The sequence below is a fragment of the Streptomyces antioxidans genome (genome assembly GCF_000968685.2).
In the GTDB taxonomy this organism is placed as follows: Bacteria; Actinomycetota; Actinomycetes; order Streptomycetales; family Streptomycetaceae; genus Streptomyces; species Streptomyces antioxidans.
Genome location: NZ_LAKD02000069.1, coordinates 1 through 57671, shown reverse-complemented (window position 1 = coordinate 57671; position 57671 = coordinate 1). Strand labels below are relative to the sequence as shown.

The 57671-nt window shown below is 71.9% G+C and carries 44 protein-coding genes and 1 pseudogene (1 of these 45 running past the window's edge); 25 read left to right on the top strand and 20 right to left on the bottom strand.

Going from position 1 to position 57671, the window contains the following annotated elements:
• Positions 1-1167 carry the 3' end of a glycoside hydrolase family 38 N-terminal domain-containing protein gene (locus tag VT50_RS41035; RefSeq protein WP_046089648.1) on the top strand. Its footprint begins 2070 nt before the window's first position, so the window shows 1167 of its 3237 coding nt (coding positions 2071-3237); the start codon falls outside the window, past its left edge; it ends in the stop codon at positions 1165-1167.
• Positions 1168-1193: 26 nt separating this feature from the next.
• On the opposite strand, the gene VT50_RS24620 is transcribed toward VT50_RS41035, so the two are convergent.
• From VT50_RS24620 to VT50_RS24610, 4 genes are all read right to left on the bottom strand, one after another.
• Complete coding sequence (locus VT50_RS24620; RefSeq protein WP_046089670.1) at positions 1194-1853, bottom strand: class I SAM-dependent methyltransferase; 660 nt, start codon at positions 1851-1853, stop codon at positions 1194-1196.
• 115 nt (positions 1854-1968) lie between these two features.
• Positions 1969-2133 (bottom strand): hypothetical protein, encoded by a 165-nt coding sequence (locus VT50_RS39715; RefSeq protein ID WP_167396628.1) that lies wholly within the window; start codon positions 2131-2133, stop codon positions 1969-1971.
• Complete coding sequence (locus VT50_RS24615) at positions 2130-2549, bottom strand: hypothetical protein (protein ID WP_338058341.1); 420 nt, start codon at positions 2547-2549, stop codon at positions 2130-2132. The genes VT50_RS39715 and VT50_RS24615 overlap by 4 nt, the downstream gene beginning before the upstream one ends.
• A 95-nt stretch (positions 2550-2644) precedes the next feature.
• The gene (locus tag VT50_RS24610; protein ID WP_046089650.1) at positions 2645-3895 is read right to left on the bottom strand and encodes a helix-turn-helix domain-containing protein; all 1251 of its coding nucleotides are present in this window, start codon (positions 3893-3895) and stop codon (positions 2645-2647) included.
• Between the two features lie 135 nt (positions 3896-4030).
• On the opposite strand from VT50_RS24610, the gene VT50_RS24605 reads away from it, so the two are divergent.
• The 3 genes from VT50_RS24605 (at position 4031) to VT50_RS24595 (ending at position 6100) form a co-directional block, all read left to right on the top strand.
• A complete protein-coding gene (locus VT50_RS24605) occupies positions 4031-4747 on the top strand; it encodes a RibD family protein (RefSeq protein ID WP_046089651.1) in 717 nt (238 codons plus the stop codon).
• 104 nt (positions 4748-4851) lie between these two features.
• Positions 4852-5496, top strand: a complete 645-nt coding sequence (locus tag VT50_RS24600) for a LysE family translocator (RefSeq protein WP_046089652.1) — start codon at positions 4852-4854, stop codon at positions 5494-5496.
• 145 nt (positions 5497-5641) lie between these two features.
• The gene (locus VT50_RS24595; RefSeq protein ID WP_046089653.1) at positions 5642-6100 is read left to right on the top strand and encodes a nuclear transport factor 2 family protein; all 459 of its coding nucleotides are present in this window, start codon (positions 5642-5644) and stop codon (positions 6098-6100) included.
• Between the two features lie 60 nt (positions 6101-6160).
• On the opposite strand, the pseudogene VT50_RS24590 reads toward VT50_RS24595, so the two are convergent.
• Positions 6161-6376 (bottom strand): annotated as a pseudogene (locus VT50_RS24590) (GNAT family N-acetyltransferase); the annotation flags it as partial.
• Positions 6373-6795, bottom strand: coding sequence for a cupin domain-containing protein (locus VT50_RS24585; RefSeq protein WP_046089672.1), 423 nt, complete (start codon positions 6793-6795; stop codon positions 6373-6375). The pseudogene VT50_RS24590 and the gene VT50_RS24585, both read right to left, overlap by 4 nt.
• A 329-nt stretch (positions 6796-7124) precedes the next feature.
• On the opposite strand from VT50_RS24585, the gene VT50_RS24580 reads away from it, so the two are divergent.
• Both VT50_RS24580 and VT50_RS24575 read left to right on the top strand, forming a co-directional pair.
• Positions 7125-8591: an FG-GAP and VCBS repeat-containing protein gene (locus tag VT50_RS24580; RefSeq protein ID WP_046089654.1), complete on the top strand. Its 1467-nt coding sequence runs from the start codon at positions 7125-7127 to the stop codon at positions 8589-8591.
• A gap of 192 nt (positions 8592-8783) precedes the next feature.
• A complete protein-coding gene (locus VT50_RS24575) occupies positions 8784-9773 on the top strand; it encodes an alpha/beta fold hydrolase (protein WP_046089655.1) in 990 nt (329 codons plus the stop codon).
• A 6-nt stretch (positions 9774-9779) separates the two neighbouring features.
• On the opposite strand, the gene VT50_RS24570 is transcribed toward VT50_RS24575, so the two are convergent.
• Positions 9780-11456 carry a serine/threonine-protein kinase gene (locus VT50_RS24570; RefSeq protein WP_053048785.1) on the bottom strand — a complete coding sequence of 559 codons (1677 nt, stop codon included), beginning with the start codon at positions 11454-11456 and terminating at the stop codon, positions 9780-9782.
• A gap of 188 nt (positions 11457-11644) precedes the next feature.
• On the opposite strand from VT50_RS24570, the gene VT50_RS24565 reads away from it, so the two are divergent.
• The 6 genes from VT50_RS24565 (at position 11645) to VT50_RS24540 (ending at position 17130) form a co-directional block, all read left to right on the top strand.
• On the top strand, positions 11645-12574 hold the full coding sequence (locus VT50_RS24565) for a TetR/AcrR family transcriptional regulator (protein ID WP_046089656.1): 930 nt from the start codon (positions 11645-11647) through the stop codon (positions 12572-12574).
• Positions 12575-12629: 55 nt separating this feature from the next.
• Positions 12630-13517: a beta-keto acid cleavage family enzyme gene (locus VT50_RS24560; RefSeq protein ID WP_046089674.1), complete on the top strand. Its 888-nt coding sequence runs from the start codon at positions 12630-12632 to the stop codon at positions 13515-13517.
• Positions 13518-13585: 68 nt separating this feature from the next.
• Complete coding sequence (locus VT50_RS24555; protein ID WP_046089657.1) at positions 13586-14599, top strand: 3-hydroxyacyl-CoA dehydrogenase NAD-binding domain-containing protein; 1014 nt, start codon at positions 13586-13588, stop codon at positions 14597-14599.
• Positions 14596-15069, top strand: a complete 474-nt coding sequence (locus tag VT50_RS24550; protein WP_046089658.1) for a thioesterase family protein — start codon at positions 14596-14598, stop codon at positions 15067-15069. The genes VT50_RS24555 and VT50_RS24550 overlap by 4 nt, the downstream gene beginning before the upstream one ends.
• A gap of 153 nt (positions 15070-15222) precedes the next feature.
• Positions 15223-16125 carry a class I SAM-dependent methyltransferase gene (locus VT50_RS24545; protein WP_078840947.1) on the top strand — a complete coding sequence of 301 codons (903 nt, stop codon included), beginning with the start codon at positions 15223-15225 and terminating at the stop codon, positions 16123-16125.
• A gap of 24 nt (positions 16126-16149) precedes the next feature.
• Positions 16150-17130, top strand: coding sequence for a 1-aminocyclopropane-1-carboxylate deaminase/D-cysteine desulfhydrase (locus VT50_RS24540; RefSeq protein ID WP_240529295.1), 981 nt, complete (start codon positions 16150-16152; stop codon positions 17128-17130).
• Here VT50_RS24540 and VT50_RS24535 read toward each other — a convergent pair.
• Both VT50_RS24535 and ligD read right to left on the bottom strand, forming a co-directional pair.
• Complete coding sequence (locus VT50_RS24535) at positions 17105-18046, bottom strand: ATP-dependent DNA ligase (RefSeq protein ID WP_046089659.1); 942 nt, start codon at positions 18044-18046, stop codon at positions 17105-17107. The two genes, VT50_RS24540 and VT50_RS24535, sit on opposite strands and share 26 nt — an antisense overlap.
• On the bottom strand, positions 18043-19074 hold the full coding sequence (ligD, locus tag VT50_RS24530; RefSeq protein ID WP_046089660.1) for a non-homologous end-joining DNA ligase: 1032 nt from the start codon (positions 19072-19074) through the stop codon (positions 18043-18045). Before ligD ends, VT50_RS24535 begins: the two co-directional genes overlap by 4 nt.
• A gap of 30 nt (positions 19075-19104) precedes the next feature.
• Between ligD and ku the strand changes: the two genes are divergently transcribed.
• The gene (ku, locus tag VT50_RS24525) at positions 19105-20211 is read left to right on the top strand and encodes a non-homologous end joining protein Ku (protein WP_046089661.1); all 1107 of its coding nucleotides are present in this window, start codon (positions 19105-19107) and stop codon (positions 20209-20211) included.
• A 138-nt stretch (positions 20212-20349) separates the two neighbouring features.
• Here ku and VT50_RS24520 read toward each other — a convergent pair whose 3' ends face one another.
• The gene (locus tag VT50_RS24520; protein WP_046089662.1) at positions 20350-21177 is read right to left on the bottom strand and encodes an NAD(P)H-binding protein; all 828 of its coding nucleotides are present in this window, start codon (positions 21175-21177) and stop codon (positions 20350-20352) included.
• A 137-nt stretch (positions 21178-21314) separates the two neighbouring features.
• On the opposite strand from VT50_RS24520, the gene VT50_RS24515 reads away from it, so the two are divergent.
• Both VT50_RS24515 and VT50_RS24510 read left to right on the top strand, forming a co-directional pair.
• A complete protein-coding gene (locus tag VT50_RS24515) occupies positions 21315-21923 on the top strand; it encodes a TetR/AcrR family transcriptional regulator (protein WP_240529294.1) in 609 nt (202 codons plus the stop codon).
• 162 nt (positions 21924-22085) lie between these two features.
• Positions 22086-24125, top strand: coding sequence for a GTP-binding protein (locus VT50_RS24510; protein ID WP_046089663.1), 2040 nt, complete (start codon positions 22086-22088; stop codon positions 24123-24125).
• Here the strand turns inward: VT50_RS24510 and VT50_RS24505 are convergent.
• Positions 24122-25621 (bottom strand): IPT/TIG domain-containing protein, encoded by a 1500-nt coding sequence (locus VT50_RS24505; RefSeq protein WP_075200521.1) that lies wholly within the window; start codon positions 25619-25621, stop codon positions 24122-24124. The two genes, VT50_RS24510 and VT50_RS24505, sit on opposite strands and share 4 nt — an antisense overlap.
• A gap of 99 nt (positions 25622-25720) precedes the next feature.
• Positions 25721-26464 (bottom strand): IPT/TIG domain-containing protein, encoded by a 744-nt coding sequence (locus VT50_RS24500; RefSeq protein ID WP_046089664.1) that lies wholly within the window; start codon positions 26462-26464, stop codon positions 25721-25723.
• A gap of 603 nt (positions 26465-27067) precedes the next feature.
• Here VT50_RS24500 and VT50_RS24495 point away from each other — a divergent pair.
• From VT50_RS24495 to VT50_RS24475, 5 genes are read left to right on the top strand one after another with little or no spacing between them, the layout of a single operon-like run.
• Positions 27068-28729, top strand: a complete 1662-nt coding sequence (locus VT50_RS24495) for a S1 family peptidase (protein WP_240529293.1) — start codon at positions 27068-27070, stop codon at positions 28727-28729.
• Positions 28726-31308, top strand: coding sequence for a serine/threonine-protein kinase (locus VT50_RS24490; RefSeq protein WP_079343882.1), 2583 nt, complete (start codon positions 28726-28728; stop codon positions 31306-31308). The genes VT50_RS24495 and VT50_RS24490 overlap by 4 nt, the downstream gene beginning before the upstream one ends.
• A gap of 12 nt (positions 31309-31320) precedes the next feature.
• Positions 31321-32814 carry a VWA domain-containing protein gene (locus VT50_RS24485; RefSeq protein WP_046086022.1) on the top strand — a complete coding sequence of 498 codons (1494 nt, stop codon included), beginning with the start codon at positions 31321-31323 and terminating at the stop codon, positions 32812-32814.
• A complete protein-coding gene (locus VT50_RS24480; RefSeq protein WP_046086023.1) occupies positions 32811-33743 on the top strand; it encodes a hypothetical protein in 933 nt (310 codons plus the stop codon). The genes VT50_RS24485 and VT50_RS24480 overlap by 4 nt, the downstream gene beginning before the upstream one ends.
• Positions 33740-35026: an ABC transporter substrate-binding protein gene (locus VT50_RS24475; RefSeq protein WP_053048545.1), complete on the top strand. Its 1287-nt coding sequence runs from the start codon at positions 33740-33742 to the stop codon at positions 35024-35026. The genes VT50_RS24480 and VT50_RS24475 overlap by 4 nt, the downstream gene beginning before the upstream one ends.
• A gap of 47 nt (positions 35027-35073) precedes the next feature.
• Here the strand turns inward: VT50_RS24475 and VT50_RS24470 are convergent, their stop codons facing one another.
• Both VT50_RS24470 and VT50_RS24465 read right to left on the bottom strand, forming a co-directional pair.
• The gene (locus VT50_RS24470; RefSeq protein ID WP_046086024.1) at positions 35074-36972 is read right to left on the bottom strand and encodes a DUF2029 domain-containing protein; all 1899 of its coding nucleotides are present in this window, start codon (positions 36970-36972) and stop codon (positions 35074-35076) included.
• Between the two features lie 200 nt (positions 36973-37172).
• On the bottom strand, positions 37173-39641 hold the full coding sequence (locus VT50_RS24465) for a D-alanyl-D-alanine carboxypeptidase family protein (RefSeq protein WP_046086025.1): 2469 nt from the start codon (positions 39639-39641) through the stop codon (positions 37173-37175).
• A gap of 255 nt (positions 39642-39896) precedes the next feature.
• Between VT50_RS24465 and VT50_RS24460 the strand changes: the two genes are divergently transcribed.
• The 4 genes from VT50_RS24460 to VT50_RS24445 all read left to right on the top strand — a co-directional run bounded on the left by VT50_RS24460 (position 39897) and on the right by VT50_RS24445 (position 44506).
• Positions 39897-40643: a GOLPH3/VPS74 family protein gene (locus VT50_RS24460; protein ID WP_046086026.1), complete on the top strand. Its 747-nt coding sequence runs from the start codon at positions 39897-39899 to the stop codon at positions 40641-40643.
• A 393-nt stretch (positions 40644-41036) separates the two neighbouring features.
• Positions 41037-41930, top strand: a complete 894-nt coding sequence (locus tag VT50_RS24455) for a helix-turn-helix domain-containing protein (RefSeq protein WP_046086027.1) — start codon at positions 41037-41039, stop codon at positions 41928-41930.
• Positions 41931-42144: 214 nt separating this feature from the next.
• The gene (locus VT50_RS24450) at positions 42145-42354 is read left to right on the top strand and encodes a DUF397 domain-containing protein (protein ID WP_075200332.1); all 210 of its coding nucleotides are present in this window, start codon (positions 42145-42147) and stop codon (positions 42352-42354) included.
• Between the two features lie 574 nt (positions 42355-42928).
• Complete coding sequence (locus VT50_RS24445; protein ID WP_046086029.1) at positions 42929-44506, top strand: sodium:solute symporter family protein; 1578 nt, start codon at positions 42929-42931, stop codon at positions 44504-44506.
• A 198-nt stretch (positions 44507-44704) separates the two neighbouring features.
• Here VT50_RS24445 and VT50_RS24440 read toward each other — a convergent pair whose 3' ends face one another.
• The 3 genes from VT50_RS24440 to VT50_RS24430 all read right to left on the bottom strand — a co-directional run bounded on the left by VT50_RS24440 (position 44705) and on the right by VT50_RS24430 (position 51782).
• The gene (locus VT50_RS24440) at positions 44705-45829 is read right to left on the bottom strand and encodes an ADP-ribosylglycohydrolase family protein (RefSeq protein WP_046086030.1); all 1125 of its coding nucleotides are present in this window, start codon (positions 45827-45829) and stop codon (positions 44705-44707) included.
• 183 nt (positions 45830-46012) lie between these two features.
• On the bottom strand, positions 46013-49030 hold the full coding sequence (locus VT50_RS24435) for a tetratricopeptide repeat protein (RefSeq protein ID WP_143645266.1): 3018 nt from the start codon (positions 49028-49030) through the stop codon (positions 46013-46015).
• A 139-nt stretch (positions 49031-49169) separates the two neighbouring features.
• Positions 49170-51782 carry a bifunctional FO biosynthesis protein CofGH gene (locus tag VT50_RS24430; RefSeq protein WP_046086031.1) on the bottom strand — a complete coding sequence of 871 codons (2613 nt, stop codon included), beginning with the start codon at positions 51780-51782 and terminating at the stop codon, positions 49170-49172.
• Positions 51783-52107: 325 nt separating this feature from the next.
• On the opposite strand from VT50_RS24430, the gene VT50_RS24425 reads away from it, so the two are divergent.
• Positions 52108-53628 carry a CehA/McbA family metallohydrolase gene (locus VT50_RS24425; protein ID WP_107424880.1) on the top strand — a complete coding sequence of 507 codons (1521 nt, stop codon included), beginning with the start codon at positions 52108-52110 and terminating at the stop codon, positions 53626-53628.
• Positions 53629-53659: 31 nt separating this feature from the next.
• Here VT50_RS24425 and VT50_RS24420 read toward each other — a convergent pair whose 3' ends face one another.
• From VT50_RS24420 to VT50_RS24410, 3 genes are all read right to left on the bottom strand, one after another.
• Positions 53660-54319 (bottom strand): O-methyltransferase, encoded by a 660-nt coding sequence (locus VT50_RS24420; RefSeq protein ID WP_046086033.1) that lies wholly within the window; start codon positions 54317-54319, stop codon positions 53660-53662.
• 128 nt (positions 54320-54447) lie between these two features.
• Positions 54448-56190, bottom strand: coding sequence for an N-acyl-D-amino-acid deacylase family protein (locus VT50_RS24415; RefSeq protein ID WP_046086034.1), 1743 nt, complete (start codon positions 56188-56190; stop codon positions 54448-54450).
• Positions 56191-56287: 97 nt separating this feature from the next.
• The gene (locus VT50_RS24410) at positions 56288-57415 is read right to left on the bottom strand and encodes an LLM class flavin-dependent oxidoreductase (protein ID WP_046086035.1); all 1128 of its coding nucleotides are present in this window, start codon (positions 57413-57415) and stop codon (positions 56288-56290) included.
• Positions 57416-57671: the final 256 nt, after the last annotated feature.

The window sequence follows — 57671 nt, the reverse complement described above, 5'->3', positions numbered from 1 at the left end:
GAGGACCTGCTCCTGGAGAACGGCCACCTGCGCGTCCGTATCGACCTGACCAGGGCCTGTGTGGCGAGCCTGGTCGAGAAGGCCACCGGCCGCGAACTGGTCGACCAGGACGCCGTCGTCGGCTTCAACGGTTACGTCTACGACACGTACACCACCGCGGGCGGCTACAACCACCAGGCCAACAAGACCACGGTGAGCGAGGAGCTGGAACTCCTCGGCTCCCGGACCCTGGCCCGCCCGGCCGTGCTCATCGAACGCGTCGAGGACGCCCTCGGCCAGCGCCTCACCTACGAGTACGCGGCGGACGGCGTCCGCCGGGCCCGCACCACGGTCAGCCTCGGCCGTGACGACGCCCATCTGGTGATCGACAACCGGTTCGACAAACCCGCCACCATGACGAAGGAGAGCGCGTACCTCGCGTTCCCCTTCGCGCTGACGCGGCCCACGGTGCACTACGAGATCACCGGCGCCCTGACCGGCACCGGCCTCGCGCATGTGCCCGGCGCGCCCCAGCACATGCGTGCCATCAGGTCGTTCGTCTCCCTGACGGACGACGGCGGCCCCGTCGCCTGGGTCACCAGGGACGCGCCGCTGGTCGAGCCCGAGACCATCGCCCTGCCCTACGCACCCTTCCCCGACTCGACGTCACCGCGCCAGCCCGGCACGGTCTACTCCTGGGTGCACAACAACCTCTGGGACACCAACTTCCCGTCCCAGCAGGCGTTTCACACCACCTTCCGGTACGCGGTGGGCGTCCGCCGACGGGGCGAGAGCGGCGGGAGCATCGACGCCGAGGCGCTGGCCCTGCGCACCGCCTATGAGGTCGACCACCCGCTGATCGGCGTCCCGGCACACGGCGCCGCGTCCGGCGCGGACCGTCCGGCCGAACTCGCGCTGCTCTCCGTGGACGACGCGCGCATCGCGATCCGCGACGCGGCCCCGGTGCCGGGTGACGACGGCGTCGACCTGCTGGTAAGGCTCCAGTCCTTCGCCACGGAGCCGCGCACGGTCCGCCTGCACTGCGGCTTCCCCGTCGCAGCCGCGGAACGCGCCACCTACCTGGGCGACCCCGAAGGCCCCGCCGCCCTCGACGGCGACGACATCCTCGTGGACATCCCCCGCCTGGGCACCACGGCGGTACGGGTGCGGCTGGCGCCGCGGGGGTAGCGGGGCGGCGAGGGCCGTCCCTCTCCTCAGCCAGCGGTGGTGGTGGTCGGCGGTTCCGCGACGCCGATGAAGTTCCCGGCCACGGTCCGGATGCGAACCGACCACCCCAGCGCGGTGAGATCGTCCGTGAGGGCCCGGGCGTTGTGAAACACCTTCACGATGCGGTACTGGCTGCCGTCATCGAGCCGGCGCAGCGCCGTCGGGGCCGACTGGTCAGCGAGGACTTCCTCATACGCGGCCCCGGCCGGGCCGTCGTCGATGAAGATCGCCTTGCCGCCCGGCGCGAGTGCGGCGGCGACGGTGTTCCAGAAACCGGGCAACCGCGCCGGCGGGATGTGGGAGAGCCAGAAGGCGAAGAACACGGTGTCGTAGCGCCGTGGCGGCTGCCACTCGAACAGGTCGGCCTCGAGGAACCGGACGCAGTGGGATGCGGTACGCGCCCGAGCGAGGGCCAGCACTTCGGCCGCGGCGTCGACGGCCGTCACCGAACGTGCCCGTTCCGCAAGCCTCACTGTCCACTGGCCCGTCCCGCAGGCCAACTCCAGCACGTCCCCGGCAATCGGGAGGCCATCGACGGCGGCCAGCAATTCCCGCAGGGCTTCATGCTCCGCGTAGGGCCGGTCGTATGCGGCCGCGCCAGCTCGGTAGTAGGCCCTCTGCTCCGCCAGGAGAGCGTCGTCATCCATGCGCATCCCTCTCATCCGGGTCCTGCCGTGGTGGCGCCGCGACCACTGTCGGCCTTCACCTTCGGGGAAGGTCAAGCAGCGCGGCCCGTTCGCCGGGGGGCCTGGCGTCGGTGCCTCATTCGCCCTCCTTCGACCGGGCCTGCCGCGCAGCCCCCTCGTAAGCGCTGAGCAGTCGCTCCCCGGTCTCGCATATGGCCCCGGGCGTCCGGCAGTCCGGACAGCCCGCGGCGTGTTCCAGGGCCACGCGCCACTCGTCGGCCACGTCCGGCCAGTGCGTCACCGGGTGACCTCCCGGTCAGGTCCGAGCTCGGCGGCGACCGCCTGGACCAGGGCCCCACGGAGAACGGGGCTGTCGGTGAGGTAACGGTCCGGTCCGAGCGGGACGCGCCAGTGCAGTACCGGCCCGGCGGTGTGCTTGATGGAGGGAACGCCGATGTAGGAGGGCGGAGCCGCGCTGAGTGTCCGTACCTTCGGGACGTGGCGCCAGCACTGGGCGCCTCCCGGCACGATCAGCCAGTACATCTGCGCGTAGTCGGCGATGACGGCACCGGTCGCCCCTCCGAGTAACTCCAGCGCTCGCTCACCGATCTCGACGGGAGCGCGTACGGCATCCCAATGGGAGCCGACCTCGACCATCTCTATGTCGGTGCCTTGTGGTGGCGTCCATGGCTCTGCTGTACGGCTGCTCGTCTGCACGGGGTCCCCCGGCGTCATCGGTGATCAGGTGATGACCGACCGTATGAGCGCCGGGGGCGGAGAAGGGGCAGGGATTCTGCCCCTCGAACGCTGGTTCAAGCCGCCAATATGCCCATCTTCACTGCCAGTTCGGCGGCACGGCGACGGCGCACCGGAGACTTCGACTCGGTCTCCTCGACGATGATGCGGCGTGCGTAGCCGTTGTAACGGACCGTCTCCGGCGCTGCCTCGTACGCCTTGTACAGCGCCGCCAGGGCGATCTCCGGCTGGCCGTCCAGGTGGTAGCCGCGCGCCTCCTCGATCCGGTGCCGGGCTCGCCTCGGCCGTGACGGGATCGTCTTGGCGTCCGCCTTCACGGCCTGGCGTACGGACTCCCCGCCCGCGTGCAGCTCGACGGCGACCGTGACCGCGTGCGCGCCCATGATGCCCCGGGAGAACGATGTCATGGGGTGGTAGTAGTCGGCAGGCAGGGCCTTCGCCATCTCGCGGGCGGTGTCCCAATAGCCCCAGGCCACGCCGGTGTCACCGCGGCGGGCCGCAGTGTATCCGGCCTCGAACTGCAGGGCGCCGACAATCGCGCGTACGTTGCCTGGCGCGTCCGGCAAGAGAGGGGTGAGGTGCCGCAGTGTGTCCATGGTGACCGCGTCGGCCGCGTCGTAGTGGGCGGGGCCGCTGTCGCGGTGGGCCTGCGCGGTGAGCCATGCCGCCATGCCGATGGCGTGCGGGTCTTCGCTCTCTTGGGCCGCGACCATGCAGCGTTCGGCAACGCGCCAGAGGAGCGCGGAGTCGGGCTGGTAGGCGATGAAGAACTGGCCGAGGCTGTAGACCTCGGCGAGGACCGCTTGAGCTGCCCGCCGTTCGCGGGCGCGGTCGGCCTGGCGTACGGCGAGTTGCGCGTCCCGGATGAGACCTGGCAACAGGCCGCCGATCACTTCGCGGTGGTTGGGCGCGGAGTGGCGGGCGGACCAGGCGCTGTGGAGACGTGCGCTCAGATGCGCGGGCGACGGCGCTTCGCGGTCAGCGGTGAAGGGGAACGCTTCGATCGCGGCTCGTACCGCGGGCAGCCTGGCGTGACCGGGGCCGATGAAGAGGTCGATGGGCATGGTCTGGTCACCGGTGAGCTCGGAGAGGCCGCGGACGCGCAGCACCTCGGCGATGCGCAAGATCATGGGGAGCGCGGGGGTGTGAAGCGTGCCGTTCTCCACCTGCTTCACCCAACTCGGTGACTTGCCGAGGAGACCGGCGAGGACAGTACGGCTCATGCCCCGGCGAGTACGGAGGACGTGCATCCGCTGGCCGAAGACCAGCGGATGGTCAAGCGGGTCCGGGGTAGCGTCAGATGACATGGCCTTGCCCCTCTCTGTCCAATTCGTCACCGCCAGGGTATGGGCAGAGCCGTTGTCGTGTGAGGCGGTTCACTCCCGGGCCGCCGCCGCGCATGACTGGGCTTGCCCGGAACCGAGATCTGCCTGGAGGGGCCCATGCACATCAGTGAGCTGGTCGGCGCGGACGAGTGGGACACGGTCGAGGGGCGGCCGTACGTCGTCTACAAGTACGCGGCCACGCTGGACGGCCGGATCGCCGCGGCGGACAGCACCAGCCAGTGGATCACCAGCGCGGAGTCCCGTGCGGAGGTTCACGCGCTGCGCGCGGCCTGCCAGGCGACCGTCGTGGGTTCCGGCACCCAGCGGGCCGACGATCCGCACCTCGCCGTGCGCTCGGCGAAGGATGACCCCAGCCTGAGGGTGGCGGTGCCCGTCGATGAGCAGCCGTGGCGCGTGATCGTGGACACCAACGCCCGCACCCCGGCGGATGCCCGGGTCCTCGACGATGCCGCACCCACCATGATCGCCGTCGCCGATGACGCCGACGCGTCCCACTTGGAGGGCGCGGCGACCGTCGTACGGCTGCCCCGTGCGGAGGTCGGTCTGGACGTGGAGGCGTTGCTCCGTGAACTGCGCCAGCGCGGTGTGCGCGGGATGTTCCTCGAGGGCGGCCCCACCCTCGCCGCGTCGTTCGTCTCGGCCGGTCTGGTGGACCGCGTCGTGGCCTACATCGCGCCCGCGCTCCTCGGCCGCGGGAAGAGCGGACTCGAGGGCGGCACCATCGAGACGATCGGCGACATCCTCCGGTGCGAGCTGGTCGACGTGGCGCGCTCCGGCCCGGACGTCAGGCTGATCGCCCGCCCACAGCGCTGATCCCGCCCGCCCGTCGGGATGGCGGAAGTGGCGTGTCTGGAGGAGGCGTTGGGGCTTCTGTTTGAATGCCTCCCGTACTGAGGCGGTCCAGGAGGGGCGGACATATGGTGTCCACGGAGAGCGTTCTCGCGTTCGCGGCGATGTCGTTATTGGTGATCGTGATCCCGGGGCCGAGTGTGCTGTTCGTGGTGGGGCGGGCCCTCGCGTACGGGCGTCGTACGGCACTGGAGACGGTGCTCGGCAATGTGGTCGGCTGCTATCTGCTCGTGACCGCCGTGGCATGGGGTCTCGGCGCGCTGGTGGCGCGTTCGGCGGCGGTGTTCACGGGTGTGAAGCTGGCGGGGGCGGCGTATCTCGTCTATCTGGGCGTGCAGGCGTTCCGGCGCCGCGGGGAGATGCGCGTGACGGACATGGCGACCCCGGTCCCCGCGCAGCGCGGTGATCTGCGTACGGTGCTTGACGGTATTGCCGTCGGCGTCACGAATCCGAAGGGGATCGTCTTCTTCGCGGCGGTGTTACCGCAGTTCGTCAACCACTCAGCGGGCCACCTGCCCCTGCAGATGATGGTGTTGGGCCTGGTCCCGACCACCATCGGGCTGATCACGGACACCCTCTGGGGCCTGGGCGCCGCGGCGGCCCGTGCCTGGTTCGCCCGCTCGGACCGGCGGCTGTCGATGGTCGGCGGGGCGGGCGGTCTCGCGATGATCGGCCTGGGGGTGACCGTGGCGGCGACCGGCCGCGCCGACTGAGGAGCCGGTGGGAGCGGCGGTCGTTGGGGGCAGCGGCGGGAGCACCTGCCGTGGTTGTCGATCGGCGTCGTCACGTCGTGCGGTCAAGAGGGTCTTCTTGTCAGGCGTCATCCATCCGCACCTTGGCTGAACGGAGTCCAACCCCATGCCGGACACCACCTCGTCCCCCCTCGGTCCCCGTGAGCTCTTGGCTCGCTTTCAGCGGGCGATGCTCGACAAGTCCGCGGACGACCTGGCCGATCTGTACGCGGTCGACGCCGTGCATGAGTTCCCCTTTCTCTCCCCCGGCATGCCCGAGCGCTACCAGGGGCGTGAAGAGATCCGCGCGGGCTACCGGGCGGCCTGGGGCGCGAGCCCGGCGCAGCCGCGGGAGATCCGCGAGGTCGCCGTGCACGAGAACACCGACCCGGAGGTGATCGTGGTCGAGCAGGTCGTCCACGGGACCGTCACCACGACCGGCCGGGCCTTCCACGTTCCCGGCCTCCTCGTGATGCGGGTGCGGAACGGCGAGTTCGTGCACGTCCGCGATTACATGGACGGGCTCGGGGTGGCCCACGAGATGGGCCGGCTGGCCGACGTGGCCGCCGCCCTCGGCCACCGCTGAGCCCCGGTCAGCTCACCTTCGGGCTGCGCCGCTCGATGAGGACGACGTCACGCCATACGCCGTGGCTGCGGTCCAGCCGAGTACGCGGCCTCGGTGGTCCACCGCGACATGCCGGTGGTTCGCGAGCCTCGCCGTGTCGAAGGCTTCCCAGCGGGGTGCGGTGGTCTCGAAGGTGGCGTTGCCCTCGTCGATGCCGAGTTGGTGGATCGCCAGGACCTCATCGGCGTGTGCGGCCGTCAGCGCGGTGCTGTGGATCGCCTCGGTGTGAAGGGTCACGGGCGGGGAGCCCGCAGATGCTGGCGCCGGGCCAGTTCCTCGTCATCGACCAGGGTGAGCATGGGCTGGCCCGGTGCGCAGAGCATGGTGACGATGAAACGGCACCAGGAGTCCGTCCGGTGATTCCCGTCCTGGTAGTGGATGACCTCGCCGCCCGGCTCCCAGAACGTCTCCCCCGCCCTGATCACTCGCTCCGGCTCGCCCTCCAGCTCGAAGAGCATCTCGCCCTCCAGCAGGTAGCCGAAGGCGGGGCCCGAATGCCGGTGCGGGGGGAGGCCGGGGTTGCCGGGAGGGTAGTCGACGCGGATCGTCATCCCCTCCGCCCCCTCCGGTACGAAGGGCGGTTTCGCCGACTGCAGCACGGTGATCGCCGAGCTCAGCGCCGCCAAGCGCGCTTGGCTCTCAGCGCTGCCTGCCATCGGCTCGTCACTCGACTCCTCGCTCGGCTCCTTGCTCGGCTCCGTGTTCGGCTCCTTGCTCGGCTCCTTGCTCGACATCGCGAGACCTCCAGGGGTGGGCCGACCGGGTCGGGAGAGCATGCGTCCAGATTGCGACGGTGCGGGGCGGGGCGCACGCGGGCCAGGGGACATGGGGTACTCGATCACGGCCCTGTCTCGTTTTCCTCCGCTTGGGCAACCGTTCAGCTCTCCGAAAGATCTCCTTCCGTGACTCTTCCGTTCCGGCCGCCGGGGGAGACGGGTGGCGGCCGGGGCCCAAGGGCGACCGATGCGTTACTCATGGAGGATTCGTGCGCAAGAGAACCCGAGGTGTGGTGGGCGTGGCGGTGGGTGCCGTCGTGACCGCCGCCGTGGCCGCCGGGGCCAGCGCCGTCGTATCGAGCGGCGACGGGACCGACCAGAAGCAGCCCTCCCCCACCGCTGCCGCGGCAGGAACGACCACACCGGGCGACATCGATGGCGACGGCTATGCCGACCTCGGCGTGGGCGCGCCCGACGGGACCGTTTCCGCGAAGTCCAAGGCGGGCTACGTGGGGGTGACCTACGGCGCCAAGGCCGGGGTCGACACCGGGCGGCACAGTACGTTGTCGCAGGCCAGCCCGGGGATTCCCGGTACGCCCGAGGCCGGGGACCACTTCGGCTCGGCCGTGCTGCGCGGCGATGTGGACGGGGACGGGTACGGCGACCTGATCGTCGCCGCGAACTACGAGGCCATCGGCGACGCCAAGCGGGCCGGTTCGGTCACGGTCGTCTTCGGCGCGAAGGACGGCCTCTCCGACGACGCCATCGCCTTCCACGCGCCCAAGGCCACCGCCTACGCACTGTTCGGCGACACGATGGCGGTGGGCGACTACAACCACGACGGCCGCGACGACATCGCCATCTCGGACGGTACCGAGGTCCAGGTCGTGAACGGCGCGGCGGACCTGCGCGAGACGGCCACCCCGAAGATGACCAGCGTCACCCCGCCCGGCGGCGGTGCGGGCACCGAGCACCTGTCCTCCGGCGACATCAACGGGGACGGCTTCGCCGACCTGGTCACCGTCGCCTACCAGGACGACCCCGCGGACGAGGGCACGCTCGGCGTGCTGCCCGGCTCGTCCGGGGGCCTGCAGAACACCTCGCTGGGCGAGGACGAACCGCTGCCGTTCGCCTCGTACCGTGCCGTGGTGGGCGACATCAACGGCGACGGCAAGGATGACGTCGTCATGGACACCGGGTTCACGGACGGCCCGGACGACGCGCGGCTGCGGACGTACCCGGGCACGGTCGAGGGGCTGGACACCGCCCATCCGGTGAACTGGACGGGCAAGGCCCAGAACGGCATCGCCTCCCGGCTGGCCGACATCAACGGTGACGGCCACGACGACCTCGTCGTCAGCGACACCGACGCCGAGGCCCCCGGGGGCTACAACGACGCCGGTGCCATCACGGTGCTCAAGGGCACCGAGGACTGGCTGACCGACGCGGGGGCGCAGACCTTCTCCCTCGACACCGAGGGCGTCCCCGGCGACATGGCGGGCGGCGACTGGTTCGGCGACGCCATCTCACCGGCCGACTACAACGGCGACGGCAAGCCCGACCTGGCCGTCGGGGTCCCGAACCGGACCGAGGGCGCGGGCGCGGTGGCCCTGCTGTACGCGGGCGCCGACGGGCTCACCGCCGAGGGCTCCGCCCTCATCGGGCCGGGCGACCTCGGCTCCCCGGCGGACGACGCCGCCTTCGGCAAGGAGCTGTCGGGACCCGCTACGAAGTAGCACCACCCGGTGGTTGGCTCGGTGGCCCGGCCCGCGTTCTTACGGGGCCGGGCCACCGGTCGGCTGTGCGGTGGTGAGCGGCGGGACGTGTTTGCCGTACTGGCAACGGGTGTGGTCCGAGCCGCGGGCGGCACGGCAAGCTCGGACCCATCGGCCGCCGTACAGAACGCCCAGCGCGACCCGGAGGGAACCATGCCGCAGACGCCGCCCACGACCGACCTCACCCACCGTCTGGTGCCCTCGCCCGCCGGGCGGATCCACCTCGTGGAGCAGGGCGGCACCGGCCCGCTGGTGCTGCTCGTCCACGGCTTTCCCGAGTCCTGGTACTCATGGCGCCACCAGCTGCCCGCGCTGGCCGCGGCCGGGTACCGGGTGGCCGCCGTCGATGTCCGCGGGTACGGGCGCTCGTCCGGGCCCGGGGCGGTGGACGCGTACCGGATGCGGGAGCTGGTGGCGGACAACGCCGCCGTGGTGGAGGCGCTGGGCGAGGAGTCCGCCGTGGTGATCGGGCACGACTGGGGCTCGCCCATCGCCGCCGACTCCGCGCTGCTGCGACCCGATGTGTTCCGGGCGGTCGGGCTGCTGAGCGTGCCGTACGCCCCGCGCGGCGGCCCCAGGCCCAGCGAGGTCTTCGCCGGGGTGGGCGGGGACGACGAGTTCTACATCTCGTACTTCCAGGAGCCGGGCCGGGCCGAGGCGGAGATCGAGCCGGATGTGCGCGGCTGGCTCGCGGGGATCTACGCCGCGCTGTCCGGCGACACCATGCCCGGGCCCGAGCTGCCCGACCCGCACTTCGTCACCCGCGGCCGGACCCTGCGCGAGCGGTTCCCCGCCGGGCGGCTGCCCAGCTGGCTGAGCGAGGCGGACCTGGACGTCTACGCCGGTGAGTTCGAGCGGACCGGGCTGACCGGTGGGCTGAACCGCTACCGGAACATGGACCGGGACTGGGAGGACCTGGCCGAGCACGACGGCGCGCCGATCACCCAGCCGTCGCTGTTCATCGGCGGCGCCCTGGACGCCTCGACCTCCTGGATGGGCGAGGCGATCAAGGCGTATCCGAGCACACTGCCCGGGCTCGTCGGCTCGCACATCCTCGAGGACTGCGGCCACTGGATCCAGCAGGAGCGCCCTGAGGAGGTCAACCGGCTGCTGGTCGACTGGCTGGATTCGCTGTCCACGTGACGCGCGTCAGTGGGTGATCTGCACCGTGACGGTGAGGGCCCCCTTGTTGTCGTCGAGGCAGCCGTCGCGGTCGTTGACGCGGAGTTGCAGGGTGCCCGGGCGGGTGGCCTGGAAGTGCCAGGCGCGGTGTACGGCGTGGGGGTTGCCGGGGTTTCCGGGGTAACGGCCCAGTAGCGCGCCGAAGGTGGCGGCGGCGTTCACCTTGCAGTCCTTCCAGGCGAAGCGGAGGGACTGGTCGTCGACGGCGATGTGGCCGCCCGGGCCGACGAAGGGCAGGTTGGCGGAGTCCACGGTCCAGGTACCGCTGGTGTAGCGGACCGTCACCTCGTCGCCCTTCTGGACCGGGGTGCCCGTCGCGGACTGCCAGCCGCGAGTCGCGTCCACGGTCACCTTGCTGGTGCGGGTGGCGGGAGGCTGCGCCGTGTCGCCGCCGTCGCCGTCGAACGGGGGGCCGAAGGTGAAGAAGAGGGCGGCGGCGAGGGCCGCCACCGCGAGTGCCGCACCCGCCGTCCACCACCAGGCCCGGGCCCGGCCCGGGCCCGGGCCGCGCGGGCGAGGGGGCGGCGATCCGGCCGCCTGGTCGACGACGGTCGGTTCCCGGTCCAGGGCGGGGGCGGAGGACCCGGCGGAGGTGGGGGTCCCGGCGAGGGTGGGGGATCCGGCGAGGGGGTGGGGCGCGGTCGGCGTTGGGGGACCGGTCAGGGTGTGGGGTGCGGTCACCGTGCGGGGCGCGGTCAGCGTCGGGGGGTCCGCCGCGTCCGTGCGGGTGGCCCCCGCGTCCGTAGCCGTGGCGGCGTCCGTGCGAGTCCCCGGGAAGTCGGTACCCCGGAGGTCGGCCGGAGGCAGCGGGCCGGGGTCTTCCGCGCCGTCCGCCACGCGGCGCAGCGCCGCCCCCACCGTGGCGGCGGACGGGCGCTGGCCAGGGGACTTGTCCAGCAGGGCCTCGACGATCGGCCGCAGGGGGCCGACCCGTTCCGGGATCTCGGGCTCCGCGAAGGTGACCGCGTGCAGCGCGGCCGCCCCGGTGGCGCGCTGGAAGGGCGCCACCCCGGAGGCGACCGCGGACAGGGTCGCGCCCAGCGACCACAGGTCCGACGGCGGCCCGGCCTCCTCGGTGGTCAGCCGCTCGGGCGCCATGTAGCCGATGGAGCCGAGGAGTTCACCCGCGGTGGTGAGCGATTCGTCGTCTTCCAGGGCGGCGATGCCGAAGTCGGTGAGGACGGCGCTGCCGTCCCGGCGCAGCAGGACGTTGGCGGGCTTGACGTCGCGGTGCAGCGCCCCGGCGGCGTGCACGGCCTCCAGCGCGCCGAGCAGCTGCAGCCCGAGGGCGGCGGTGCGGCGGGCGGTGAGGGGGCCGTCGTCCGCGACCTGACGGGCCAGGTTGGGGCCGTCGACCAGCTCCATCACGATCCACAGCCGGTCGTCGTGTTCGACCAGGTCATGGACGCCCACCACATGCGGGTGGCGCACCCGGGCGACGGTACGCGCCTCTCTCAGCGCCCGGCGCAGCCGCCGGTGGTACTCGCGGTCGTCGCTCGCGACGTTCAGCTCCTTGGCAGCGACCTCGCGCGCCAGCATCTGGTCGTACGCGCGCCAGACCGTGCCCATGCCGCCGCGTCCCAGCCGGTTGCCCAGCTGGTACCGGCCGCCGATAAGCCGTATGTCGTCCCCACCCGATGTCACCCGGTCTCTCCTGTTCCCACGCCCGGTGAGCATAGTCGGAAGTGTTCGAACATCATCGGGCACAACTGATTCATCAGTCAGTCTGCATCACAATTCTCCAGTGACATTTCCGCTGCTTCATACAGAAAGCGGGCACTCTACTGTCACATTCATTGCGTTTATCTCAACGCATCCGTACGGTGTCGGCCATGCGGCAACAGTTCGACGTGGCGGAACGCGTACGTCAGGTGATCGGGGAAGCCGGTTGTACCCAGCGCGAATTCGCGCGGCGGGTGGTGATGGACCCGTCCAAGCTCTCGCGTTCGCTCAGCGGCAGCAGACGCTTCACCGTGGCCGAGCTGGCGCGGATCGCCGACGCCGGGAACGTGGACGCCGGATGGCTGCTCGGCACCATGACGGCTGACGGAGCGGACGGCGGAGCCGAGGGGGCGTACGACGGACCGGACGGCGGGGCGCCGCGCCCGCCCGCCCCCACCGCGCCCCCCGACAGCGGGCGCCCGCTGCAGATCGTGCGGGAGACGGTGCGGCTCATCGCCGAGCGCGGCTTCCACGCCGTACGCGTCGCCGACATCGCCGCCGCCTGCGACACCAGCACCGCCACCATCCACTACCACTTCCCTGGCCGCGACGAACTGCTCGAGGCCGCCGTGCGCTGGTGCATGGACGAGGACACCGCGCGCCGCGCCGCCCGGATCGCCGAGGCCGACGACGCGCGCGAGGAGCTGCGGCAGCTGATCGCGCTGCAGGCGCCGCACACCGAGCGGCAGCGGCAGCAGTGGCTGGTGTGGATGGACCTGTGGGCCGAGGCCGCGCGGTCCACGGCCATCGGGCTGCTGCACGCCGACTTCTACCAGCAGTGGCGGCAGACCGTGGCCGAGGTGATCCGGCGCGGCGTCGAACAGGGGGTCTTCCGCGCCGTCGACCCGGAGTTCAGCGCGCTGCGCCTGACCGCGCTGATCGACGGACTCGCCATCCAGGTGCTGGCCACCGGGCCCCGTGCTCGCGGTACGAGCGCCGAGGCCATGGAGATCGCCTGCAACGCGTACGTGGACACCGAATTGACCGCGCGGCGCTCCGGCACCGATGCGGCCGGACCGGCCGACCGGCCCGAACCGTAGCTCCGCACCACAAACGGTGCGGTGCACCGCAAGAGAGGGAGAGAAGCCCATGCCCATGAACGACAGTGTCATCATCACCTGTGCCCTGACCGGCGCCGGTGACACCGTGGGCCGCAGCCCCCACGTCCCCGTCACCCCCGAGCAGATAGCCCGCTCCGCCGTCGAGGCCGCGGAGGCCGGGGCGGCCGTGGTCCACATCCACGTACGCGACCCCGAGACCGGCGCCCCCGCCCGCGATCCGCGGCTCTACCGGGAGGTCGTGGAGCGGGTCAAGGAGACCGGCACCGACGTCGTCATCAACCTCACCGCGGGCATGGGCGGCGACCTGGTGATCGACCCCGAGGACCCGCTCACCCACCTCCCCGGCACCGACCTGGTCAGCGGCCTTGACCGGCTCCCCCACGTCGAGGACCTGCTCCCCGACATCTGCACCCTGGACTGCGGCTCGCTCAACTTCGGCGACGGCAGCAACCTCTACGTCTCCACCCCCGACATGCTGCGCACCGGCGCCAAGCGCATCCAGGAGCTGGGCGTACGCCCCGAGCTGGAGATCTTCGACACCGGGCAGCTGTGGTTCGCCAAACAGCTGCTGGCCGAGGGGCTGCTGGACGACCCGACCGTCTTCCAGCTGTGCATGGGCATCCCGTGGGGCGCCCCGGCCGATCCGGGGGTGCTCCAGTCGATGGTCAACATGCTGCCCGAGGGCGCCCAGTGGGCCAGCTTCGCGCTGGGCCGGATGCAGATGCCGTGGGTGGCGCAGTCCATCCTGCTCGGCGGGAACGTACGGGTCGGTCTCGAGGACAACCTCTACCTCAGCCGGGGCGTCAAGGCCACCAACGGCCAGCTCGTGGAGCGAGCGGTCCAGGTCACGGAACTGCTGGGCGCGAAGGTCGCCACGCCGGACGAGGCGCGGCAGCGGCTGGGCCTCAAGCCCCGCGGGTAAGCGCCCGCCAGCTCCCCTCGCCCTTCGCCCCCTCCCGCACACCTCCCCCTCACAGCCTTAGGACCACCATGCCCTCATCCCCCTGTGCCCCCGAAGAGGTACGCCGCGTCACCTGCGTCGGCGCCGGAGTCATCGGCGGCGGCTGGGTCGCCCACTTCCTGGCGCGCGGCTACGACGTCACCGCCTGGGACCCGGCCCCCGACGCCGAGGAGAGGCTGCGCCGTCTGGTGGCGGCCGCCTGGCCCGCCCTGGAGCAGATCGGCCTGGCCGACGGCGCCTCCCCCGACCGGCTGACCATCGCCGCGACCGTGGCGGAGGCCGTGGCCGACGCGCAGTTCGTCCAGGAGAGCGCCCCCGAGAAGCTGGAGCTCAAGCGGTCGCTGCTGGCCCAGCTGGACGCGGCGGCCCCGCCCGGGGTCGTCATCGCGTCCTCCACCTCCGGCTATCCGATGACCGACATGCAGACGGAGGCCGCCGACCCCGGCCGCCTCGTCGTCGGCCACCCCTTCAATCCGCCGTATCTCATTCCGCTGGTCGAGGTCGTCGGCGGGAAGCGGACGGATGCCGCGGCGGTCGAATGGGCCTCGCGCTTCTACGAGGTGGCGGGCAAGTCCGTGATCACCATGGAGCGCGAGCTGCCCGGCTTCATCGCCAACCGGCTCCAGGAGGCGCTGTGGCGGGAGGCGCTGCACATGGTGGCCAACGGTGAGGCCACGGTGAAGGAGATCGACGACTCCATCACCGAGGGGCCCGGACTGCGGTGGGCGTTCATGGGTCCGTGCCTCACGTTCGCCCTGGCGGGCGGCGACGGGGGCATGGGACATATGCTCGACCACTTCGGACCCTCGTTGAAGTCTCCGTGGACCCGTCTCGAGGCGCCTGAGCTGGACGACACACTGCGTGCCGCCATGGTCGACGGCTGTGACGAGGCGGCGGGCAGCCGTACCATCGCGCAGCTCGTCGCGGAGCGGGACCAGGGCGTCATAGACGTCCTGCGGGCGACTGGCCGTCTGCCGCGGCAGCGCACCGAGGGGACGGACGGCATCGCACATACCCCCAGCGTTATGGGAGACGAGAAGTGAGCAGCACCCTCCCCGACTACCGGCAGACCGTTCGCCCGGAGTGGATCGACTACAACGGCCATATGAGCGAGGCGTTCTACGTCCTCGTCTTCGGCCACAGCACCGACGAGATGATGGTGGAGACCGGGCTCGACTCCGCCTACCGCGCCAAGACCGGCTGCTCGCTCTACACCGTGGAGTCGCACATCCGGTACCTGAGCGAGGTAGAGGAGGGCGCCGAACTCACCATCCGTACGCGCGTCATCGGCTTGGACGAGAAGAAGGTCCGGTTCACCCACGAAATGCATGTGGGCGAGCCGGACGGCGCCCCCGTGGCCACGACCGAGCTGCTGGCGCTCCACATCGACCAGAAGGAGAGTCGCTCGGCCCCGTTCCCCGACGAGGTGCGGGAGCGGCTGACGGATCTGCTCGAGAAGGCCCCCGAGTGGGCGGGCCGGGCGATCGGCCCGGTTCCGGCCGAGGCGGGTTGAACGGCAGCCGTACCCCCTGAACGCCCCGGCCCCGGATTCGTCCGGGGGCCGGGGCGTTTGCCGTTCCGGACGGGGGACGGGGTGAGGTTGAATGGCGGTGGAGGCGGTGGGGGAAGCGCCGAGGGATGCGCGGGGCGAGGAGTGGATGACGCCATGGCGGACGCCGGACCGTACGACAACGAGGACGACACGGGGAACGGCACCAGGGGCGGCACGAGCGGCGGCGAGGACGGCGGTCGGCGCCCCGAGCTGAGCGAGGTGCCGGAGACCCTGCTCTGGAACCTCTACATGCGGGCCGCGGAGGCCCGCCGGGCGCGGACCGTGCTGGCCGACCCCAAGGCCGTGGAGCTGGCCGACCGCGTCGACTACCCCTTCGAGGAGACCTTCGGCCCGCCCAGCCCGCTGCTGTCGCAGGGCCACGCACTGCGGGTCCGCACCTTCGACACCGCCGTACGGGCCTTCCTGGACGAGCATCCGGACGGCACGGTCGTCGCGCTCGCCGAGGGCCTGGAGACCCAGTTCTGGCGGGTGGACAACGGGCGGGCGCGCTGGCTGTGCGTGGAGCTGCCGGAGACCGCCGAGGTGCGGCGGGCGCTGCTGCCGGACGAGGAGCGGCGGCGCACCGTCGCCCGCTCGGCGCTCGATCTGTCCTGGCGGGACGAGGTCGATCCGGCGCGCGGGGTGCTGATCACCGCGCAGGGGCTGCTGATGTATCTGCGGCCGACCGAGGTCAAGGACCTGATCGCGGGATGCGCCGAGCGGTTCCGGGGCGGGGCGCTGGTCTTCGACGCGGTGCCGCGGTGGTTCAGCGCCCGCACGACGCGCGGCGAGATGCGCACCGCGCGGGGCTACAGCCCGCCGCCCATGCCGTGGGGCATGGACGCGGGCGAGCTGCCGAAGGTGCGGACGGCCCATCCGGCGATCACGGACGTGCGCGAGGTGCCGCCACCGCGCGGCCGGGGCTTCTACTACGGCGCGGCGGCACCACTGATGCGGCGGCTGCCCGCGATCCGGAACCTCCGGCCGACGATGACGGCGATGGCGCGCTTCTCGTAAGGTTGCGGCGGAGAGAATGGACGGGTGAGACGCCCGCCAGACACCACCGGGCCGATACGGCCCCGGCTGCCGTCCCCCGTGGGGGACGTGGCCGACCCGTGGCTCGCGGGCCGGGGCGTGGAGCTGCGGCTGAAGCGGGACGATCTCATTCATCCGCTGGTGCCGGGCAACAAGTGGCGCAAGCTCGCGCCGAATCTGCGGGCGGCCGTCGAGGGCGGGCACACCCGGCTGCTCACGTTCGGCGGGGCGTACTCCAACCACATCCGCGCGGTGGCCGCGGCGGGTGCCGCGTGTGGGCTGTCGACGGTCGGGGTCATCCGGGGCGACGAGCTGGCCGACGCGCCGCGCAACTGGTCGCTGGCGCGGGCCGAGGCACACGGGATGGAGCTGGCCTTCGTCAGCCGCTCCGCCTACCGCGCGTTGCTGCGCGGCCTGGGCGGGGACGGCCCCGGCGCCCGGCAGGCGCTGGAGGAGCGGTGGGGGCACGCGTATGTGCTCCCGGAGGGCGGTACGAACGTCCTGGCGGCGCGCGGGGCCGCGGATCTCGTCGCGGAGCTGCCCGGCCTGGGTCCTGGCGATGTGGTGTGCTGCGCGGTGGGCACCGGGGGCACGCTGGCCGGTGTCGCCACCGCGCTCCCGGCCGGTGCGCGGGCGCTGGGTTTCGCCGTGCTGAAGGGGGCGGAGGGCTATCTGGACGGTGAGGTGGCCGAGCTGCACCGGCGCGGTTGGGGGCGGACGTTCGGCAACTGGCGCATCGAGCACGGCTACCACGGCGGCGGCTACGGGCGCGTCCCGGCGGAGCTGGAGGCGTTCGCGGCGGAGTTCGGGGAACGGCACGGGGTCCGGCTGGAGCGGCGGTACGTGGCGAAGCTGCTGTGGGGTGTGTACGGGCTGGTGGAGCGGGGTGAGCTGCCGGCGGGCAGCCGGGTGACGGCGGTGATCACCGGGCCGCCGGATCCGGAGCCGGGCCGCACAGCGGTCAGTCGGGGATGCGCAGGCGCATGACTCTCGTCGCCGAGTGGCGGACCGTGCCCTCCTGGCGGACCTCGACGGTCAGGTCCGGGGCGATGGGGCGGTAGGCGATCTCGGCGCCGACGCGGTCCAGGGCGGTGGGGAGTTCGGCGGGCGGGGGCTCGGGGTCGGGCAGGTCGCGCAGGGCCGTGCTGAGCTGGGCGCGGACGGCCGTGGAGAGCGGGGAGGAGATCAGCGGCGCGTCGTCCCCGGGGAGCACCAGCGCGAGGGCGCGCGGGCGGAGGCGGGGGCCGACGACGCCGATGACGACGGCGTCCCGGGTCTCCGAATGGCGCACCTTCCGCCAGTGGCGGCCCGGCCGGTAGGGCTCGTCCAGCTCCTTGATGACCAGACCCTCGATACCGATCTCCAGGAGTGACGCGTACCAGGTGGCGGCGACCTCCGGATCGGTCGTCATCGGCACGGCCTGGAGCGGCGGGCCGAGCGGTTCGAGGAGCGCCGTCAGCCGGGCGCGGCGCTGTTCGTACGGAAGCGACCGCAGATCCTCGGTACCGATCGCGAGCAGGTCGAAGGCGGCGTAGGAGGCGGGCAGTTCCCGGGCGAGCCGCCCCGCCCGGGACTCGGACGCGGCGAAGGCGCGCTTCTGGACGCCGGCGAAGTCCGTACGGCCGCCCGCCCACACCACCACCTCGCCGTCGAGGACCGTGCCGGGCGGCAGCGGCCGCGCGGCGGCCGCCAGGTCGGGGAAGGCGCGGGTGACGATGCGGCCGGAGCGGGCCTGCATCCTTACGGTGTCCCCCAGCCGGAAGATCAGCAGCCGATGGCCGTCGAACTTGGGCTCGTACGCCAGCCGCCGTCCGGGCGGGGCGGCGGGCAGGACCGGTACGACACGGGCCAGCGCCACCTCGACGGGTGGCTGGAGGGGCGGCTCGTGGGAGGGCGGCGTCATCGGTCGGCCGCGCCTTCGCCGTCGCCAAGGCCGTCGTCGCCGCCCCTGCCCTCGTCCTCACCCTCGCCCTCACCCTCGCCCTCCTCCTCGACGCCCTCCTCGACGCCCTCCTCGACGCCCTCCTCGACGTCCGCCCCGACCGTCGGCAGCGGGCGCGCCCGCTCGGGGTCCAGCAGCGGGGCGAGCAGATCCCCGTGGCGGTCGAGCCGCGCGGGGATGTCGTCGATCAGGAAGACCAGCGCCGCCGGGTCGTCGCACGCCTCGACCTCCTCCCAGGTGACGGGCGCGGAGACGGCCGGTTCGGGGACGGCGCGGGGGGTGTACGGGGCGGCGGTGGTCTTCGCGGCGGCGTTCTGGCTGAAGTCCACGTACACCTTCCCCGGCCGCAGCGAGCGGGTCATCTTACGGATGACGAGGTCCGGCATGGCGTTCGCGGCCTCCACGGCCAGCCGTCTGGCGTAGGCGGTGGTCTGCCGGGAGGGGGTCGGCTCCACCGGCACCAGCAGATGCAGCCCCTTGGAGCCACTGGTCTTCGCGTACGCCGTAAGGCCGTCGTCGGCGAGCCGTTCGCGCAGCCATACGGCGACGGGGCGGCAGTCCACGATCGTGGCGGGCGGGCCGGGGTCGAGGTCGAAGACGAGCCGGTCGGCGATGCCCACGCCCTGGTCGATCCGCCACATCGGAGTGTGGAGCTCCACCACGAGGTTGGCCGACCACATCAGCGAGGGCAGGTCCTGGATCACCACCTGCCGCGCGGTCTCCCCCTTATGGCGGGTGACCTCGGCCGTCGTCACCCAGGAAGGCGTGCCCGGAGGCGGATTCTTGGTGAAGAACTTCTGGCCGTCGGGGCCGTCCGGGTAGCGCAGGAACGCCAGCGGCCGTCCGCGCAGATGGCCGAGGAGCGGGTCCGCGGTCGACGCCAGATAGTGCAGCAGCTCGCCCTTGGTGGTGCCGGTGGCCGGATGGATGACCTTGTCGAGGTTCCTGAGCGTGATCCGCCGCCCCTCCACCTCCGCGATCGGGGACATACGATAAGAATCTCACGAAAGGGATCAAGTATGCGATCTATCTGGAACGGGAACATTTCCTTTGGCCTGGTGAGCATTCCGATCAAGATCTATCCGGCCACCGAGGACCACTCGATCTCGTTCCGGCAGATCCATATGCGCGACAACGGTCGCATCCGCTACCGCAAGTTCTGCGAGCTCGAGGACAAGCCGGTCGAGTCGAGCGAGATCGGGCGGGCGTACGAGGACGCCGACGGCGCGCTGGTCCCGATCACCGACGAGGACCTGGCGGCCCTTCCGCTGCCCACCACCCACACCCTGGAGATCGAGGCGTTCGTCTCCGCCTCCGAGATCGATCCGCTCCAGCTGGGCGACGCCTACTACCTGGGCACCAGCGGCGCCGCCGGGGCCAAGCCGTACACCCTGCTGCGCGAGGCCCTAAAGCGCAGCGAGAAGGTCGCCATCACCAAATACGCCCACCGCGGCCGCGAGCGGCTGGGGATGCTCCGCGTCGTGGGCGACACGATCGCGCTGCACCGGCTGCTCTGGCCGGACGAGGTGCGCGAGCCCGCGGGGGTAGCCCCCAAGGAGAAGGTGACCGTGAAACCGGCCGAACTGGACCTCGCGGACACCCTGATGCAGACGCTCGGAGAGATCGATCTGAACGATCTGCGCGACGAGTACCACGAGGCGCTTGAGGAGCTGGTGGCGGCGAAGGTGTCCGGCGCCACGCCCACCGCCGAGCCCGGCGAGCGGCCTGAGGGCGCGCAGGTGGTCGACCTGATGTCGGCGCTGAAGGAGAGCGTCCGCAGCGCCAAGGAGTCCCGGGGCGAGGGGGCCGCGGAGGGCGAGGCCGGGGAGGAGGCGGAGGCCGGGGCGACGGTCCACGAACTGCGCGGCCGCAAGAAGGCTCCGGCGAAGAAGGCCGCGTCGGCGAAGAAGGCACCCGCGGCCGAGAAGACCGAGAAGAAGACGGCGGCGAAGAGGGGCGGGTCGAAGACGGCGAAGACGGCCAAGTCCGCGGAGGAGAAGCCCTCGGGGAAGGCCGCCGGGAAGAAGCAGACGGGCACGAAGAGGGCCGCGGCCAAGAAGACCGCGGCCAAGAAGTCCACCGCGAAGAAGCAGACGGGCGGGCGCGGCACGCGGACCGCCTCCTGAGGGGGCTTTCCCCTGCCCGCCCCTTCCCACAACCGGGGCTCCGCCCCGGACCCCGCTCCTCAAGCGCCGGAGGGGCTGATTTCAGCCCGTCCTGGGCCCAAGGGACAAGCCCGCCGCAGGCACGACCCGCGACCGCGGTCAGCTGAAGTCGGCCGCGTGGTCCGCCGCCCACTGCGCGAACGTACGCCCGGGGTGCCCCGTGATGCGCTCGACCTCGGGCGAGATCGCCTGCGACCGGTCCACCAGCTCCGCGTAGACGCGCAGCAGGGAGTCCGCCATGTCCGGCGTGAGGAACCCGCCGACCATCTGCTCCCGCGCCGTCTCGTGCGGGATCTCCTCGTACCGCAGCGGCCGTCCGACGGCCTCACCGATGATCCGCACCTGGTCGGCGAAGCTCAGCGACTCGGGACCGGTCAGCTCGGGGGCCTTGCCGACCAGGTCGTCGGTGAGCAGGGCGCGGGCGGCGACCTCGCCCATGTCGGCCTCGTGGATGAGCGCCATCTGCGCCCTGGCGTACGGCCCGTACACCACGTCTCCGGCCTTGATCTGGTCCGCCCACTGCAGCGCGTTCGCCGCGAAGCCGCCCGGGCGGACGAACGTCCACTCCGGCCCCGTGGCCTTGACCTCGTCCTCCAGCGCGCGGTGGCGGGCGCCGATCGGGTTGCGCTGCGGATCGGTGTCATCCAGGACGGAGGACGAGGAGAGCATCACGATCCGCCGTACCCCGCTGGACTTGGCCCGCTCGAGAAGCTTCTCGGGCCCGACCTGCCAGACCACCGCGGGGTTGAGGAACAGCGCCGTGGCACCCTCCAGGGGCAGCTCATCGGTGCGGGCCGTCCGCACGCCCGCCGGCAGCCGGGCCGCCTCCGGGTCGCGGGTGAGCGCGAGCACCTCGGCGCCCGCGTCGGCCAGGTACTTCACCACATGGCTGCCGACGTTTCCGGTGGCTCCGGTCACCACGAACATGATCAATCTCCTTGCCCGTACCGCGATCCCGTTATGTAGCCCCGCCAGGTTCATCCAAGCGGATGAAGTTGTCAAACAGTTAGATGAGAGCGTGGCGGGGTCCCCCGGTTAGCCTGTCCGGGGCCCAGGAAGAGGAGATGACGACGATGCACGGGACGTCCAGGGGAGCCCGTCGCGCCCCCGCGCCGGAGGAGCGCAAGCTGGACCCGGCGCGCTCCCGGCGGCTGCTGCTCGAGGCGGCCATGGACGAGTTCTCCGAGAAGGGGTTCGCGGGGGCGCGCGTCCAGGACATCGCGGACCGTGCGGGCCTCAACAAGCAGCTGATCACCTACTACTTCGGCGGTAAGGAGGGCCTTTACCGGGAGCTGGGCCGCGAGTGGCTGCGGCGCGAGGCGACCTTCAACGACCCCGCGCTCCCCTTCGAGGAGCTGCTAGCGCGCTATCTCCGGGCGGCGTTCGACGACCCCCGCGGCATCCGGCTGGCCATCTGGCAGGCGCTGACCGGCGAGGTCGGGGACGAGCCGCGCGAGGACCTGTCCGACATGCGGCGCCGTCAGGCGGCGGGCGAGCTTGCAGACGACCTCGACCCGGCCGCCATGCTGCTGATGTGCTACGCCGTGGTCTCCGCACCGGCCACGATGCCCCACGCCGTCCGCCAGATCTTCGGGATCGAGCCGGACTCGCCGGAGTTCCGGGAGCGGTGGGAGCAGCAGCTCCGCCGGATCGTCCGCCACCTCGCCACGTAACCGTGCGCCCTGCCGTCGGCTCGTAATTCGGTTGCCTCCGCCCGCCCCGGTGTCCAGGATGTCCGCGACCTCACCTCTACGAGCAGGAGCGACCGATGCGCCGATTCCTCGGAACGACTCAGTGCCCCCACCGGACGACCGTTTTCGAGGACTTCAGCATCCATGCCCAGCTCTTCACGGGTCTCACAGACCCTCAACATCGGTGTGCTCGCCCATGTCGACGCCGGTAAGACCAGCCTGACCGAGCGGCTGCTCTACGACGCCGGGGTGATCGACCGGCTCGGCAGCGTCGACGCCGGGGACACCCAGACCGACACCGGCGAGATCGAGCGGCAGCGCGGTATCACCGTACGGACCGCGGTCGCGTCCCTCACCGCCGGGAACACCAGGGACACCGGGGACACCCAGATCAACCTGATCGACACCCCCGGCCACTCCGACTTCATCGCCGAGGTCGAGCGCGCCCTCGGGGTGCTCGACGGCGCGGTGCTCGTGCTGTCCGCCGTCGAGGGCGTCCAGGCGCAGACCAGGGTGCTGATGAAGACGCTGCGGCGGCTGCGGCTCCCGGTGCTGCTCTTCATCAACAAGATCGACCGTGCGGGCGCCCGCGACGAGGGGCTGCTCGCCGATGTCCGGCGCGTCCTGGCGCCACATCTCGTCCCGCTGACGTCCGTAAGGGGCCTGGGCACGCGGAACGCCCGCGTCCGGCCGCGTTCCCTGGAGGATCCTGGGGTGCGCGCGGAGGCGGCCGAGGTGCTGGCCGAGACCGATGACGCGATGCTCGCGCGGGTCGTGGACGGCTCGCTGCCCTCGGCCGAGGAGGTGGAGACGGCGCTCGCGGCCCGTACGGCGGAGGGGCTGGTGCATCCGGTGTTCTTCGGCTCGGCGCTCAGCGGCCAGGGCGTCGGGGCGCTGGTCGAGGGGGTGGCACGGCTGGTGCCGCCCGCGCCGGGCGGCACGGAGCCGCGCGGCACGGTCTTCGCCGTCGAGCGCGGCGGAGGCGGCACAGGCGGAGGCGGCAGAAGCGGCACGGGCGGAGGCGGCGCAGGCGGCAGCGGCGCCGCGGGCGGCGGAAACAGTGCCCGTGGTGGCCGTACGGCCTATCTGCGGCTGTTCTCCGGCGAGGTGACGCTCCGCCAGCGGGTGACCCTGCACCGCCGCGAGCCCGGCGGCGCCCTGACCGAACACACCGGGCAGATCACCGCACTGGAGGTCATCGGAGCCGCGGGAACCGTAAGGGGGCCACTGACCGCCGGGAACATCGCGAGGATCAAGGGGCTGCCCGGGGTCCGGGTCGGCGACCGGCTCGGGCCCGTCCATGACGCCCCGTCGGACCGGCGGCACTTCGCCGCGCCCAGTCTCCAGACCCTCGTCCGCGCCCGCGAGCCCGGCGCCACCGCCGCGTCCCGGCTGCACACCGCGCTGCTGGAGCTGGCCGACCAGGACCCGCTGATCCACGCGCGGGCGATGCCGGGCGGAGCCACCTCGGTGCTGCTGTACGGGGAGGTGCAGAAGGAGATCATCGCGGCCACGCTGGTCCAGGACTACGGCATCGAGGCGGACTTCGAGCCGAGCCGGCCCGTGCTGGTCGAGCGCCCCTCGGGGGTCGGCGAGGCCGTTCATGAGATCGCGCGTTCCGACCACACCGGGCCGTGGGCGACCGTAGGGCTGCGCGTGGAGCCCACCGAGCGCGGCGCCGGGGCGGTCTTCGGCTATGAGACCGAACTGGGCGCGCTGCCCCGCGCGTTCCACAACGCGATCGAGGACACCGTGTACGAGACGCTGCTCCACGGGCCCCGCGGGCGTTCGGTGACGGACTGCCGGGTCGTGCTCGTACGCTCCGGTTTCCTCGGCCCGGAGAGCACCGCGGCCGACTTCCGCGACATCACCCCCGTGGTGCTCGGTGATGCCCTGGAACGGGCCGGGTGGCGGATCTACGAGCCGTACCACGCCTTCGAGCTGGAGCTTCCGGCCGAGACGCTCGCCCCGGTCACCGCCCACCTCGCCGCCGCCGAGGCGGACATCGGCGAGAGCGTGGACGGTGCCACCGGATGGCTGCTGCGGGGCGAGCTCCCGGCCCGCCGGGTGCACGGTTTCGAGCAGGTACTGCCCCGGCTGACGCACGGCGAGGGGGTGTGGTGGTCCCGGCCGTGCGCCGACCGGCCGCTGCGTGCCGGGGCTGCCCCCGGCACCGGGGCCTAGATCTCGGGAGGCCCCACGCGGTTGTAGACGAGACTGTTGCTGGTGCCGCCGGGAGTGGTGACGGTCACGTTCACCGGCCCGGCGGGCCCGGCCGGTGCGACCGCGGTGACGGCACTGTCGGAGACGATGGTGAAGGAAACGGGTGTGGAGTCGAAGAGCACCGAGCTGGTGGTGGCGAGACCGCTGCCGAAGAGCGTGACCGTGTTCCCGCCCGCGACCGGCCCCTCGGTGGGCGAAAGGCTGGTGAGGACGGGAGCGGCGACATAGGTGAACGGGACGCCGTTGCTCGTCCCACCGGGCGTCACCACCGTGATCTGCACGGTGCCGCTGCCCGGCGGGGACACCGCCGTGATCTGCGTGGCGGACACCACCGTGAAGGAGGTCGCGTCGACGGCCCCGAACTTCACCGCCGTCGCGTTGAGGAGGTTGGTGCCGGTCAGGGTCACGGTCGTACCACCGGAGGCGGGCCCCGTGGCGGGTGAGGCATCGGTGAGGGTGGGGACGCCGACGTAGAAGTACGCCACCCCGTTGCTCGTCCCACCCGGCCCGGTCACCGTGATCTGCACCGGCCCGGCCGCCCCGGGCGGGGCGACCGCGGTGATCTGGGTGGCCGAGTCCACCGTGAACGACAGTGCGGGCGTGGAGCCGAAGGTGACGGCGGTGACGCCCGTAAGGTCGCTACCGGCGAGCGTCACCGTGTTCCCGCCAACGACCGGGCCCTGGTCAGGGGAGGCGGAGATGAGCACGGGCACCGGCGCCGTCACATAGCTGTACGGCTGGCCGTTGCTCGTACCGCCGGGCCCGGTCACCGTGACCTGCACGGTGCCGGTGCCCGGCGGCGCCACCGCCGTGATCTGCGTGTCGGACACCACCGTGAACGACGTGGCCGGCGTCGCACCGAAGCGCACCGCCGTAGCGCTCGTGAAGCCGCTCCCCGTCAGCGTGACCGTATTGCCCCCGCTCGGCGGCCCCTGTCCCGGAACCACGGTGGTGAGCACGGGCGCCGGCACCGCCGAGTAGCTGAACGGAACGCCATTGCTCGTGCCGCCCGGTGTCGTCACCGTGACCTGCACGGTGCCGCTCCCCGGCGGGGACACCGCCGTGATCTGCGTGGCGGAGACCACCGTGAAGGAGGTCGCGTTGACGGCCCCGAACCTGACCGCCGTGGCATTGAGGAGGTTGGTGCCGGTGAGGGTGACCGTCGTACCACCGGAGGCGGGGCCCGTGCTCGGCGAGATGCCGGTGAGGGTGGGGGAGGCGGCATAGCCGAACGCCACCCCGTTGCTCGTCCCGCCCGGTGTCGTCACCGTGATCTGCACGGTGCCGCTGCCCGGCGGGGACACCGCCGTGATCTGCGTGGCGGAGACCACGGTGTACGACAAGGCGAAGTTCGGGCCGAAGCGGACCGCCGTGGCCTGGGTGAAGTTGCTCCCGGTCAGGGTGACCTGGGTCCCGCCGCCGGTCGAACCGGCGGCGGGGCTCACGGAACTGATCACGGGAGGGGACGCCGCGGCCGTCGAGGCACCGGTGCCTTTACCTGTGGCTTGAGGGGTGCTCAAGGTGGATCTCCTTCTGGCGGGTCGTCCCATGGGTGATCAGATGCCGGGACCGGCGGCGTAGCTGAAGCCGTCGGCGGCGGTGGCGCTGCCACCGTTGGTGGTGACCACGACGTCCACCGGACCGGCGGCGCCCGGAGGCGTCACGGCCGTGACGACGGTGTCACTGATGACGCCGAACGGCGCAGGTGTGCCGCCGAAGGTCACCGACTCGGTGGTGCTGAGGTCGGTGCCGGTGATGGTCACCGATGTGCCACCGGAGGTGGGCCCGGAGGTGGGAGCGACGGAGATGATGGTGGGCGTGTCGACGTAGGTGTACGTCAGACCGTTGTTGGTGCCGCCCGCCGTGGTCACGCTGACGCCCACCGACCCTTCCGCCGCGCCCGCGGGGACGGTGACGGTCAGCTGGCCGTCGTTGACCACGGTCGGGGTCGCGGAGTTGGCGCCGAAGCTCACGGAGGTGGCGGTCGAGAGGGCGGTGCCGTTGATGGTGATGGTGTTGCCGCCCGCGAGCGGGCCCGAGCTGTCGCTCAGCCCGGTCTTGAAGGGCGCTCCGATGTAGAAGAAGTTCAGCGGATTGCTGGTGCCGCCGCCCGTGGTCACGGTCACCGGCACCACCCCGGCGCCGGACGGTGAGATGACGGTGACGGACGTGGGGGTGTTGGCGGTGATGGTGGCGAGCTTGCTGCCGAAGTGAACGGCCGTGGCGCCACCGAGGTTGACGCCGGTGATGGTGACGGTCGTACCGCCTGCGGTGGACCCTTGGTTGGGCGAGATGGGCATGGGGTGTTGCCTCCTGAGTGAGGGCGGGCGTGGACGGGACCGGGCGGGCTGGACCCGCTACGCGCTCACGGAAACCCGGTGCGCGACAGCGGGCTTTGGGGCACCCGCCCGGTCCTCCTCGCGGTACGCCTGGCGCCCGGCTCCGGCGAGGACGCGGCGCCCCCAGCGCCGAAAGAATCGACGGGAGGTTCCACCGCACACTTTCAGTAATCCATCCGACGTAGCGCGCCACAAGAAGGGGTGACGCCACGTCACCCGAATGGCCGGGCGCGCGAGACCGGCGGCGCCGTACATCATGCGCGCCGGGCCTGCCATCCCGCTCCGTAACGGCCCTGGCGCGCCCCTCTCCGGACCCGTCACGCCCCTCTTAGAGCCCGTCACGCTCCTCTTGAGGACCCCGCCGCTCCCCCCTGCCCGGCTACTGCCCCGCCCCTGCCCGGCCGCTGGCGCGCCCCCGTCCCGCCGCTGCCGCGCACCTCACCCGTTCCCGTGACCCATCGGACGGACGGGTCACTTCCGTACCGCCCGGGCGTATGCTCTTGCCGCATGGGGGCGGAAATGGGCATTACCGCCGATGCGACCTCCAACGGGGGCACTTGGCGGGTGAGGATCCGTAGTTCGGCCGGTGACGTCCTGGGCGCCGGAATCCTCCTGGGCAGTGAGACGGTGCTGACGTGCGCCCATGTGATCCCCGACGACGGGCTTCCGGTGCCCGCCACCGAGGTGCTGGTCGAGCTCGTCGAGGTGCATGAGGCCCGGCCCGTTCCCGCACGCGTCGCCGCCGGCTGCTGGGTGCCCCAGCGCTCCGACGGATGCGGCGATGTGGCGCTGCTGCGGCTCGGGCGGCCACAGCCCGCAGAGCACGCCGCGCCGCTCTACCGGCTGCCGCCGGTGCTGGGCCGGCCGGTGTGGATGGGCGGCTTCCCCAAGGGGCTCGACAACGGCCACTATCTGCGGGCTAAGACCGCCGGGCGGGTCGGCCCCCGGGCGGAGTGGGTGGGCCTTGACCCCAAGTCGCCCAGGGATGTGGTCCGTAAGGGCTTCAGCGGCGCCGGGGTGGAGGACGAGGCGACCCGGCATGTCATCGGCATGGTCGTCAGCCGGTACGACGACCCCGTCGACGTGCCCCCGGCCGAGCGGCTCAGCGTCTCCTACATGATCCCGGTCGAGACGATCGTGCGCCATCTGCCGGTGGTCCACCGCTGGGTGCGCGGCGACCCCGGGGTGGACCGGCCGCTGGTCTCCCCGCTGACCACCGGCGGTGTCCAGGACATCGGGTTCGCCCAGCGGCTCGCCATATGGCTGCGCCGGGAGCCCCTGACCGGGCGCGCGGGCATCGCCGACGTGGAGACCGTGGTCATCGAGGACGACGACCACGCGCGGTACGAGGCGCTCAGCCGCGCCATCACCCTCGCCGACCGCGAGCTGTCGGGCGGCGGCCCCGACGAGGCGGTCTCGGCCGCGCCACACGGCACCGTACCGCCGCTGGGCAGCGTGGACCTGGCCATCGACGTCACCAAGCGCACCGACACCGAGGTCGCGCTGCGGGTCGCGGACCGGATGGATCTGCGCTCGCCCGGCGACACCTCCCCGCTCAGCCGGGTCCGGGCCAACGCGGTGCCGCTCACCATCGTGGCCGTCGGCGTGGACCGCGCCCGCGACCCCGAGGCGCTGGTCGGCTTCATGAAGCTGCTCGCCGACCGGGGCAGCCGGCTGCTGCTGGTCTTCCGCGACCCCCACTCGAGCGGACTGCGGGCGGCCGAGCGGCTGTTCCGCCCGGAGGCGGCCCGGATCGACGCCTGGCTCGACGAGCTCGCCGGGCGGGTGGCCCTCGCCGCCGACCGCGAGCACGAGACGGCCGAGCGCGGGGTGCGCCGCTCGTCCTTATCGGACGCCGAGGACGCCACGGCCCTGCGGATCAATCTGACCCGGCTGCGCTCCGACCCCGAGCTGCGCTCCCACCGCATCGTGGCCAAACTGGCCGCGTTCGAGCACTCGGTGCGGGCGGTCGCCGAGCGGGCCGAGGAGACCCTGAAGGTGATCGACGCCCAGCAGCCGGCGGTCCAGGAGCTGAAGTGGCAGCTGGTGTCGTACACGGCGATGCTCGGGGCCAAGGCCGAGTCCGAGCGGGCCGAGCTCATTCCGCTGCACCGCGCCGCGGTGCGGCTGCTGGCCGAGGTGCCCTGCGACCTGCCGGAGGCCCGCCGGGCCGTCGACCGGTTCGTGGCCGCCGTGCACACACCGCCGGAGGGGGAGGCGCCATGACGAACCCAACGGACCCGACGAGCCGGACAGACACGACGAGCCGGACAGACCCGACGGACCAAACGGGCTCGACGTACCCGACAGACCAGACGGCTGGGACGCTCTGCGACCGCCCGGACTGCCGCGGCGAGGGCCTGGGCCGGATCAACGCCCGGGGGTTCTGCTCGGAGTGTGGCCGCAGGCCCCTGCCCGCCGTCCCTCCGCCCGCTCCCCCGCCCGCCGAGCCCGCCGTCCCTCCGCCCGCCGAGCCCGGCGCGCCCCTGGGGTCCGAGTCGACCGCGACCACGGCCCGTGCCCGCCGGCGCGATGTGGCGCGGAAGTTCACGGTGCGGCCCGCGGCCGAGGGCCTGCTGGACCTGCCCCGGGTCGAACTCCCCTCGCTGCGCGACCTGGTGATGGACGATCCGCGTCCGCCGTCGCGCGGCCAGACCTGCGGCTGGCAGGGGTGCGAGGAGATCGTGGGCGCGCCCTACGCCGGACAGCCCGGGCTCTCCCGGGGCTACTGCCCGCGCTGCCGCCATCCGTTCGACTTCACCCCGCGGCTGAGCCCCGGCGATCTGCTGGGCGATCAGTACCGGGTGATCGGCTGTGTAGGGTACGGCGGGCTCGGCTGGGTCTATCTCGCCGAGGACACCCAGCTGGACGACCAGCCCGTGGCCATCAAAGGCCTGATCAACAACGAGGATGAGGCGGCCCTGCGGGTGGCGGTCGAGGAGCGCCGCTATCTGACCATGCTCGACCACCCCGGCATCGTCCGGATCATCAACTACGTCACCCAGCCCGACCCCCGCGGCGGCGCGCTGACGGGCTACATCGTGATGGAGTTCGTCGGCGGGATGACGCTCGCCCAGATCAAGGACCACATCGCGGACGCGGTGAAGCCGTACGACGGGCCGCGGCTGTACGAGCACATCATGGCCTACGGCTGTCTGGTGCTGCGCGCAGTGGGCTATCTGCACGGCGAGAAGCTGCTGTACTGCGATCTCAAGCCGAGCAACGTGATGCACTACGAGGACCGGGTCAAGGTGATCGACCTCGGCGCGGTGTGGCGGCTGGGCCAGCGGGACGGCGGGCCGCCGGTGATCACCGAGGGGTTCGCCGCCCCCGAGGTGCTGGCCCGGGGCGCCTCCGCCCTCACTGAGCGCCATGACCTCTTCGGGGTCGGCAGAACGCTCGAGGAGTTATCGGACAAGGCCGCCCGGCAGGCCCAGCGACCGCCGGGCCTGGGCGCCGAGTCCTACCGCCGGGTGCTGGCCCGCGCCACGGCGGCCGACCCGGAGCGGCGGTTCGGATCGGCCGCGGAGATGTCCGAGCAACTGTGGGGCGTACTGCGGGAGATCCACTCGCTGCGGCTGAACCGTGAGCAGCCGGAGCCGTCCACGCTCTTCGCCCCCACCTCAGCGCTGCTTGACGCCTCGCTGGGCCGGATCCCGGACCTGGAGCGCTGGCTGGACGGGGAGCCGCGCCCGCTGCTGGCGTCCGGGCTGCCCCGGCCCGAGCGGGTGCCGCTCGGACTGCCGGTGCCGTTCCCTGACCCGGGGGATCCCGGCGCGGCCCTGCTGGGCGTCCCGACCGACAGCGGGCCGCGGCGGCTGATCGAGCAGCTGCACGCCTTCCCCCGCCCCTCCACCGAGATCCGGTTGCGCGTCTGCCGCGCCTATCTGGAGCTGGGAGAACGGGACGCGGCGACGGACGAGTTGGCGATCGCGGTGGAGCTGATCGGCTCCGCCGCCCCGTATGACTGGCGGCTGTCCTGGCACCGCGCCCTGCTGCGGCTCGCGGACGGCGCGGTGGCCGACGCCCGGCGGGAGTTCGACGAGGTGTACAGCGCCCTGCCCGGGGAGTACGCCCCCAAGCTGGCGCTCGGCTACTGCGCCGAGCACCTGGGCGACCACGGGGCCGCCAAGCGGTTCTACGAGGCGGTATGGCAGCGCAACCGCTCACAGGGCAGCGCCGCCTTCGGGCTGGCCCGGCTCCGGCTCGCGGCGGGTGACCGGGGCGGCGCGGTGGAGATCCTGGGCGGGGTGCCGAAGGTCTCCCGCCACTACGACGCGGCGCGGATCGCCATAGTGCGGGTGCTGTCGGGGCGGCTCGGCCACCCGGATGCCCTCCCGACGGCCGAGGACCTGGCGGAGGTGCGCACGAGGCTGCCGCGGCTGTTTCTGGACGAGGGGCGCGAGTCCGGTCCGGCGCGCGACCGGCTGACGGCGGAGTCGCTGGAGGTGACGCTGGACTGGGCGGAGCGGCAGGCCGGGTCCGGGTCCGGGTATGGCTCCGGCGCCGGGGAGCGGAGGGGTGAGCCCGCTGAGCGCGCCCGTGCACGGCGCTGGGCGGGGAAGGGGCGCTGGGTGGGGAACCAGCGCTGGGCGGGGAAGGGGCGAGCCGATCTGGCGGCTGAAGCGCACCGGAGGGGAACCGAACCCGCGCCGCTGGTGTATGGGGAGTGGGAGGACGAAAGCGCGCTGCGCGGGGAATTGGAGCTGACGCTGCGCCGGGTGGCCCGGCAGGCGGACAGCCCCGATGCGCTCGGGGCGCTGATCGACCGAGCGAACGCCATCCGGCCCGTGACCCGCGTCTGACAGGGGGATCAGATGAACGAGGACCGCAGGAAGAGACAGCACGGCCCAGGCCCGGAGGGCGCGGGCGGGGGCCCGGCCCTCACCCTGCGGGTGCATCAGAACAAGTACCTGCCCGCCTCCGCGGGCCGCACCGAGATGCACGCCATCGTCAGTGTGCGGGCCCACGGCCTGGGCCCGGCTGCGGCCCGTACCGCCACGTCGGAGGTCATCGTCATCGACTGCTCGATGTCGATGAGCTGGCCGCCCACGAAGATCGCGGCGGCGCGGCGGGCCACCGCCACCGCGGTGGGCATACTGCGCGACGGCACCCGCTTCGCGATCGTCGAGGGCACCGAACAGGCCCAGGTGGTCTATCCGTTCACCGGCGGCATGGCGGTTGCGGGGCCGGACACCAAGGCCGCCGCCGCCCGGGTGGCGGCCCGGCTGCCCGCGATCGGCGGCACCGCGATCGGCTCCTGGCTGGACCTCGCCCGGCGGCTCCACCAGCGCCAGCCCGCCGCGATCCGGCACACCCTGCTGCTCACCGATGGCCGCAATGAACACGATCCGCCCGGCTATCTGGACCGGGTGCTGGACGCCTGTGCCCCGCATTTCACCTGTGACGCGCGCGGGATCGGGGACGGCTGGGACGCCGCCGAGCTGAAGCGGATCGCGCACCGGCTGCGCGGCCGGGCCGACGCGGTCCTGGAGGACTCCGCGCTGGCCGCCGAGTTCGAGGAGATGGTCTCCGCCTCGATGGCCAAGGCGCTGGCCGGGGTGCGGATCCGGATCCGCACCCGGGCGGGCAGCCGGGTCGGCCTCGTCAAGCAGGTGCACCCCACTCGGCTGGACCTCACCGACGAGGGCATCCGCCCCGATGAGCGCACCTGGGAGTGGACCAGCAGCGCGTGGGGCGACGAGACCCGCGAGTACCAGGTGTCCGTGCTCGCCGATCCGCGGCGCGATCCGATGGGCGAGGACGTGGAGCTGGCCGCCGTGGAGCTGGCCGTGGAGGGCGACACCGCGCTGCCGCCGCCCGAGCCGCAGTCGATGCTGGTCCAGTGGACGGACGATGTGCTGCTCTCGTCCCGTATCGACCCCCGGCTCGCCCACTACGACGCCGACTCCGAGCTGGGTCACGCGATCACCGCGGGCTGCGATGCCTACGAGGCGGGTGACCGGGAGCGGGCCCGCCGCCAGTGGGGGCGCGCCGTCCAGCTGGCCCATCAGCTGGGCAGCGAGAAGATGCTGGCCCGGCTGAGCGGGCTGGTCCACATCGTCGACGCGGCCACCGGCCAGGTGCGGATCCGCGAGCCCATCCGGCCGCTGGACCTCAACTCGGTGATCGTGGTGTCGGAGGAGAGCGCCCCCTTCAGGGGCAGGGAGCGGCCTGAGCCCGCCGCGCCGCCCGCCGCGGATGTCCTCTGCCCGGCCTGCGGGCGCCGGTCGCCCGCCACCGCCGGGTTCTGCCAGCAGTGCAACGCTCCGCTGAGCGCCGAATCGGGCGCACCGGGCGGCGCGGTATGAGCACCACCCGGGCCTTCCTGGTGCGCCGGCTGATCGCCCTGCTCGTGGTCACGGCGGTGGCCGTGACCTCGCTGCTGGCCGCGTACTACGGCGTCAGCCGCAACTCCAAGGCGGTGACCGACCGGACCACCCCGGCGATACTGCAGGTGGCCGCCGCCATCGACGCGCTGAACGCCTCGTACGACGAGGCGCGGCGCAGCATCTCCAGCCCCACCGCGGAGTTCGAGGGGCTCAGCGAGGAGTACCGCGACAGGCTGTCGACGGCCAGGCAGAGCCTGACCCAGGTGTCCAAGGGCACCATCGGGGGCGAGTCGGCGCGCGGGGCCCTGCGCACCTCGGCGGCGCTGGTGACCTCCTACGGCGACACCGTCGAGCAGGCGTACGCGAACCGCGAGAACCCGACGCTCAGGGACGCCTATCTGCGGTACGCCGACTCCATCCTGCGGCGCGACCACAGCGGGGTCCTGGACCGTCTGAAGGCGGTGCAGCAGCGGCAGTTCGGCGTGCTCGACGACCAGTCCTCGTTCGGCTGGCTGCTGACGTTCGCCTGGTGGCTGCTGGTGCCGGGGCTGTTCCTCACGCTGGCGGCGCTGCTGGTCCACACCCAGCGCTTTCTGCGGCACCGCTTCCGGCGGCTGGTCAACCCCTGGCTGGCGGCGGCCACCGCGCTGCTGGTCGCCCTGCTGCCGCTGGCGGTGTTCACCTATCAGACCCAGGACCGGCTGGAGTCGACCCGGGCCAGCCTGACCCAGTCGGACATCGGCCGCACCGGCGGCCCCACCGCCAGGAAGGTCGCGCGCACGATGCGGAACGCGCATTGGCAGGCCGGTGCGGTCGGCTGGATACCGGTGGGCGGAGCCGTGCTGACCGCCCTGATCCTGGTCGGTCTGCAGCCGCGCATCGACGAGTACCGGTTCCAGCCCCGATGAGCGCGGCGAAGCGGTCCGGTCACGCCACGGCCACGGTCCTCGGGCTGTGGATGGTGCTGCTGTGTGTCGTGGGCGCGGGCGATACGAGCGGCTGGCAGTCGCGCGGCAGCGTCAGCGTGCTCGCGTCATGGACCGGCGTCGAGGGCAAGGCGTTCCGGGGTCTGCTGGACACCTTCACCCGGCGTACCGGGATCCATGTGGACTACCAGGGCACCACCGCACTGCGCGAGGTGCTGTCCTCGGAGGTGGCCTCCGGGACCCCGCCCGACATCGCCGTACTGCCCAGCGCGGGCGAGCTGGCCGCGTACGCCCGCCAGCGCCAGCTGACCCCGCTGGACGCGGTGATCCCGAGCCGGGAGCGCACGGCCTACGGAAAGCTGTGGACACCCCGGCTGAGCGCCGACGGACCGGTGTACGGGATCGCGGTGAAGGCCGATCTGAAGAGCATTGTGTGGTACGACCGCGACCGCCGCCCGGGCGCCCTGCCCGCCCTCGCGGCCGACGGCCGCCAGTGGTGCGTCGGCATGGGCGACGACGCGGCCTCGGGCTGGCCCGGCACCGACTGGATCGAGGATCTGCTCCTCCAGCAGCAGGGCAGCTCCGTCTACCAGGAATGGGCCACCGGCGGGCTGCCGTGGACGGACCCCCGGGTGGAGCGGGCCTGGCAGAGCTGGGGTTCGCTCTTCGGCAAGGACACCGCGCGCACCGCGCTGATCACGGACTTCCGCAAGGCGGGCACGGAGCTGTTCGGCACGGACCCGCCGTGCGCGCTGGAGCACCAGGGCTCGTTCATCCGTGGCGGATACCCCGACCCGGCCGAGGCGGCCTTCGCCTTCTCCCCCGGGCTCCTCCCCGACACCGACCGGCGATCCACCGCCCGGGAGGTCTCCGGCGACTTCGCCGCGATGTTCCGCGACACCCCGCAGGCCCAGGAGCTGATGCGCTATCTGATCTCGGCCGACGCCCAGCGGGCATGGGGCGAGAAGACCGCCGACAGCAGCACCCACCCGTTCTTCGCCAACCGCGGCGTCCAGCTGGACGCCCAGGGCGACGACGCCGTGGGCCGGAGCATCGCGAGGACGCTCCGGGACTCGGCCTCGCTGTGCCTGGACGCCTCGGACGCCATGCCCACGCGGATGCGGGTGGCCTTCCAGCGCGCCGCGCTGGCCTACCTCAGCGACACCGGCAAGCCCCCGGACGGGCTGCTGCACAGCCTGGAGCGGATCCGCCGGAGCCTGCGGGACACCCCCGACCAGCCCTGGCTGTCAACGGTCTGCGGCTGACCGGGGGCGGCGCGCAGGCTGCCGACCCCCGGCCGACCGGTTCGGGCTCACGGAACCATCTCGTCCGGGCAGGGCGTGCCGCGCGGCAGCTGGTACTTGCCCGTTATGCGGTAGATGCCGGGCCCGGGGGCGTGCAGCACCGTCCACTCGTCCTCCGGCTGGCCCTCTTCCCCGCCCTCGGTCTGCTTGGTGAGGCAGCCCTCGCGGTTGATCGGCAGCCGGTCGTCCTCCCCCTTCGGGGCCTGGACGCTGTGCCCGTCCTCGTCCACCAGTCCCAGCCACGGCGAGTACGGGATGCGGATGAGCACCGGGCCCTTGGTGCGTACCGACACCACCAGCTGATCGGCGCCCGCGCGCCGCACGGTGGCGGGCGGGTCGGCGATCTGCGTCGGGTCCTTGACCTCGTACAGCTTCCAGTTCTCGTCCGACCAGACCTGGCGCAGATAGGGCAGATCGGTGCCGAGCAGTTCGGACTCCTTCTCCGCCGCGGTGTCCGGGTCGTCCGCGGGCAGCACCACATAGTGCACCGCCCAGCGCTTGAGCCATTCGTGGTAGCTGACCGGGGTGAGGGTGTCCTCGCCGTAGAAGATCGGGTTCCGGTCCAGGTCGCGCTGGCGGTTCCAGCCGCGCGCCAGATTGACGTACGGGGCGAGCGCGGAGGACTCGCGGTGGCTGCGCACCGGAACCACCTCGACCCGGCCCCGGTCGGCCTTCTCCCGCTTGAGCCGGTCGACCAGCGGGGCCAGCTCACGGGCCCAGGAGGCGGAGGGGGCGGTGTGGACCACATCGTCGGCGGTCTTGATCCCCTGCCACACCGTGACGGTCGCGAGCGCCAGCACCAGAACGGTCCAGCGCCGGCCCGCGCGCGTCGTGCGCAACTCGGCGCGCGGCGGCTTGCGCACCGCGGGCAGCGCGGCGATCAGCACCACACCGCCGAAGATCATGCCGAGCCGGGAGATATTGGTACCGATCTGGGAGGGAATCGCCCAGGTGAGCACCACTCCCAGGCAGTACAGCGTGGCCCCGACCCGCACCGTCGACCAGCTGCGCGGCACACACATCAGCGTGGCGGCCCCGGTGATGAACGGCAGGATCACCGATCCGATGCCCATCGGCTGCTCACCGGAGAACGGGAACAGCCACGCCGACAGGCCGACCACCACGGCCGGGGTGATCCCCAGCGCGTACGCGGCGGGGCGCCGCCTGGTCAGCCACAGCCCGGCGGCCACGACGCCCACGAACAGACCGGCCACCGGGCTGGACATGGTCGCCAGCGCCGACAGCACGGCGGCCAGGACGAACCGTCCGGTCTTGTGGTGCCAGTGCCGGGAGCGCCACCGCCGGGGCCAGGCGAAGATCACGGCAACGGCCGCGAGCCCGAACATCGCACCGAGCCCGAAGGTCACCCGGCCCGAGATGGCGTTGCAGGTCAGCGCGAACGCGCCGTACATGGCGGGCCACATCGGCCGCCGTACGGCACGGCTGCGCACCAGCAGCAGCGCGAGCAGCCCGGCGGACAGCGTCCCCGCGACCATCATCGTCGAGCGGACCCCGAGGACCGCCATCAGATACGGCGAGATGACGCTGTACGAGACGGGGTGCATCCCGCCGTACCAGGCCAGGTTGTACGCCAGATCCGGATGCTGGAGGGCGAACTCCGCCCAGGCGTCCTGCGCGGCGAGGTCACCGCCGCTGTTCGCGAGCAGCGCCACCCAGACCAGATGGAGCAGCGCGGCGGCGACCAGGGTGGCCAGAACCGGATGGCGCAGCGCCGTCCGGACGCGCTCGAACAGCCCGCCCGAAGCGGCCTGGCGGCTCTCGCGCCCCGCCTCCGCCGGGCCGGTCGGCTCGTCCGGCCAGCGCTGTGTGGGTACGCGTATTCGTGCGGCGGTGCTCTCCTCCGAGCCCCCGCCTTCATCGGCCCGTGTCGGATCCACGGTGGTCACTGCGGCTCTCCCCGTCTTCCCCCGAGGTCTGCCCCATCGTCCTCAACCCCGCGCCGGATCGCTCCGGTTCCGCGGCGGGTCCAGGCCGGGGACCCACCGACGCTAGCACGCTCGGGCGACCCCGATCCGGCTCGGGCCCCGGCGGCGTTTCGCGCCGGGGCCGCTTCGTCCCGTCCCCTCTATTCGACTTCCCCCGCGGGTCAGCCGATACGGGTCAGTTTCGCGCCGAACGAGGGCTCGGACAGGTCATCCTGCAGGGCCACCGGCGCCTTGAGCTGTCCGGGGCCCGTGCCCACGGTCACCTCGCCGACGACCGTACCCGCCTTGGCCGAGTGCGGCACCTTCGCACCACCGTCGCCGATCTTGATGTCGACCGTCAGACCGGACCAGCCGACCGCCCTCAGGTCCTTGGTGGCGACGACCGGCGTGGTGCCGCCGAGACCGTCGTCGACCTCGCCCACGACATCGCCCTTCTTGATGACGGTGGCCGAGGTGAGGGCGTCCTGCGCGGCGGTGATCAGCTTGTAGCTGTTGGTCTGGGCGAGCTGGAGGCTGGCGTCCAGCGTGGTGGTCGCGCGCTGCTCCAGGACCACCCCCAGGATCCGCTGCTTCTTGCCGTCGATCGTCCGCACGGCGCCCCACATCAGGGCACCGCCCGCCGGGGTGGACGAACCGGTCTTGATACCGATCACACCCGGCTTCACCAGCAGATTGTTGTTGTTGTAGATCCGGTCGCCGAGCCCCGGGATAGTGGTGTTGGGCGTGGCCACGACCGCCCGGAAGGCGTCGGACTGCATCGCCGCCTTGGCCAGCTTCAGCTGGTCGGCCGCGGTGGACTTGGTGGACTCCTTCAGACCGCTGGGGTCGGTGTAGGTGGTGTGCTTCATCCCCAGGCCCTCGGCGGCGTCGTTCATCTTCTTCACGAAGGCGTCGAGCGATCCGGCGTCCCAGCGGGCGAGCAGCCGGGCGATGTTGTTGCTGGAGTTGATCAGCAGCAGCTGGAGCAGCTGGTGCTGGGTGAAGGTCTGCCCCTCCTTGACCTCCGCCCGCGACTCGTCGGCGGACTTCGCCTCCTCGGCCGCCTGCGCGTCGATCTTGATCTTCGGGCCCTCCGCGCCACCCTTCAGCGGATGGTCCTTGAGCACCACATAGGCCGTCATGACCTTGGTGACGCTGGCGATCGGCACCGGCTTCTGCTCTCCGGAGGCGCCCAGGCTGCCCACGCCCTCGACTTCGGCGGCGGACTGCCCCTGGTCGGGCCAGGGCATGGAGAGTGCATCGCCGCCGAAGCGGTAGCTGGCGTCCGAGGTGAGCTTCAGCGATGGATCCGGCAGCGGTCGCAGCGCCTGGACGACGCCCAGGATGATCACCAACAGCGCGGCCAGCGGCGTCCAGATCTTGACCCGGCGGACCGCCGTCCGTAGCGGCGTCTCGGGCTTGGGCGGGGTGTTGGTCAGCTGCGCCAGCAGGTCGAGCGGCGCGGGCTGCTTTCCGTCCGGGGCCAGCGGCGGCAGCGGCTGCTGCTTGGTCCGCTCGGCCTCGGGGACCGCCACGGGCGGAGCGGCGGGGGCCTTCGGCGCGATGGGCGGGGCGGCGGGCTTCGGCGGGGCCGGGTCGTCGGGGGACCGCAGTGGGACGAACCTGCTGGTCCGCTCGTTGTCCGACTCGCCGACGGGCTTCTTGCCCGACGTCTTCGCGTCGGACGCCCGCTCGGCCGCCCTGCCCTCGGCCGCCCTGCCCTCGGTCTTGCGGTCAGCCGTCTTGTCGGCCGGGCGGCTGACCGCCTTGAAGGCGGTGGTCGGCTGGTCGACGCCCTTCTTGTCGCCGTTATCGCCCTTGTCGGCCTTGGCGCCCCTTCCGGGCTTGTCCGGGAGCACGCCGAAGGCGGCCGTCGGGCGGTCGATCGGCTTGCCGGAGGCGTCGTCGTCCGTCCCGGACGCGGCGGCCTTACGGGACTCACCCTCGGCCTCGTCCGCCTTGGCCCCGTCCTTCTTGTTGTCCCTCTTATTGTCCCTCTTGTCGTCCCCGCCCTCGGCGTCCGCCTTGGGCCTCACCGTACGGAAGACGGCCGTCCGCTGATCCACCGACGGCTTGGACGGCCCATCGCCGCCCTCATCCGTCTCGACCTCGGAGTCGGTCTCGGCCTTGGTCTCAGACGCGCTCTCAACCTTCGCGTCGGCATCCGCGTCATCTGAGTCGTCAGACCCGTCAGACCCGTCAGCACCGTGGGAGTCGTCTGCGCCGCCCGCACCATCCTCGTCCGCTTCCGCCTCCGCGTGGGGCTCGGACGCATCGCCCTCGGGCGATCCGTCCGACGCATCGGCGTCCGTCTCCGGCTCCGTCTTCGCCTCCGACGTCCCGGAACCTTCACCCTGTTCACCATCGCGAACACCAGAAACCTTTGCGTCGCCCCGGTCGACTGGCGGCGTCTCTGGTTCCGCTTCCGCCTCCGCTTCGGCCTTCGCCTCGGAGGTCACCCCGGGCCCGCCAGAAGCCGTCTCCGGCTCCCGGGAACCCGACCGGAGGTCGTCGGACACGACGGCGACCGCCGCCGAGCCCTGGCCCGCCTCCGCCTCACGCGAGATCGCGAGCCTCGGATCGCGCTCTCCCCTAGCCGTCTCCCCCGACGACTCCTGCTGATCCGACCTGCCGGGGGACTCGCCCGCCACCGATGCCTCCTCGATATGTGTCGCGGGACGCCCTACGCCCCATGGCGTCACGTCCCGCAGCCCAACCTCTACCAGTGTCCTGTGTGTCCGGCGTGCGATCGCGCACCGCCACAGCCGGAGAGCGTCTCCAGGTGCCCGCCCCCCTGCTAGACGAGAACGACATACCTACTGGTTCCCACCCAAACCCCCCAGGCACTCTCGACAGACCAATGTGAGAGGGGTCACCCTGTCATTCATCCACGCGGGGAGGCATGGATGGGCAGGAGCCGCAGAACAATTCCGGAGGAGCTTCTGTTGCTCGCTCTGGACCCGACCACGGGTACCACAGCGCAGCCGCAGTCGCTTGACCTCGGTCTTGCCGGGGCACAGCTAGTAGAGCTGGCCCTGGCCGGACGGATAGCCCCTGACGGGGATCGTATCGCCGTGGTGCTGCCACGGCCGACCGGAGATCCGACTCTGGACTCCGCGCTGGAGCTGCTGCGCCGACGCGGCAGCCCGGTGCGCGCGGTCCACTGGATCGGCGGGCCCCGGCTGGGGCTGCGCCAGACGTACCTCACGCACCTGGAGCGCTGCGGCATGGTGCATGCCGTCGCGGGCCAGATGTGTGGCGTACTGCCGACGACGCGCTACCAGGCGACGGACACGGCGATCAGCCGGGAGATCAGGGCCCGGCTGGACAGTGCGATCCGCACCGGCGTACCGCCGGACCCGCGGACCGCCGCGCTCGCCGCCCTGGCCCACGCGGTCGGACTCGGCAAGCACCTGTATCCCGGGAACGAGGGGCGTTCCTCGCGCTCCAGGCTCCGGGATCTGATCAGGCACGACCCGATGGGCGGTCTCGTGGCGCACGCCGTGATGGACGTGCAGAACGGTGTCGCGGCGCAGCCACGGCGCGCACCGGCCGCGGGCCGACAGCCGGGGACGCGCGCGGCGGAGCCCGCGGCCGGCGTTCCGGCCCAGCCGTCCCGCCGCGGGAGCATGGCCCGCGTCGGAGCGCGCTGAGGCCCCTCCGGGGCGCCATCGCACCATCACGCACCACCCAGCCCGTCGAACGCACCAGCAGCCCGTCAGCGGGGCGGCGGACACCGTTCCCGGCACCGTCCGGGGCGGAGCGCCACCGTCCGGCTCCGAGCGGCGCCAAGAGCAGCACCGAGCACCACTGACGCTCCACCGACCGCACCGCAGTCCCCACTGACCCGGTTCGGGAGCCGCTGAAGCGCGCGGGGTGGTGGGACGGCCGATTTGGACGACCGGCCGGCCCACCGCCCCGCGCGCGCGTTCGCCCACCGTTGTGCGGCCGCCTTTGTGCGGCCATTTCCCAGCGCGGCCCCGTCCGGTAGTGGCAGGCTGCTGAGCAGCATAAATCAGCAGTACGAAGCCGGAGGTGCACGTCCCGTGACATCGAACGTCGGCCCCACTGTCCGGCGACGCCGGTTGGGCCAGGAACTGCGCAGGCTCCGCCAGGAGAAGGGCATGACGGCGGAGGAGGTGGCGGAGGAGCTGATGGTCTCCCAGTCGAAGATCAGCCGACTGGAGAACGGGCGTCGCAGCATCAGTCAGCGCGATGTGCGCGACCTGTGCCGCACCTACAAGGTGGAGGACAAGGCACTGGTCGATTCCCTCATGCAAATGGCGAAGGAGTCTCGCCAGCAGGGGTGGTGGAACGCCTTCGGCGATGTGCCGTACAGCGTCTACATCGGCTTCGAGACGGACGCCGCGTCACTGCGGGTCTACGAACCCCAGGTGCTGCCGGGCCTTCTGCAGACCCCGGAGTACGCGGAGGCGGTGATCAGCGGCGCCCTGCCGGAGGCCCCGCAGGACCAGATCGCCCAGCGGGTCCAGGTCCGGCTCAGGCGCCAGGAGCGGATCACCGACCCGCTGGCCCCGCTGCGGCTGTGGGCGGTCGTGGACGAGGCGGCGATGCGGCGGGTGGTCGGCAACTCCAAGATCATGAGCGATCAGCTGGACTATCTGGTCCGGATGAGCCACGAGCCCCATGTGACGGTGCAGGCGCTGCCCTTCGACATGGGGTCACACCCGGGGATGAGCGGGCAGTTCACCATCCTGGAGTTCTCGGACGAGTCGGACACCAGCGTCGTCTATCTCGAGGGCGTCACCAGCGATCTGTATCTGGAGAAGCTCAGCGATGTGCAGAGCTACAGCATGATGTACGAGCATCTGCGGGCCCAGGCGCTGAACGCGGACCAGAGCCGCCAGTTCATCACCGAGATGGCCCAGGAGCACGCCCGCAGGCACCAGGAGGAGAGCGAGGCGGCCCCGTCGGGCTGAGGGCGGACTAAGGGCGGACTGAGAGCGGACGGAAACACTCCGGTGCGAACGGCGAGGGCGGAGGCTACACCTCCGCACCTCGCCGCGGAAGGGGCCACGGGAATATGCCATCCGGTCGAGTGAATGGCCCGCTTTCCAGACGATGTTGCCGAGTAACGTCGGTGACGCCTCCAATCGGGGGTGCGCCGCCTCTACACAATGCATCGGAGCAATCGTGTCCATTCAGCAGGGAAAGACGAGCATGTGGGTGAAATCCTCGTACTCGGCCGGAAACGGCGCTTGCGTGGAAATCTCCTCACCGGTCATCAGCGAGATCGCCGTGCGCGACTCCAAGGACCCCCAGGGACCGACGCTCAGCTTCGCCCCCGCATCGTGGTCGGCCTTTGTGTCCGACGTCAGCCGGGGCGCCTTCGACCTCGGCTGATCTCCGCAACACCCGGCCGCGGCAGCGCGGTCGGCGGCGCGGAGCGCCACACCCGCACCCGAGCCCTCTCGACCGGTCGCCGTCCCCGCCGAGAGGGCTCTTGCCGTTTCCGGTGCTTTCCGGCCTAGCCGCTTCGGCGGAGTTCCACCAGGTATTGACCCGTACCGGGAATCGCCGGAATGAACGGCGCCGTGAATTCCACCCGGCCGTGCCCACCGGGCGGCCGCCGCTGGTGAACGCCGGTGAACTGATGCGTTAACGCGACTCCTGTCCGGCCTTTCGGGATCCCGCTCCCGTACGACCCGGCGATCGGTGGGCGTGCGTCTGACGAAGTGTCCGCTCATCGTGGGCGCACAGGGGTGCGAACGACAACGCCCCGTCAAGTCAAGAAAACGCAAAATCGTTCCTTGTTCTGATTTGCGTTCACATTCGTGACCTCTAGAACCCTTGACCGGTCGCCCGAACGAGCGGTTCAATCCCGGAAGTACCCCCGCTCCCGCTCGGGGGAACCGTCCATGACGAACGTCGCGGCGAAGTGCGCTCCCGTTCATATGGCGGACCCCTGGGAGGGGACATGAACAGTCTCGACTGGGTTGTACTCATCGGCTACTTCGGTGTCATGGTCGGCATCGGCCTCTGGTCCCACAAGCGTGTGGACAATGTCAGCGACTTCTTCACCGCGGGCGGCAAGATGCCCTGGTGGCTATCCGGCATCTCGCACCACATGTCCGGCTACAGCGCGGTGATGTTCACGGGATACGCGGCCATCGCCTACCAATACGGCATCACCTCCTACGTCACCTGGTCCTTCCCCATCGCCATCGGCATCGCGATCGGCGCCAACCTCTTCGCGCCGCGACTGAACCGGGTGCGCAGCAAACTCAAGGTGGCCTCGCCACTCGAATACCTGAAGAACCGGTACAACCTGCCCACACAGCAGGCGCTGGCCTGGTCCGGGGTGCTGTTGAAGATCGTCGACGTGGGCGCCAAATGGGCGGCCATCGCCACCCTGCTCTCCATCTTCACCGGAGTCTCGCTCAACCAGGGCATCCTGATCACGGGCGCGGTCACCGCCGTCTACTGCACCGTCGGCGGGCTCTGGGCCGACGCGCTCACCGAACTCGGCCAGTTCATCATCCAGTTCGTGGCGGGCATCTCGATGCTGATCGCCGTACTCCACGAGCTAAACGGCTTCAGCACCTTCTGGACCGTCTGGGACGACCTCCCCGACAGCCACCACCAGCCGACCGTCGGCCCGTACACCCTGGTCTTCCTGCTCGCGTACCTCTTCATCAAGACCTTCGAGTACAACGGCGGCATGTGGAACCAGGCGCAGCGCTATATGGCGACCGACAGCGCCCACTCCGCCAAGCGCTCGGCCCGGCTGTCGGCCGTCCTGTGGTTCGTCTGGCCGCTGGTGCTGTTCTTCCCGATGTGGGTCGCGCCGCTGATCATCAAGACGGACAAGCCCGCCGACTCGTACGCCGAGATGGCCGAACACCTGCTGCCGCACGGTCTGCTGGGCCTGGTGATCGTCGGCTTCTTCTCGCACACCATGGCCATGTGCTCCTCGGACGCCAACGCGATCGCGGCCGTGGTGACCCGGGACATCATGCCCGCGGTCTTCAAGTCCGTACGCGAGTGGAGCAGCCGCACCGGGCTGCTCGCGGCCCGCTACACCACGCTGCTGTTCCTCGCCCTGTCGATGGCCATCGCCACCCAGGTCAACTCGGACTTCTTCGGGGACATCATCACAGTGGTGATCAAGTGGGTCGCCGGGCTCATGGGACCGATCGCGATCCCGCTGATGCTCGGCATGCTGGCCACCTTCCGCAAGTCGGGTCCGACGGCGGCGCTGGTCAGCTGGGCCATGGGGCTGATCGCCTTCTACCTCGTCAACTACCCGATCAACGACGCGATCGACGGAGGCGTGGGCCTGGAGTACCAGATCTCCATCCCGCTCGCGGTCTCGCTCGTGCTCTTCATCGTCGTCGGCTACCTCAAGCCGGAGGACACCCCGGAGCGCGATGCCATCCTCGCCTCGCTCAACTCGGATGACGACGGGCCGGGTTCTGCGAGTGCCGCGCTGTCGGTGCCGAAGCAGGGCGACGCGGACGACCGCGAGTCGGTCGCGGGCGGCGCCACGGACTGACGCCGTCCGCGCGGCGGCCATGGCCCGGGCCGCCGGTCACCCCCGGTGTGGGATGACCGGCGGCCCGGGTCCCGTATGACTCCCGGCGTCCATGATGGCCATGACGGCCATAACTCCCATGGCGATCATGGCCGCATGGCGTCCACGGCTCCCATGGGAGGGGATCGGGGCCCCGGCGCGGTGGCGGCCGGAGCGGGCCTATGCGCGCGGGTAGCGGGTGAGCCAGGCCGGGGAGGAGCTGGCGGGGCCGTGCAGGGCAGGGCCCTGGGTCATCTCCATGGCGAAGTCATCGGCCAGCTCCAGGATCGTGCCGCGCCCCTCGACCTCCGCCAGCCAGGCGGGCGGCAGCGCCGTCTCGCCGTGCAGCGCGCCCAGCAGATTGCCGCAGATGGCCGCCGTGGAATCGCTGTCCCCGCCGTGGTTGACCGCGAGCAGCAGCCCATGGCGGACGTCCTCGGCGACCAGCGCGCAGTACAGGCCCATCGCCAGCGCCTCCTCACCGGTCCAGCCCTCGCCGAGCGAGGCGACGCGGTCGGGGGTCGGCAGGCCCTGCCGTACGGCGCCGAGGGCGTGCCGCAGCGCGTGGCTGGTCTCCTCGTGGCCGGGGCGGGCTGCCAGATGGGCGAGGGCGCGCTGGACGGCTCCGTCCATCGCCTCGCCGCGCGCGAGGCCGTGCACGATGAGGGCGAAGGCACCGGCCGCGAGATAGCCGGTGGGGTGGCCGTGGGTGTGGGCCGCGCACTCGATGGCCAGTTGGAAGACCAGCTGCGGCTCCCAGCCCACCAGCAGTCCGAAGGGCGCGGAGCGCATCACGGCGCCGCATCCCTTGGAGTCGGGGTTCTTGGGCCGCTCCAGGGTGCCCATGGTCTCGTCGGCGAGCCCGGTGAGACAGGCCCGGCCCGGGGACCGCTGGGCGTACAGCCACTCCTCGCGGGCCAGCCAGCCGGCGTCCTTACGGCGCTCATCGGGGCCCCAGTCGCGCTGGGTGGAGTACCAGCGGCGGTGGGCGGAGTGGACGTCGGTGGGCGGGTGCCAGGCCCCGGTGTCGCGGCGCACCTGCGCCCGTATCAGTCCATCCACGGTGAACAGCGTCATCTGGGTGTCGTCGGTGACCCGTCCGCGGCCGCCATAGGCGGGCAGGAAGTCCGTCACGCCCTCGGATCCGTGTGCCGCCCTGATCTCGTCCAGAGAGGCGAACTCCACGGCCGCCCCCAGCGCGTCCCCGATGGCCCCGCCGAGCAGACAGCCGCGCACCCGGCTGCGGAAGTCCTGCTGTTCGGCGCGGCCCCATACGCCGGTCGCTGCGCTGGCGGTTGCGGTCACGACCCATGCCTCTTTTCTTCGCTGCGTGAATGGCCCTGAACTGCCTTTGAACTGTAATGGACACCTAATGATCGCCTCTTGGCCGCCGCGGATTGTGAAGGCGTCATCACGGGGAAGCCGACGGACGGCCGCATTCCGAGAACGCGAATTCCCTCACCAATGTCGGCCGTGCGCCGAAGGCCCTTATCCGCACGCCGTACGGCCGTGGTCCAAGCGCCTCCGGAGCCCGGCGAGCGGCGAGCGGAGGGCGGCGAGCGGAGCTGGGTCGGCCCCGGGACACCGGGCGAGGTCGTCCAGGGCGCGTATCACGTCGTCGACGATCTCCCAGTACGGCCGGGTGGCGGTCAGCTCCGCCATCAGGCGCTCCGCCCCGGCCCCGTCCCCGAGGGCGGCTCTGCTGACGATCGGGGCGGCCACTCTGGCCTGGGGGTCCCACTGGTCGCCGTGCTCCTCCAACAGCGCCTCGAAGGCGGTCCACCGCTCTCGCGCTCCGGTGCGACCGGCCGTGGCACTCACCAGCATCGCGTGCTCGAAGGCGACGTCGAGGTCATGGCCGTCCAGGGCCGTCGCCCGTTCGATGTCCGCCGCGGCCTCCGCGTACCGGCCCGCCCGGCGGTGGCACCTGGCCCTGGCCTCCAGCGCCAGCAGGTCGTCGGGGGCGAGCCCGAGCGCCCGGTCCAGATCGGCGAGCGCGGCCTCGTCGTCGCCGAGGCGCTGCCGCAAGGCACCTCGGGTCGCCGCCGACCAGGCATCGTCGGGATCGGCGGCCACGGCGGCGTCGAAGTCCGCCAGGGCCTCGGCGAGACGGCCGGTGTGCTCATGGGTGTGTCCCCGCCGGACCAGCGCGAACACATACGCCGGCGCGATCTCGATGGCCCGCCCGAAGTCCGCCAGCGCCTCCTCGAAGCGATCCGTCATCCGGTAGGCCTCACCACGCTCCGCGAGCGCCGCCTGATCGTCCGGGTGGGAGGCGAGGTGGCCGTCGGCAGCGCTGATCGCCTCCTCGTAGCGGTCCAGGTTGCGGAGGGCCTGGATTCGGCCGAACGCGGCGTAGTCCGAGCCGAGTTCGATGGAGCGTTCGGCGTCCGCGAGTGCCTCCGCGTACCGCCCGAGCATCCGGTGGGTCGTGGCACGCTCCGCGTGTGCCCAGGCCCATTCGGGTCTGATCTCCAGCGCTCGGGTGAAATCCGCAAGCGCCCTGTCGTAGTCCCGGATGGCGAAGTGGACCAGGCCGCGGGTGGACACGGCCCACGCGCTCCCGTCGTTCAGCTCCAGGGAGCGATTGAGGTCGGCCAGGGCCTCCTCATAGTGCCCGAGCAGGCTGTTCACCTCGCCGCGCTGGGACAGCGCCCAGGCGAAGTCGGGATCGAGCTCCAGGGCGCGATCGAGGCTTTCCCGCGCCTGTTCGTAACGCCCCATGCCGAGGTACGCGCATCCGCGGGCGGCGTGGGCGCGGTCGCTGTCGGCGTCCAGCTCCAGGGCCCGCTCCGCGTCCGCGACCGCCTCCTGTGGCTCGCCCATGTCCGCCCGGGCCATGCTGCGGATCGCGAGGGCCGCGGCCAGGGCCCGCTCGTCCTGCCCGAACTCGTCGATCAGGAGCGTCATGGTCGCCGCCACGTCGCTCATCCTGGACCCCGCCAGGAAGCGTTCGCCCCACGCGCGCACGGCCTCGGCCCCGCCGTCGCGGCCCGCCTCCAGCAGCATCCGCATCCAGCGGCGGTCCCAGGACACCGGCGCGTGGTCCAGATACACGCACACATAGGCGCGCAGCTCCTCCCGCAGGGCCTCCTCCGGAGTGGCGCACAGCCGGTGGTACGCCTCCTCGAGCCGACAGTCCAGCCATCGCTCGTGGCTCCACTTCCCGTCCCCCGCCAACGACTCCTCGATCTGCCACTGCCACCCCGCGAAGGCATCGGCCAGCCGGAGATGGCGGGCGCGCCACGCCTGTGGCGACTGGTTGCGCCGCAGCCGCAGCATGGCCGTGCGGACGACCTCGTGGTAGCGGCAGCGGCCGGAGCCGTCGGCCACGAACGGGAGCGAGCGGAGCCAGCCGTAGAGCCCGGCCGCCCCGTCCCCCACCGCGGCCGTGAAGACGTCCTCGTCCAGCTGCCGGGGCAGGGCCGCGGCCAGGGCGGCCGAGCGCTGGGTCTCGTCGCTCACCCACTTCAGGAAGCGCTCCACTGCGGTGCCCGAGGGGTCGCCCACGGCCTCGGGGGTCGTGGGCCGCGCCTCGGCCAGCATGGACACCAGCACCGGCAGCCCTCCGGTGAGCCGGAGGACGACCTCGATCACCTGCTCGTCGTCCACGCCCTTCGCCGTCAGGAGCTGCCGGGCCTCCGCCTCGGTGAACGGGACCAGGGGGAGGTCCACCACCAGATCGGCGTAGTCGGCCCAGCAGCGCGGGGCGAGCGTGCCCTGTCCGGCCAGCGTCACCACCGCGTTGGCCGGGAGCGAACCGTAGCGGCCCTCGAACATCACCTCGCGCAGCCACGGGTCGAGCAACGGGCCGGTGCGCTCATAGGTGTCGAAGAACCACGCCATCCAGGGCACGGAGGCGGCCACTTCGCCGACGTCCCTGAGGAACGCGGGGGTGAGCGCGTCCAGGGGCGATATCACCAGGTCCACGTCGTCGTGGCTGCGGAGGCGGGCGCTGAGCCTGGCCCGCGCGCGGTCGGCGGCCTGGGCGACCCGGTCAGGTTCCGCCGCCCCGGCGAACGCCCCGGCACCAGGCACCATGCCGAGCCCGACCAGCCCCGCCCGGACGGCGAACGCGCTCGAGGCCGACGGCTGGGGGTCGCCAGCCGCCCCCTCCGAGGGCTGTGGCACGGTCTGCTGCGCCGCCGAATCGGCCTCGTGGCGCCGCTGCCGGTAGGTCGCCAGCAGCTTGTCGAAGGACTTCAGCGGATGGCCCTGCTCGGCCAACTGGGCGCTGATGGCCGCCATCACCTCCGGGACGCTGTTCACGGACTCGTCCACGGAGGCGGTGAGCGCCCGGTGCTCCCGCGCGGTGTTCTCCAGCTGCCGCAGCAGCGTCGTCTTGCCCACCCCGGCGTCACCGCGGACGTGGAACAGGAAGTGGTGGGCGGCGTCCTCGGGCGGCACCGCGAAGTTCTCCCGGAACGCGGCCATCTCCTGCCGCCGCCCCACGAACCGGCGCCGCCGCTGGATCAGCTCGCGCATCGTCGGACGCCGCTCTGCCATGGGTCCCCCTATCCCCGCCCGCTCCCCACGGCAGCGTATCGGCGCCGCGCGCACCGAGGCATCCGTACGGCGCCCGTGACACATCCGTGCGGCGCGCCCCGAAGCATCCGCGGGGCGCGCCCGCGGACCGTGCGCCGGGTCAGTCCCCCAGCACCGGAAGCAGCTCCGGCAGATGGCCGTCCGAGGCGAGGGCGGCGGCCCGGCGCTCCTCGGGGACGGGGCCGTAGGTGGTGCCGCGGGCGCGGGCCGGGCGGCCGGCCAGCTCGGCGATGGCCACCAGGTCCTGGATGGACCGGTAGGAGCCGTAGGAGGAGCCCGCCATACGGGAGATGGTCTCCTCCATAAGGGTGCCGCCGAGGTCATTGGCGCCGGAGCGGAGCATCTCGGCGGCGCCCTCGGTGCCCAGCTTCACCCAGCTGGTCTGGATGTTGGGGATGTGGGGGTGGAGCAGGATCCGCGCCATGGCCGTGACGGCGCGGTTGTCGCGGGTGGTGGGGCCGGGGCGGGCGATGCCTGCGAGATAGACGGGGGCGTTGGTGTGGATGAAGGGAAGGGTGACGAATTCGGTGAAGCCGCCCGTCTCCTGCTGGATCTCGGCGAGCAGCCGCAGATGGGCCAGCCAGTGGCGGGGCTGGTCGACATGGCCGTACATCATCGTGGACGAGGACCGGATGCCCAGCTCATGCGCCGTCTTGACGACCTCGACCCAGGTGGCCGTCGGCAGCTTGCCCTTGGTGAGGACCCAGCGCACCTCGTCGTCCAGGATCTCGGCGGCCGTGCCGGGGATGGTGTCCAGGCCCGCCTCGCGCGCCGCCGTCAGCCATTCGCGGATGGACATGCCCGTACGGGTCGCACCGTTGACGACCTCCATCGGAGAGAAGGCGTGGACATGCATCCCGGGCACGCGTTCCTTGACGGCGCGTGCGATGTCGAAGTACGCGGTGCCCGGCAGATCGGGGTGGATGCCGCCCTGCATGCACACCTCCACCGCGCCCACGTCCCACGCCTGTTGGGCGCGGTCGGCGACCTGGTTCAGCGAGAGGGTGTAGGCGTCGGCGTCGGTGCGGCGCTGCGCGAAGGCGCAGAAGCGGCAGCCGGTGTAGCAGACATTGGTGAAGTTGATGTTCCTGGTGACGATGTAGGTGACGTCGTCGCCGACGGTCGCCCGGCGCAGATCGTCCGCGATGCGGCACAGGGCGTCCAGCGCCGGGCCCTCGGCGTGGAGCAGGGCCAGCGCCTCGGGGTCGGTCAGCCGGGTCGGGTCGTCGGCCGCCCGGGCCAGCGCGGCCTTGACGTCGGTGTCGACGCGGGACGGTGCCATGCCGGGGGCGGCGGCCTCGCGCAGCGCCTCCCAGTCGCCATAGACCTCGTCGAAGTCCTTACGGCGGTCACCGGTGCGGCCCTCGGTGTCGATGGCGCGGTGCAGATCGGTGCGGCCGGAGGCGCTGAACGCCTCGTCAGGCTCCTGCCAGGGCAGCCCGGTGGGGATCGCGTCCTCGCGGGCCAGGCCGGTCCCGGGCTCGGCGAGGGCGGTGACATGGGGCAGCAGCCGGGGGTCGAGCCAGGGCTCGCCGCGCCGTACGTACTCGGGGTAGACCGCGAGCCGTTCGCGCAGCCGGAAGCCGGCGGCCGCCGAGCGCTCGGCCAGCTCGGCCACCTGGGGCCAGGGGCGCTCGGGGTTGACGTGGTCCGGAGTGAGCGGGGAGACACCGCCCCAGTCGTCGATGCCGGCCCCGATGAGCTGCTCGTACTCCGCGTCCACCAGGTTGGGCGGCGCCTGGATGCAGGCGGACGGGCCCAGGATGTGGCGGGCGACGGCGACGGTGGCCACCAGGTCGTCCAGCTCCGCGTCCGGCATCCCCCGCATGGCGGTGTCCGGCTTGGCGCGGAAGTTCTGGACGATGACTTCCTGGATGCCGTGGTACGAGCGGGCGACGCGGCGCAGCGCGAACAGCGAATCCGCACGCTCCTCATGGGTCTCGCCGATCCCGATCAGCAGCCCGCTGGTGAACGGGACGGAGCTGCGTCCGGCGTCCTCCAGCACCCGCAGCCGCACCGCCGGCTCCTTGTCGGGCGAGCCGTAGTGGGGGCCGCCGGGCTCACTCCACAGCCGCTCGGACGTGGTCTCCAGCATCATCCCCATGGAGGGGGCGACCGGCTTGAGCCGCTGGAAGTCGGTCCAGGTCAGCACGCCGGGGTTGAGGTGGGGCAGCAGGCCCGTCTCCTCCAGGACGCGGATGGCCATGGCCCGTACGTACGCGACGGTGTCGTCGTACCCCTCGGCCTCCAGCCACTCGCGCGCCTCGGGCCAGCGGTCCTCGGGGCGGTCGCCGAGGGTGATCAGCGCTTCCTTGCAGCCCAGTTCGGCGCCCCGGCGAGCGATGGCCAGGACCTCGTCCGGCGACATGAACATCCCGTGACCCGCGCGGCGCAGCTTGCCGGGGACGGTCGCGAAGGTGCAGTAGTGACACTTGTCGCGGCACAGCCGGGTGAGCGGGATGAAGACGCTGCGCGAGTAGGTGATGACCCCCGGGCGGCCGGCCGCCTCCAGACCCGCGTCGCGGACCCGGGCGGCGGAGGCCATCAGCTCCCGCAGGTCGTCACCGCGCGCCTGGAGCAGCACCGCCGCCTCGGCGGTGTCCAGCGCCACGCCGTCGCGGGCGCGCTTGAGCGCACGGCGCATCGCGTTGGCTGTGGGGGCGGCGGAGCCCGTCGGGGCACCCGGTTCGTTTCCCTGCGCGCTCGTGGTCATCCTCCGAGCATACGAGCGGTGTGGGACACCGCCAGACGGCCCGGGCCTGCGGTTTTGTGGGTCTGATCACGGCGGGCGCGGGCCGTCGGCGGGAATACCGCGGGGTGGAACGTGCGGGCCGCGCCCACTGGGCGCCGACGGCCCTCGCCCGGCCGGGACTTGGCGGGGGGCGCGGATCGCCGGGCGCGGGCGGCGGGTCCGGGGCGGGGGCCGTCCGTTCCCTCACCGCCACGGAGTTATCCACAGGGCTTTCCGCGCGTGTCACCCACGCGTACAACGGTGTCACGCGGGTGTCGGACGGCACTCTCGACTCTGGGGGTATCTCATGCAGCGACGCGAAGTTCTCAGGCTCTCCGCGCTTGCGGGCACGGCGGGTGTGCTGACACTCGAACCCATGACCTTCACCCAGGCCGACGCGGCGGGCACGGCCGACGGCCGCGAGCAGACCAAGACCCTCAGCGGGCATCTGCCCACCGGCGCGCCGGACTTCGTCTACCTACCGGTCGAGGTGGAGCGCGGAGTGCGCGAGATCGCCGTGTCGTACGCGTACGACAAGCCCACCGTCCCGGCCGGTACGCAGGGCAACGCCTGCGATATCGGCATCTTCGACGAGCGCGGCACGGAGCTGGGCGGGCGCGGCTTCCGCGGCTGGTCCGGCGGGGCCCGTACGGAGTTCGCCATCAGCGCCGAGGAGGCCACCCCCGGCTATCTGGCGGGGCCGGTCAGGGCGGGCACCTGGCATGTCGTGCTGGGGCCGTACACGGTCGCCCCGCAGGGCCTGGACTACGAGGTCACCGTCACGCTGCGGTACGGCGCGCCCGGCACCACGCCGAAGCCGGTGTACCCGCCGCAGCGGGCGAAGGGCCGGGGCCGCGCCTGGTACCGGGGCGACTCACATCTGCACAGCGTGCACTCCGACGGCAAGCGCACCCCGGCCGAGTTGGTCGCCGCCGCCCGTGCCGCGGGGCTGGACTTCATCACCACCACCGATCACAACACCACGTCCGCGCATACCGCGTTCGAGGGTCTGTGGGGCGATGACCTGCTGATCCTCACCGGTGAGGAGATCACCACGCGCAATGGCCATGTGGTCGCCCTCGGCACCGACCCCGGCGTCTTCATCGACTGGCGCTACCGCGCCCGCGACAACCGCTTCGGGCAGTTCGCCCGCAAGGTCCGGCAGGCCGGGGGCCTGGTGATCCCGGCCCATCCGCACGGCACCTGTGTGGGCTGTAACTGGAAGTTCGGCTTCAACGAGGCCGACGCGGTCGAGGTGTGGAACGCGGACTTCACCCCCGACGACGAGATCACGGTCTCCGAGTGGGACAACACACTGGTGGCCGCCTCCCGTGGCGACGGCCGCTGGCTGCCCGCCGTCGGCCACAGCGACGCCCACCGCGAGCCCCAGGTCGTCGGCCTGCCCCAGACGGTGGTGCTCGCCGACGACCTCTCCCGCACCGCCCTCCAGGAGGGCATCCGGGCGGGCCACAGCTGGATCGCGGAGTCCTCCAAGATCGACCTCACCTTCGAGGCGGTCGGCGGACGCGGCAGGCACGCCGGAATCGGCGAGCGCCTGAAGGTCGGCACCGCGGAGGAGGTCACGGTCCGCCTGAAGGTCTCCGGCGTGGGCCCGGGCTGCTCGGTGCGGTTCATCACCGACCAGGGCCCGCTCTACGGAGCGCCGGTGCCCGACTCCGGTGAGCTCACCGCCGAATGGCTCACGACACCGTCCTACGCGGCGTACGTCCGCGCCGAGGTCCGCCACCCCCCGGCGGACGGCGGGTCACCGGACATACCGGGCCCGATGGCCGCGATGACGAACCCGATCTGGCTGGGCGAGCGCTGAGGAGTGCGGGTACGGGCACGGGCAAGGCGGCTCAGAGGCGGCAGCTGATCTCCATGCCGTCCTCGATGGGGAAGCTGACGTTCTGGTAGCCGTTCGCCGGGTCGCGTACGTAGTCCAAGTACGGCCGCATGGGGCCCTCGAACTGGTCGATGTCGTCGGCCACGACGAGGGCGCCGGGCCGCAGGCCCGGTTCGAGCATCCGCAGCACGGGCAGGCAGAGGTCCTTCCAGCCGTCGAGCAGGACCAGCTCCAGGGGGCCCTCGAGGTCCGCGAGGGTCTCCCGGGCGTCCCCCTCCAGCACGGTGATCAGGTCGTCAAGACCGGTCTCGGTGAAGGTGCGGCGAGCCGCGGCGATCTTCTCCTTGCTCATTTCCGTGGTGACCACGCGCCCGGTGCCGTTGTCCCGCACGGCGGCGGCCAGATGGAGCGTGGAGATCCCGTAGGACATCCCGAACTCGACCACCGTGGCCGGGCGGATGGCGCGCACCAGGTTGTAGAGCAGCTTTCCGCCGTCGGCGGAGATCGGCATGTAGATCCCGGCCGCGGCGTCGGCGAGCTCCTGCGGCGCCATCGTTTCCAACGCGCCGGACGGCAGCCGTGTCTGAGCGGTCTCGTCCTGCTCGGCCAGCTTGAACATCCGGCTGATGGCGGTCTCGACCCGGGGGTCGGCAAGGGTGTGGGTGAGTGTCATGACCGCCAGAGTAGACGCTACGTCGCGTCTCGTCTAGCGACACCGGCTCGGCCCCTCGTGCCCACCCTCTCGGTTCAGCGCCTCGTGCTCACCGCCTCGGCCCAGCCCCTCGTGCTCACGGTCTCCGTTCAGCGCCTCGTGCTCACCGTCTCCGTGTCGCGGCCCGACCGGAGCACCTTTCCCGGTACCGCGCCGGTGATCTCGTCGTCTCGGATGGTCTCCGTGCCGCCCACCCGGACACTCACGATGCCCATGGCGCGCGAGTCCAGGCGCGGGCTGTCGCCCGGCAGGTCGTGGACCAGCCGGGCCTGGCCCGCGTCGATCCGGTCGGGGTCGAAGAGGACCAGGTCGGCGTGGTAGCCCTCAGCGATCCGGCCGCGTCCGCGGAGCCCGAGCAGCCGCGCCGGATCGTCCGTCAGCATCCGTACGGCCCGCTCCAGGCCGACCAGCTTCCGACCGCGCAGACAGTCGCCGATGAAGCGGGTGGTGTACGGGGCGCCGCACATCCGGTCCAGATGGGCCCCGGCGTCGGAGCCGCCGAGCATGACGTCCTCGTGCTCCCAGGTCTGCCGTCGCAACCGCCAGCTGGCCGGGTCGTTGTCGGTCGGCATCGGCCACAGCACCGTACGCATCCCGTCCGCCGCGCAGATCTCCACCAGGCAGTGGAAGTCCTCCTGTCCCCGCTCGGCGGCGATGTCGCGGACGACGCGCCCGGTCAGCCCGGCGTTGGCCTCGCTGTAAGTGTCGCCGATGACGTAACGGCCGAAGTGGGTGAGCCGCCGGAAGACCCCGGCCTCGGGGCCGCTGGCGCGGCGCAGCATCTCCTCCCGTACGGCCGGTTCGCGGAGGGTCGCGATCCGCTCCCTAATCGGCAGCCCCAGGATGTCGCCCCAGCCCGGGATGAGGTTGAGCGCGCAGAAGGTGCCCAGCGACATGTTCATGGGGGTGAGGATCGGCATGGTGAGCGCGACGATCCTGCCGCCCGCCTTACGGGCGCGTTCGCTGGCCTGGAGCTGGCGCGGCACGCGTTCGGGGACGGCCGCGTCGATGGTCAGCACGTTCCAGTTGAGCGGGCGCCCGGCGGTCGCGCTCATGTCCACCAGCAGGTCGATCTCCTCGTCGGCGAACTGGTCAAGGCAGCCCGCCACGATCGCCTCGATCTGTGTCCCCTCGTGGTCGCCGACGGCCCGGGAGAGCGCCAGGAGTTCCCCGGGCCCGGCGTGACGGGAGGCGACCGGCTGCCCGTCCCCGTCCGAGTGGGTCGAGGACTGGGTGGTGGACAGCCCCCACGCCCCCGCGTCCATCGCCTCGTGGAAGAGCCTCAGCATCTCCTCCAGCTGCGCGGGGCTGGGCTGTCCGCCGATCGCGTCCTCGCCCATCACATGGCGGCGCAGTGCGCAGTGCCCCACCATGAAGCCCGCGTTGACGGCGATCCGGCCCTCCAGCGCGTCCAGGTACTCGCCGAAGCCGTGCCAGTTCCAGGGCGCGCCCTGCTCCAGCGCCACCAGCGACATGCCCTCGACCCGGCTCATCATCCGCCGGGTGTAGTCGGCGTCGCCGGGCCGGTCGGGGTTGAGCGGGGCGAGGGTGAAACCGCAGTTGCCGCCGGCCACGGTGGTCACACCGTGATTCATGGACGGGGTGGCGTACGGATCCCAGAACAGCTGGGCGTCGTAGTGGGTGTGCGGGTCGACGAACCCGGGGGCGAGGACCAGCCCGGTGGCGTCCTCGGTGGACCGTGCCGGTTCGGCGACGGCCCCGGGCCCGGCGATGGCCACGATCCGGCCGTCCCGGATGCCGACGTCGGCGACGTACGAGGGCGCGCCGGTGCCGTCCGCCACGGTGGCGCCCTTGATCAGGTGGTCGAGCACGGGTTCAGGTCCCTTCTCGCGGCTGCGGCTACTGGGTTACGGCCTCTGCGGTCACTGGGTCGGCGCCTGCGCGGTCAGCGGATCGGCGCCTGCCCGGTCACCGCGTGACGGCCTGGCGGAAGCGGGTCGTGCGGTGCACCGGATCGGTGTCGATCTTCGGGATGACGTGCTCACCGATCAGCTTGATCGTGTTCATCGTGTCCTCGTAGCCGATCCCGATCGGCAGTCCGAACGACAGCTGGTCGGCCCCGGCCTGCTCCCACCGCTTGCACTGGCGGAAGACCTCGTCCGGGTCGCCGCAGATCATCAGCTCCTCGGCGATGAGGAGTTCGATGATCTCCTCGGTGTACTCCGGGAGCAGTTCGGGCCACTGCGGGATGCCGTCCGGGCGGGGGAAGGTGTCGTGGTAGCGGAAGAGCAGCGACTGCAGGTAGTTCAGCCCGCCGCCGAGCGCGATCTCGACGGCCTTGGCGTGGGTCTCGGCGCAGATCGCGGTCGAGGTGACCATCACGTTGTCGTTGACGAAGCCGCCGACCGGCTCGGCCTCCTTGACCGCGTTCTTGTAGGAGTCGAGGGCCCACTCCATGTCGGAGACCTTCTGGATGGAGAAGCCGAGCACGCCGAGGCCCTTCTTGCCCGCCATCGCGTACGAGGGCGGCGATCCGGCCGCGTACCACATCGCCGGGTGGGCGGCCCCGTACGGCTTGGGCAGCACCTTGCGCGGCGGCAGCGACCAGTGCTCGCCGGTGAAGCCCTGGTACTCGTCCTGCAGCCACATCTTGGGGAACTCGGCGATCGTCTCTTCCCAGATCTCCTTGGTGGCGTTCATGTCGGTCACCCCCGGGAGGAAGCCGAGGATCTCGTGGCTGCCCGCGCCCCGGCCGGAGCCGAACTCGAAGCGGCCGCCGGAGAGATGGTCGAGCATGGCCACCTTCTCGGCCACCTTGACCGGGTGGTTGACCTGCGGCAGCGGATTGAAGATGCCGGAGCCGAGGTGGATGCGCTCGGTGGCGTGGGCGAGATAGCCGAGGAAGACGTCGTTCGCGGAGAGGTGGGAGTACTCGTCCAGGAAGTGGTGCTCGGAGGCCCATACGTACTTGAAGCCCGACCGATCGGCCTGGATGACGTACTCGGTCTCCTCGACGAGCGCGTGGTGCTCGGCCTCGGGGTCGGTTCGGCGTCGGCTTTCGGGGACGTAGCCCTGCACGAAGAGTCCGAATTCCATGGAGGTTCACCGCCTCAGACGAACGTCGATCTGATGGGTCTGACGGATCTGCCGTATCTGCGGATCTGACGGCTCGTCAGATTTTGATTGACTCTGGCACCGCGGGCATGGACCGTCAAGGGCCGTGGAAAGCCGGTCGCGGATGTGCGTCCCCGCCACGCGGCAGGGCCCCGCCCCTGGGAGACCGGGGGCGACGAGCGGAGCGTCGGCCGGGACGCTGGGCGCTGGGGGCTGGGGCGGAGCACGAGTTGGGGGG

Excerpts from the sequence above, each read along its gene's own strand:
- VT50_RS24620 (WP_046089670.1), bottom strand. The coding sequence starts at position 1,853 with ATGGATGACGACGCTCTCCTGGCGGAGCAGAGGGCCTACTACCGAGCT.
- VT50_RS24610 (WP_046089650.1), bottom strand. The coding sequence starts at position 3,895 with ATGTCATCTGACGCTACCCCGGACCCGCTTGACCATCCGCTGGTCTTC.
- VT50_RS24605 (WP_046089651.1), top strand. The coding sequence starts at position 4,031 with ATGCACATCAGTGAGCTGGTCGGCGCGGACGAGTGGGACACGGTCGAG.
- VT50_RS24600 (WP_046089652.1), top strand. The coding sequence starts at position 4,852 with ATGGTGTCCACGGAGAGCGTTCTCGCGTTCGCGGCGATGTCGTTATTG.
- VT50_RS24595 (WP_046089653.1), top strand. The coding sequence starts at position 5,642 with ATGCCGGACACCACCTCGTCCCCCCTCGGTCCCCGTGAGCTCTTGGCT.
- VT50_RS24585 (WP_046089672.1), bottom strand. The coding sequence starts at position 6,795 with ATGGCAGGCAGCGCTGAGAGCCAAGCGCGCTTGGCGGCGCTGAGCTCG.
- VT50_RS24575 (WP_046089655.1), top strand. The coding sequence starts at position 8,784 with ATGCCGCAGACGCCGCCCACGACCGACCTCACCCACCGTCTGGTGCCC.
- VT50_RS24565 (WP_046089656.1), top strand. The coding sequence starts at position 11,645 with ATGCGGCAACAGTTCGACGTGGCGGAACGCGTACGTCAGGTGATCGGG.
- VT50_RS24560 (WP_046089674.1), top strand. The coding sequence starts at position 12,630 with ATGAACGACAGTGTCATCATCACCTGTGCCCTGACCGGCGCCGGTGAC.
- VT50_RS24555 (WP_046089657.1), top strand. The coding sequence starts at position 13,586 with ATGCCCTCATCCCCCTGTGCCCCCGAAGAGGTACGCCGCGTCACCTGC.
- VT50_RS24545 (WP_078840947.1), top strand. The coding sequence starts at position 15,223 with ATGGCGGACGCCGGACCGTACGACAACGAGGACGACACGGGGAACGGC.
- VT50_RS24535 (WP_046089659.1), bottom strand. The coding sequence starts at position 18,046 with ATGACGCCGCCCTCCCACGAGCCGCCCCTCCAGCCACCCGTCGAGGTG.
- ligD (WP_046089660.1), bottom strand. The coding sequence starts at position 19,074 with ATGTCCCCGATCGCGGAGGTGGAGGGGCGGCGGATCACGCTCAGGAAC.
- ku (WP_046089661.1), top strand. The coding sequence starts at position 19,105 with ATGCGATCTATCTGGAACGGGAACATTTCCTTTGGCCTGGTGAGCATT.
- VT50_RS24520 (WP_046089662.1), bottom strand. The coding sequence starts at position 21,177 with ATGTTCGTGGTGACCGGAGCCACCGGAAACGTCGGCAGCCATGTGGTG.
- VT50_RS24515 (WP_240529294.1), top strand. The coding sequence starts at position 21,315 with ATGACGACGATGCACGGGACGTCCAGGGGAGCCCGTCGCGCCCCCGCG.
- VT50_RS24510 (WP_046089663.1), top strand. The coding sequence starts at position 22,086 with ATGCCCAGCTCTTCACGGGTCTCACAGACCCTCAACATCGGTGTGCTC.
- VT50_RS24500 (WP_046089664.1), bottom strand. The coding sequence starts at position 26,464 with ATGCCCATCTCGCCCAACCAAGGGTCCACCGCAGGCGGTACGACCGTC.
- VT50_RS24490 (WP_079343882.1), top strand. The coding sequence starts at position 28,726 with ATGACGAACCCAACGGACCCGACGAGCCGGACAGACACGACGAGCCGG.
- VT50_RS24485 (WP_046086022.1), top strand. The coding sequence starts at position 31,321 with ATGAACGAGGACCGCAGGAAGAGACAGCACGGCCCAGGCCCGGAGGGC.
- VT50_RS24480 (WP_046086023.1), top strand. The coding sequence starts at position 32,811 with ATGAGCACCACCCGGGCCTTCCTGGTGCGCCGGCTGATCGCCCTGCTC.
- VT50_RS24475 (WP_053048545.1), top strand. The coding sequence starts at position 33,740 with ATGAGCGCGGCGAAGCGGTCCGGTCACGCCACGGCCACGGTCCTCGGG.
- VT50_RS24460 (WP_046086026.1), top strand. The coding sequence starts at position 39,897 with ATGGGCAGGAGCCGCAGAACAATTCCGGAGGAGCTTCTGTTGCTCGCT.
- VT50_RS24445 (WP_046086029.1), top strand. The coding sequence starts at position 42,929 with ATGAACAGTCTCGACTGGGTTGTACTCATCGGCTACTTCGGTGTCATG.
- VT50_RS24435 (WP_143645266.1), bottom strand. The coding sequence starts at position 49,030 with ATGGCAGAGCGGCGTCCGACGATGCGCGAGCTGATCCAGCGGCGGCGC.
- VT50_RS24430 (WP_046086031.1), bottom strand. The coding sequence starts at position 51,782 with ATGACCACGAGCGCGCAGGGAAACGAACCGGGTGCCCCGACGGGCTCC.
- VT50_RS24425 (WP_107424880.1), top strand. The coding sequence starts at position 52,108 with ATGCAGCGACGCGAAGTTCTCAGGCTCTCCGCGCTTGCGGGCACGGCG.
- VT50_RS24420 (WP_046086033.1), bottom strand. The coding sequence starts at position 54,319 with ATGACACTCACCCACACCCTTGCCGACCCCCGGGTCGAGACCGCCATC.
- VT50_RS24410 (WP_046086035.1), bottom strand. The coding sequence starts at position 57,415 with ATGGAATTCGGACTCTTCGTGCAGGGCTACGTCCCCGAAAGCCGACGC.